This window comes from Sphingobacterium hungaricum, assembly GCF_015210005.1.
Taxonomy (GTDB): Bacteria; Bacteroidota; Bacteroidia; order Sphingobacteriales; family Sphingobacteriaceae; genus Sphingobacterium; species Sphingobacterium hungaricum.
The window spans coordinates 461,372-519,042 of sequence record NZ_MU158698.1; the positions used below are offsets into that span (position 1 = coordinate 461,372).

58 protein-coding genes (2 of these 58 running past the window's edge) are annotated in these 57,671 nt (G+C 37.4%); 25 read left to right on the forward strand and 33 right to left on the reverse strand.

The window, feature by feature from the left end:
- From C4F49_RS05110 to C4F49_RS05170, 13 genes are all read right to left on the reverse strand, one after another.
- Positions 1-498, reverse strand: the 5' portion of a protein-coding gene (locus tag C4F49_RS05110) for a BT_3987 domain-containing protein (RefSeq protein ID WP_196934801.1). It extends 918 nt beyond the left edge of the window; only the first 498 of its 1,416 coding nucleotides appear in the window; its start codon is at positions 496-498; its stop codon lies off the left edge, out of view.
- A 27-nt stretch (positions 499-525) separates the two neighbouring features.
- Positions 526-1,662 carry a DUF1735 and LamG domain-containing protein gene (locus C4F49_RS05115; RefSeq protein WP_196934802.1) on the reverse strand — a complete coding sequence of 379 codons (1,137 nt, stop codon included), beginning with the start codon at positions 1,660-1,662 and terminating at the stop codon, positions 526-528.
- A gap of 3 nt (positions 1,663-1,665) precedes the next feature.
- A complete protein-coding gene (locus tag C4F49_RS05120; protein ID WP_231388213.1) occupies positions 1,666-2,682 on the reverse strand; it encodes a glycoside hydrolase family 18 in 1,017 nt (338 codons plus the stop codon).
- A 17-nt stretch (positions 2,683-2,699) separates the two neighbouring features.
- Positions 2,700-4,280: a RagB/SusD family nutrient uptake outer membrane protein gene (locus C4F49_RS05125; protein ID WP_196934804.1), complete on the reverse strand. Its 1,581-nt coding sequence runs from the start codon at positions 4,278-4,280 to the stop codon at positions 2,700-2,702.
- Positions 4,281-4,291: 11 nt separating this feature from the next.
- Complete coding sequence (locus tag C4F49_RS05130) at positions 4,292-7,627, reverse strand: SusC/RagA family TonB-linked outer membrane protein (RefSeq protein WP_231388214.1); 3,336 nt, start codon at positions 7,625-7,627, stop codon at positions 4,292-4,294.
- A gap of 92 nt (positions 7,628-7,719) precedes the next feature.
- Complete coding sequence (locus C4F49_RS05135; protein WP_196934806.1) at positions 7,720-8,826, reverse strand: FecR family protein; 1,107 nt, start codon at positions 8,824-8,826, stop codon at positions 7,720-7,722.
- A 61-nt stretch (positions 8,827-8,887) separates the two neighbouring features.
- Positions 8,888-9,490 carry an RNA polymerase sigma factor gene (locus tag C4F49_RS05140; protein ID WP_196934807.1) on the reverse strand — a complete coding sequence of 201 codons (603 nt, stop codon included), beginning with the start codon at positions 9,488-9,490 and terminating at the stop codon, positions 8,888-8,890.
- 293 nt (positions 9,491-9,783) lie between these two features.
- On the reverse strand, positions 9,784-10,047 hold the full coding sequence (rpmA, locus tag C4F49_RS05145; protein ID WP_196934808.1) for a 50S ribosomal protein L27: 264 nt from the start codon (positions 10,045-10,047) through the stop codon (positions 9,784-9,786).
- A gap of 44 nt (positions 10,048-10,091) precedes the next feature.
- Positions 10,092-10,403 (reverse strand): 50S ribosomal protein L21, encoded by a 312-nt coding sequence (gene rplU, locus C4F49_RS05150; protein ID WP_196934809.1) that lies wholly within the window; start codon positions 10,401-10,403, stop codon positions 10,092-10,094.
- 60 nt (positions 10,404-10,463) lie between these two features.
- The gene (locus tag C4F49_RS05155) at positions 10,464-11,750 is read right to left on the reverse strand and encodes a sugar porter family MFS transporter (protein ID WP_196934810.1); all 1,287 of its coding nucleotides are present in this window, start codon (positions 11,748-11,750) and stop codon (positions 10,464-10,466) included.
- The gene (locus C4F49_RS05160) at positions 11,747-12,592 is read right to left on the reverse strand and encodes an ROK family protein (RefSeq protein WP_196934811.1); all 846 of its coding nucleotides are present in this window, start codon (positions 12,590-12,592) and stop codon (positions 11,747-11,749) included. The genes C4F49_RS05155 and C4F49_RS05160 overlap by 4 nt, the downstream gene beginning before the upstream one ends.
- Before the next feature lie 6 nt (positions 12,593-12,598).
- A complete protein-coding gene (locus tag C4F49_RS05165) occupies positions 12,599-13,744 on the reverse strand; it encodes a glycoside hydrolase family 130 protein (protein ID WP_196934812.1) in 1,146 nt (381 codons plus the stop codon).
- A 135-nt stretch (positions 13,745-13,879) separates the two neighbouring features.
- Positions 13,880-14,875, reverse strand: coding sequence for a LacI family DNA-binding transcriptional regulator (locus tag C4F49_RS05170; RefSeq protein WP_196934813.1), 996 nt, complete (start codon positions 14,873-14,875; stop codon positions 13,880-13,882).
- A 154-nt stretch (positions 14,876-15,029) separates the two neighbouring features.
- Here C4F49_RS05170 and C4F49_RS05175 point away from each other — a divergent pair, with 154 nt between their 5' ends.
- Entirely contained in the window at positions 15,030-15,581 is a 552-nt protein-coding gene (locus C4F49_RS05175) for an NADPH-dependent FMN reductase (protein WP_196934814.1), read from the forward strand.
- A gap of 3 nt (positions 15,582-15,584) precedes the next feature.
- Here C4F49_RS05175 and C4F49_RS05180 read toward each other — a convergent pair whose 3' ends face one another.
- The 4 genes from C4F49_RS05180 to C4F49_RS05195 form a co-directional block, all read right to left on the reverse strand.
- Complete coding sequence (locus tag C4F49_RS05180; protein ID WP_196934815.1) at positions 15,585-16,307, reverse strand: LytR/AlgR family response regulator transcription factor; 723 nt, start codon at positions 16,305-16,307, stop codon at positions 15,585-15,587.
- Positions 16,304-17,362, reverse strand: a complete 1,059-nt coding sequence (locus tag C4F49_RS05185; RefSeq protein WP_196934816.1) for a sensor histidine kinase — start codon at positions 17,360-17,362, stop codon at positions 16,304-16,306. The genes C4F49_RS05180 and C4F49_RS05185 overlap by 4 nt, the downstream gene beginning before the upstream one ends.
- A 592-nt stretch (positions 17,363-17,954) precedes the next feature.
- Positions 17,955-18,749: a S1/P1 nuclease gene (locus tag C4F49_RS05190; protein ID WP_196934817.1), complete on the reverse strand. Its 795-nt coding sequence runs from the start codon at positions 18,747-18,749 to the stop codon at positions 17,955-17,957.
- Positions 18,750-18,773: 24 nt separating this feature from the next.
- On the reverse strand, positions 18,774-19,235 hold the full coding sequence (locus C4F49_RS05195; protein WP_196934818.1) for a DUF4268 domain-containing protein: 462 nt from the start codon (positions 19,233-19,235) through the stop codon (positions 18,774-18,776).
- Positions 19,236-19,397: 162 nt separating this feature from the next.
- On the opposite strand from C4F49_RS05195, the gene C4F49_RS05200 reads away from it, so the two are divergent.
- From C4F49_RS05200 to C4F49_RS05215, 4 genes are all read left to right on the forward strand, one after another.
- Positions 19,398-21,824 carry a heavy metal translocating P-type ATPase gene (locus C4F49_RS05200; protein WP_196934819.1) on the forward strand — a complete coding sequence of 809 codons (2,427 nt, stop codon included), beginning with the start codon at positions 19,398-19,400 and terminating at the stop codon, positions 21,822-21,824.
- Positions 21,825-21,849: 25 nt separating this feature from the next.
- On the forward strand, positions 21,850-22,059 hold the full coding sequence (locus C4F49_RS05205) for a heavy-metal-associated domain-containing protein (RefSeq protein ID WP_196934820.1): 210 nt from the start codon (positions 21,850-21,852) through the stop codon (positions 22,057-22,059).
- 17 nt (positions 22,060-22,076) lie between these two features.
- A complete protein-coding gene (locus C4F49_RS05210; protein WP_196934821.1) occupies positions 22,077-22,793 on the forward strand; it encodes a metallophosphoesterase family protein in 717 nt (238 codons plus the stop codon).
- 79 nt (positions 22,794-22,872) lie between these two features.
- A complete protein-coding gene (locus C4F49_RS05215; RefSeq protein WP_196934822.1) occupies positions 22,873-23,406 on the forward strand; it encodes a lipocalin family protein in 534 nt (177 codons plus the stop codon).
- An 11-nt stretch (positions 23,407-23,417) separates the two neighbouring features.
- On the opposite strand, the gene C4F49_RS05220 is transcribed toward C4F49_RS05215, so the two are convergent.
- Together C4F49_RS05220 and C4F49_RS05225 are read right to left on the reverse strand one after the other, a co-directional pair.
- Positions 23,418-23,726: a hypothetical protein gene (locus C4F49_RS05220; RefSeq protein WP_196934823.1), complete on the reverse strand. Its 309-nt coding sequence runs from the start codon at positions 23,724-23,726 to the stop codon at positions 23,418-23,420.
- Between the two features lie 112 nt (positions 23,727-23,838).
- Positions 23,839-25,305: an OmpA family protein gene (locus C4F49_RS05225; RefSeq protein WP_196934824.1), complete on the reverse strand. Its 1,467-nt coding sequence runs from the start codon at positions 25,303-25,305 to the stop codon at positions 23,839-23,841.
- Between the two features lie 128 nt (positions 25,306-25,433).
- Here C4F49_RS05225 and C4F49_RS05230 point away from each other — a divergent pair, with 128 nt between their 5' ends.
- Positions 25,434-26,846, forward strand: a complete 1,413-nt coding sequence (locus tag C4F49_RS05230; protein ID WP_196934825.1) for an alkaline phosphatase — start codon at positions 25,434-25,436, stop codon at positions 26,844-26,846.
- 76 nt (positions 26,847-26,922) lie between these two features.
- Here the strand turns inward: C4F49_RS05230 and C4F49_RS05235 are convergent, their stop codons facing one another.
- Positions 26,923-27,636, reverse strand: a complete 714-nt coding sequence (locus C4F49_RS05235; RefSeq protein ID WP_196934826.1) for a pirin family protein — start codon at positions 27,634-27,636, stop codon at positions 26,923-26,925.
- Between the two features lie 78 nt (positions 27,637-27,714).
- The gene (radC, locus tag C4F49_RS05240; protein WP_196934827.1) at positions 27,715-28,404 is read right to left on the reverse strand and encodes a RadC family protein; all 690 of its coding nucleotides are present in this window, start codon (positions 28,402-28,404) and stop codon (positions 27,715-27,717) included.
- 154 nt (positions 28,405-28,558) lie between these two features.
- Between radC and C4F49_RS05245 the strand changes: the two genes are divergently transcribed.
- The 3 genes from C4F49_RS05245 (at position 28,559) to C4F49_RS05255 (ending at position 30,123) form a co-directional block, all read left to right on the forward strand.
- Entirely contained in the window at positions 28,559-29,017 is a 459-nt protein-coding gene (locus C4F49_RS05245; RefSeq protein ID WP_196934828.1) for a peptidylprolyl isomerase, read from the forward strand.
- Between the two features lie 15 nt (positions 29,018-29,032).
- Positions 29,033-29,434: a DUF5606 family protein gene (locus C4F49_RS05250; RefSeq protein ID WP_196934829.1), complete on the forward strand. Its 402-nt coding sequence runs from the start codon at positions 29,033-29,035 to the stop codon at positions 29,432-29,434.
- Between the two features lie 173 nt (positions 29,435-29,607).
- Positions 29,608-30,123: a DUF5362 family protein gene (locus C4F49_RS05255; protein ID WP_196934830.1), complete on the forward strand. Its 516-nt coding sequence runs from the start codon at positions 29,608-29,610 to the stop codon at positions 30,121-30,123.
- 71 nt (positions 30,124-30,194) lie between these two features.
- Here the strand turns inward: C4F49_RS05255 and C4F49_RS05260 are convergent, their stop codons facing one another.
- Positions 30,195-30,875, reverse strand: coding sequence for a carboxylesterase family protein (locus C4F49_RS05260; RefSeq protein ID WP_196934831.1), 681 nt, complete (start codon positions 30,873-30,875; stop codon positions 30,195-30,197).
- 650 nt (positions 30,876-31,525) lie between these two features.
- On the opposite strand from C4F49_RS05260, the gene C4F49_RS05265 reads away from it, so the two are divergent.
- The 12 genes from C4F49_RS05265 to C4F49_RS05320 all read left to right on the forward strand — a co-directional run bounded on the left by C4F49_RS05265 (position 31,526) and on the right by C4F49_RS05320 (position 43,693).
- Positions 31,526-32,053 carry a 5' nucleotidase, NT5C type gene (locus C4F49_RS05265; protein WP_196934832.1) on the forward strand — a complete coding sequence of 176 codons (528 nt, stop codon included), beginning with the start codon at positions 31,526-31,528 and terminating at the stop codon, positions 32,051-32,053.
- A 15-nt stretch (positions 32,054-32,068) separates the two neighbouring features.
- The gene (locus C4F49_RS05270; protein ID WP_196934833.1) at positions 32,069-33,298 is read left to right on the forward strand and encodes a metallophosphoesterase family protein; all 1,230 of its coding nucleotides are present in this window, start codon (positions 32,069-32,071) and stop codon (positions 33,296-33,298) included.
- Position 33,299: 1 nt separating this feature from the next.
- Positions 33,300-36,338: an AAA family ATPase gene (locus C4F49_RS05275; RefSeq protein ID WP_196934834.1), complete on the forward strand. Its 3,039-nt coding sequence runs from the start codon at positions 33,300-33,302 to the stop codon at positions 36,336-36,338.
- Between the two features lie 4 nt (positions 36,339-36,342).
- Positions 36,343-37,425: a lipase family protein gene (locus C4F49_RS05280; protein ID WP_196934835.1), complete on the forward strand. Its 1,083-nt coding sequence runs from the start codon at positions 36,343-36,345 to the stop codon at positions 37,423-37,425.
- Positions 37,426-38,532: 1,107 nt separating this feature from the next.
- Positions 38,533-38,808, forward strand: a complete 276-nt coding sequence (locus tag C4F49_RS05285; RefSeq protein WP_196934836.1) for a hypothetical protein — start codon at positions 38,533-38,535, stop codon at positions 38,806-38,808.
- A 259-nt stretch (positions 38,809-39,067) separates the two neighbouring features.
- On the forward strand, positions 39,068-39,646 hold the full coding sequence (locus tag C4F49_RS05290; RefSeq protein ID WP_196934837.1) for a phiTE_072 family protein: 579 nt from the start codon (positions 39,068-39,070) through the stop codon (positions 39,644-39,646).
- Positions 39,643-40,254, forward strand: coding sequence for an ASCH domain-containing protein (locus C4F49_RS05295; RefSeq protein ID WP_196934838.1), 612 nt, complete (start codon positions 39,643-39,645; stop codon positions 40,252-40,254). Before C4F49_RS05290 ends, C4F49_RS05295 begins: the two co-directional genes overlap by 4 nt.
- Positions 40,255-40,442: 188 nt before the next feature.
- On the forward strand, positions 40,443-40,790 hold the full coding sequence (locus tag C4F49_RS05300) for a PcfK-like family protein (protein ID WP_196934839.1): 348 nt from the start codon (positions 40,443-40,445) through the stop codon (positions 40,788-40,790).
- Positions 40,791-40,792: 2 nt separating this feature from the next.
- A complete protein-coding gene (locus C4F49_RS05305) occupies positions 40,793-42,061 on the forward strand; it encodes a PcfJ domain-containing protein (protein ID WP_196934840.1) in 1,269 nt (422 codons plus the stop codon).
- 31 nt (positions 42,062-42,092) lie between these two features.
- On the forward strand, positions 42,093-42,404 hold the full coding sequence (locus tag C4F49_RS05310; RefSeq protein WP_196934841.1) for a hypothetical protein: 312 nt from the start codon (positions 42,093-42,095) through the stop codon (positions 42,402-42,404).
- A 3-nt stretch (positions 42,405-42,407) separates the two neighbouring features.
- The gene (locus tag C4F49_RS05315) at positions 42,408-42,833 is read left to right on the forward strand and encodes an HNH endonuclease (protein WP_196934842.1); all 426 of its coding nucleotides are present in this window, start codon (positions 42,408-42,410) and stop codon (positions 42,831-42,833) included.
- The gene (locus C4F49_RS05320; protein WP_196934843.1) at positions 42,830-43,693 is read left to right on the forward strand and encodes a hypothetical protein; all 864 of its coding nucleotides are present in this window, start codon (positions 42,830-42,832) and stop codon (positions 43,691-43,693) included. Before C4F49_RS05315 ends, C4F49_RS05320 begins: the two co-directional genes overlap by 4 nt.
- Here C4F49_RS05320 and C4F49_RS05325 read toward each other — a convergent pair.
- Together C4F49_RS05325 and C4F49_RS05330 are read right to left on the reverse strand one after the other, a co-directional pair.
- The gene (locus tag C4F49_RS05325; protein WP_196934844.1) at positions 43,661-44,200 is read right to left on the reverse strand and encodes a hypothetical protein; all 540 of its coding nucleotides are present in this window, start codon (positions 44,198-44,200) and stop codon (positions 43,661-43,663) included. The genes C4F49_RS05320 and C4F49_RS05325 overlap by 33 nt on opposite strands.
- A gap of 324 nt (positions 44,201-44,524) precedes the next feature.
- Entirely contained in the window at positions 44,525-44,806 is a 282-nt protein-coding gene (locus tag C4F49_RS05330; RefSeq protein ID WP_196934845.1) for a hypothetical protein, read from the reverse strand.
- Positions 44,807-44,849: 43 nt separating this feature from the next.
- Here C4F49_RS05330 and C4F49_RS05335 point away from each other — a divergent pair, with 43 nt between their 5' ends.
- On the forward strand, positions 44,850-45,539 hold the full coding sequence (locus tag C4F49_RS05335) for an SOS response-associated peptidase (protein ID WP_196934846.1): 690 nt from the start codon (positions 44,850-44,852) through the stop codon (positions 45,537-45,539).
- Positions 45,540-45,564: 25 nt separating this feature from the next.
- Here C4F49_RS05335 and C4F49_RS05340 read toward each other — a convergent pair whose 3' ends face one another.
- A complete protein-coding gene (locus C4F49_RS05340; RefSeq protein WP_196934847.1) occupies positions 45,565-45,726 on the reverse strand; it encodes a hypothetical protein in 162 nt (53 codons plus the stop codon).
- Positions 45,727-46,028: 302 nt separating this feature from the next.
- Between C4F49_RS05340 and C4F49_RS05345 the strand changes: the two genes are divergently transcribed.
- Positions 46,029-46,937 (forward strand): IS982 family transposase, encoded by a 909-nt coding sequence (locus C4F49_RS05345; protein ID WP_196934848.1) that lies wholly within the window; start codon positions 46,029-46,031, stop codon positions 46,935-46,937.
- Between the two features lie 28 nt (positions 46,938-46,965).
- Here the strand turns inward: C4F49_RS05345 and C4F49_RS05350 are convergent, their stop codons facing one another.
- Together C4F49_RS05350 and C4F49_RS05355 are read right to left on the reverse strand one after the other, a co-directional pair.
- On the reverse strand, positions 46,966-47,691 hold the full coding sequence (locus tag C4F49_RS05350) for a hypothetical protein (protein WP_196934849.1): 726 nt from the start codon (positions 47,689-47,691) through the stop codon (positions 46,966-46,968).
- Positions 47,692-47,708: 17 nt separating this feature from the next.
- A complete protein-coding gene (locus C4F49_RS05355; protein ID WP_196934850.1) occupies positions 47,709-49,154 on the reverse strand; it encodes a hypothetical protein in 1,446 nt (481 codons plus the stop codon).
- Between the two features lie 607 nt (positions 49,155-49,761).
- Between C4F49_RS05355 and C4F49_RS18145 the strand changes: the two genes are divergently transcribed.
- A complete protein-coding gene (locus tag C4F49_RS18145; RefSeq protein ID WP_418895775.1) occupies positions 49,762-49,965 on the forward strand; it encodes a DUF6965 family protein in 204 nt (67 codons plus the stop codon).
- Positions 49,890-50,447: a hypothetical protein gene (locus C4F49_RS05360; protein ID WP_196934851.1), complete on the forward strand. Its 558-nt coding sequence runs from the start codon at positions 49,890-49,892 to the stop codon at positions 50,445-50,447. Before C4F49_RS18145 ends, C4F49_RS05360 begins: the two co-directional genes overlap by 76 nt.
- On the opposite strand, the gene C4F49_RS05365 is transcribed toward C4F49_RS05360, so the two are convergent.
- From C4F49_RS05365 to C4F49_RS05390, 6 genes are all read right to left on the reverse strand, one after another.
- Positions 50,431-51,066 carry a hypothetical protein gene (locus C4F49_RS05365; RefSeq protein WP_196934852.1) on the reverse strand — a complete coding sequence of 212 codons (636 nt, stop codon included), beginning with the start codon at positions 51,064-51,066 and terminating at the stop codon, positions 50,431-50,433. The two genes, C4F49_RS05360 and C4F49_RS05365, sit on opposite strands and share 17 nt — an antisense overlap.
- Before the next feature lie 138 nt (positions 51,067-51,204).
- A complete protein-coding gene (locus C4F49_RS05370) occupies positions 51,205-51,528 on the reverse strand; it encodes a hypothetical protein (protein ID WP_196934853.1) in 324 nt (107 codons plus the stop codon).
- Positions 51,529-51,534: 6 nt separating this feature from the next.
- Complete coding sequence (locus C4F49_RS05375) at positions 51,535-52,008, reverse strand: N-acetylmuramoyl-L-alanine amidase (protein WP_196934854.1); 474 nt, start codon at positions 52,006-52,008, stop codon at positions 51,535-51,537.
- Between the two features lie 282 nt (positions 52,009-52,290).
- A complete protein-coding gene (locus C4F49_RS05380; protein ID WP_196934855.1) occupies positions 52,291-54,468 on the reverse strand; it encodes an SGNH/GDSL hydrolase family protein in 2,178 nt (725 codons plus the stop codon).
- Positions 54,469-54,485: 17 nt separating this feature from the next.
- Positions 54,486-57,227, reverse strand: a complete 2,742-nt coding sequence (locus C4F49_RS05385) for a phage tail protein (protein ID WP_196934856.1) — start codon at positions 57,225-57,227, stop codon at positions 54,486-54,488.
- Positions 57,228-57,236: 9 nt separating this feature from the next.
- A protein-coding gene (locus C4F49_RS05390; RefSeq protein WP_196934857.1) for a hypothetical protein crosses the window boundary here: on the reverse strand, positions 57,237-57,671 show its 3' portion. The gene runs 81 nt beyond the window's last position; 435 of the gene's 516 nt are visible here — the last part of the coding sequence; its start codon lies off the right edge, out of view; its stop codon occupies positions 57,237-57,239.

Here is a 57,671-nt window from a genome sequence, read left to right on the forward strand (position 1 = left end):
AGTAGAATTTTCGGACGGAACTGTTGAGTTTAATGGAATGACATATGTTTCGCTTCCGCTAGAGGCTGGATTTGGCTTAACTTCAATAGCAACTGCTGAAGACATCTTTTCATTTTGCTTAATCTCCACTTTACCTTCTCCTGAAAAAGTAACCAAATCTTTAGGGTAAGCTTGATAACTAGTTCCATGTTTCTCATTATACTCTTTCAAAACATTTTCATCATACGTAATGGAACCCGCAATATTTTGATTCGCAGGTTTATTTAGCTGCACTGACACATCGTAAGAGCCTAATGTTCTGAATTCTAAAATGGATGTTTGGGTCTTCCCATCTTCTCCTAATAAGGAAACTGAGGGTGCGCCGTCAACTTGATAATCCGATTCGTTTAGCGGATTCAATCTAATCACATCCTCTTTGCAAGCGCTAAATAGAGTAAGAACCAGCAGCAGCTGCAGTCCATAGAATGCTAACTTATGTTGAATTGATTTTAATTTCATAATTATTTCAATAAAAAGATTAAACTATTAATTGCTTTCAGGCAAACTAACAGCATTCCATTTCAACAATGATTTCGCTGTTAGATGATTGCCATTCGTAGTATGATCGTTGACAATACTACCACCACCTTCATTACATTTCCAATAAGCTACAAGGCCTTCTGTCGTTGGATCAATGTCATAGAAGTTTGAAGCAATTTGCTCCTCGCTTCGTTCCACATTCCATATCCTGCATTCAGAAACATCACCGGCAAAGAAGCGAACATCCTCCCACGAGCGACCTATGTAAAAACCACTAGATCCACTCATTCCTAAGTTTACTAATCCTAATGTTGTATTTCTGCCTGATGTATTAAGCTTGCCATCCAAATAGACTTTAATTGTACCCTCGACTCTGTTGTAAGTAACAGCGATATGGGTCCATTTATTCGGGGTCAAAACAGCTGTAGTCGAGAGGTTACCTGTCGATGTAGCAATTTGGATCTTATCTGCATCGTAACCTGCATCACCCAAGCGAATTAGGAACTTACCCTCTATACCCATTACAGTACTAATCATCCTATCGAAATTTCTTGGGTACACTAAAGCCTCTAATGTTACTTCAGAAAGATTATTCAATGCAGAAGCATTAGCTAATGTTGCAGCATTTAAATAATTGTTTTCAATATCAGCAACCACATTGATTAGAGCTCCAGCTTTAATCAGATAATAAGTAATGCTTCCACTTTGTAAGACATTTAAATTTGAATTTGAAACGCGCACTGGCAAAACATAAGTAATGTCTCTGTCTAGAGTATTGATTGCTAAAAAATTTACATCAATAGGGTTGGATAACACGCTTCCTGTCGGAATGACAGAATTCATACTTGACATTTTGTAATGATTTGAGGGCAATAAGATTGCTGTTTCGCCATAAGCAAGGTTAAACTTGCTCACTAATGATTGATCGACCGCAAAATCAACAGCGATATCGTTAGATTCTGCCCTTGCGATGCTGATTTGCAAAATCCGCGAATCGGAAAGCACCGAAGGTTTAATTAAAATTGTCTCGACTTTAGGAGTCGAAATAAACACGTTATTGTCAAAGACTTCCTCGTTTTTACAGCTAGCGAGTAGTAAAACACATACCGCAAAGCTCAAATATTTTGAAAATATATTTTTCATAATTTACTTAATTGAAGGATTTAAAAGATCAATAGTTTCGCGAGTTGCCTTATAAACTTTAAGAATATTAAAATAATCGTATTGAATATTAGTTATCGCCAATCCTTTTATTGTTGCACCATTATTTGCAGCAAGAACCCACTCAGCTGTACTTTGGGTTGACCTTGTGCCATCCGAGAAATATCCGATAGTTGGCTCGTCTGCTCTAATGGATGTAGAATTTGCTACCGCAATAAAGCGATCGGAAGGAACGTCCGCCACCAAAGCCGATAACAGCTCAAATGTCAGAACACTTTTGCTCAACGCTCCAGACGTATTAAGAATTATGTAGCTGAAGTCCTTCAGAACAGTCTTGTCAATGATGTATTGCGGATAGCCTTTTAGCATCAGTACCTTAGATGTATTTGCTGCACCCCATTGCTTAACCAAATTCATTACAATTGTTTCGTTATCAATAGCCGACTGTTTTTCTTCCTCAGTCAAAAATGTTGTATTCTTTCCTAAATACGAAACCAGCACGCCGTCGTAAGCATACTTAGTTGACAGACTCAACGCATAAGAAATTGTGTCGGCGATATAGGCTTTAAAATCCGGCACTGCTCCTGAAGCTGCTCTTAAGTCGTAATCGTTTTTGATTTTGTCAAAATCAATTTCAAAAACTGTTTTAGTTCCTTTGTTATCTCTTATCGATTTGGCTTCTTCAAGTTCCCGATCATTTAAATCTACAGAGTTGAGCACTAAGATATCCAAACTATCAGGGACATTTGCAATGCTCTGACTTTGATTTGAAGGAGTTTTTGATGTATTATCAAAAAAACCAATAACAATTTTATGATCAGAATTCTTATAAGCACGCAAATCTTCCAAATACTTGGCATACAATTCCGGATTCTGTTCTTCGATTGAAGGTTGCTCAATTTTGAGCGCTTCATTTTCAGTCCACTTTTCGCAAGAAGCTGTTGTTGTCAATACAAATAGACTTGCTAAAAAAATGGATGTGAAATTTGTGTATTTTTTCATTGTCTTCATGTTATAATTTATTTAGCGATCCAGATGTCAGTACCCATATTATCTGCACCTTGCAAAAGAGTTGACACTGCTTGATTAACATTTGCATTGTTTTCGCTATATTCCTCTTGAGGATATGCCAATCGTCTGGCCATTCTTTCCGTGCTCACACGTCCACCGCTATTATTCACCATTACAGGCATTAGCTTCGGATACCCTGTTCTCCGGAATTCCGTCCAAGCTTCAACACCTAGAGGGAATGTTGCGATCCACTTTTGAGTGATGATGCGTTCTAAATTTACTTCCGTCGCTGAAGCTGAAGCATTCCATTTAATGGTCGTTGTGCTTGTAGCTCCGGTGTACGAAAACTGTGCTTTTGGATCTATGTAACGTGCAGGAAGACTTACGTTATCCGCTATGTAGGCTGATGCGTTTCCTGCCCCCCATTGTTCGAATGACAGTGTGATACCCGTATTATAGAATCCTTCAGCAGCGGTGCCTGCAGAAACTTGAGGAATTCCCATCTCCCATCCCTTTAAAGCACCCTCTGCACGGATAAAAGCAACTTCTGCAGCATTAATCCACAATACTTTGCCGTTTTCAGCGATGTTGTAGTTTGAATAATTTTTCACATCATCTCCGCTTGGAATGTTAATTCCAGAACGCAATCCATTTATCGCATTTGTTCCTGTTGTGAAGGTTGTGGGATTAAAGTATTTGGCAGCTCTAGGATCTTTAAACCCATTCATGTAGGAAGTTATATCTGCTGATACCCGCGAATCTCCTCCATTGTACTCAAACATCACAACCCTAAAAGGATTTTTCAACGTTGGCTGAACAAGAGCATTGTCCACATTTGCCGTGATTACACCAATTTCATGGCTTACTGCTTCTTCTGCTTTCGTTCTTGCTAATGATGGATTCGCTTTTGAAACGTAAATCGCTAAACGCAGTTTTATTGAATTGGCTAATTTGATCCATTGAATCACATTACCCCCATAAACTAAATCTGCCTTTGACGAGAAATTCTCGTTTCTTCTTGCCGTCAACGTTTCAATAGCTTCATCAAGCTGATCGAACATCAAGTTATAAACAGCTTCCTGAGAATCATAAGGTGCATTTAGAGCGCCGTCTACTCCCACTTTTGAATAAGGGATCGGCCCATAAATATTGGTCACCCTTGATATCGCAAGAACTTTTATGATATCAGCGACGGCATGTGGCACGACATCGTCTGTCACCACTTTTACCTTATTATTTCGAATAAATATATTCGGAATAATATCATTAAAAGCAACTCTCGCCCATCCATTTTCAGGATTATAAGTCGCGAAGTTCTTACCATTAAATCCATTGTTAGAATCTGATAGATAACCGCCGTATGAGCCACCTAACAAACATTCCGTAAACTGGTTGGTATTCACATCCAACGGAACGACCCACGATTGTAAACCCGTCAATGCAGATGATAAAATATAGGCATCGCGTTCAACTTCTTCTTGCCTTGCGCCTTCTGGATTCGTGTTATATTTTTCAAAATTCTTGGTACAGCTAGATGCAAAAACTGATGCACACAATCCCAAAAAGATGATTTTCTTATTCATTTTCATACTAATTTCTTTTAAAACTTAAGTCTTACATTAAATCCTAGATTTCTTGTATTAGGAGTCATGAAATTATTAATTCCTTGATAATAGTTACCTGTTGTCGCTGTAGCCTCAGGATCAAATGGAGCTTTGTTATAGATCATCCATAAGTTTCTTCCTATCAAAGAAATGCTAAGATCACCAACATTTCCTAACATTGATTTTGGAAATGTATATCCGATGCTTGCTTCCTGTAGCCTTACATTCGTTGCGCTATACGTGTAAAATTGAGGAATACCACTTGTTCCACCAACTGTAGCATAGTAGATTTCTGGGTTAATTACATTGCTTCCATTTACAGTAACACCTCCATTATCTCTCGCAATCGCTGAAGCTTCCGATACACCGTAAGCATCCATTGCAGCCTGAGTCGCTGAATAAACTACTCCGCCAAATCGAGCCGCGAACATAAATCCTAAATTGAAATTTTTGTATCCGAAATCATTTCTCCAAGCCATGTTTGATTTAGGAAATACACTTCCTAAAAAGATATCACCTACATTATTATTTACAGATATTCCACCATTTTGATCAATGTATACATCACCATTGCTATCTCTTTGTAAATCAGACAATGAATAAATATCACCTAAAGAGCCTCCTGGTTTTAGTATGAATTTAGCTCTTCCTAACCCACCAACATCTAAACGGTTAATATCAATAACTTCTCCTGTTTCAGGGATCGTCCAATCACTGACCAACTCTTTGATTTCATTTTTATTTGCACTGAATGTATAATTAGACGACCAATTAAAATCATTCCAGGTTTTAGTATAACCTAAAGCTAATTCTACTCCTTTATTTAACACTTTACCAGTTTGAACACGGAAACCAGAATATCCTGCTGAAGCAGAAATCTGAGGATCGAATGTTTGGTTCATTGTCATTGCATGATAGAAGCTTAGATCTAAATTAAAACCTTGCAAGAAACGAGTGTTCAAACCAACTTCCCAAGAATCTGTACGTTCAGGAAATAGCTGTCCGATAGGATATAATGTCTGATCCATGTATTGCTGCAGTGTATAATCCCACGGATAAGTCAATGTAGCCAAATAGGGATCATAAGGCGTTGCTACTGATGCAAATGATGATCTCACTTTTAAGTACTCAATACTTGTTGGCAGATTAAGTGCTTCGGATAGCACAACGGAAAGACCTACTGATGGATAGAAGAAAGATCCTTGTTCAGAATACGGCCCGTATAATGCCGAATCCCAATCATTTCGTCCAGTCAGCGTTAAATAATAAGTGTTTTTGTAACCCAATTCAGCTGTTGCAAATATCGACTGTTGCTCTCTGATTTTATCTTCATAGCTGGGCGATTTTTTGCTGAAATCGATTTGATTAATACCAAACTTATTTGGAATTGCATTTGGTAAAATGGGGCCTCGAATCGGCAAGAATGTACCATCTGTTCTATTAATGATCGCACCTACATTCGCTTGCAATGAGAAATCGTTAAACTGCTTGTTAACATTTGCAATAAAATCTCCATAATATTGCTTCATATTATCATTCGTGATTCCATAAAATCCATTAATAGATCCATCCGTGATCGTTGTATTGGTAGTCGCATAAAGTTTCTCTGTAAAAACATTATTCGAATTATCCATACGACCTCTTGCAGTAAAACTCAACCAATCATTCAATTGATAGTTTAAATTCGCATTGAACATATAACGATCCTTTTTGTTGTTGCGAAGATTTCTATAGTTAATCCAATATGGATTTTGTCCTACGAATTCATTAATTCCCTGAGGCCAATATTGTGTATCTATTTTTCGCGTCACATCGTAGCGCTCATACATTTTAATATCATTCCAATCATCGCCTCTTGGAAACAGATATGCGGTTACGATTGGGTTTCCATACACCCCTTGATTGATCATGTTCTGATCATTTTGAAGGATGTAACTGAAACCCACATCTAAGGAAAGTTTATCATCTAAAAATTTGGACGTATTTCTTAACGTAAAATTATAGCGATCATATTTGTTATTTGGAACGATTCCGGTAGAATTTACCGCACCAGCAGATGCATAAGTCTGATTTCGTTCATTTCCTGTAGAAAATGTCAAAGCTTCCGTTGAGATTACGCCTGTTTTAAAGTAATCGTCAGCTGGATTGTAGCCCATGGTGTTGGCTTCATTCAATAATAAACCCCAGCTTTTATCATTCACGCCAGAAGCTAATGAACTTCCGGTCCCGTATCTATTTTGAAATTTAGGAAGCTGGAAAGCGGAAAGAAATTGAGTATTCTGTGAAAGTGTCAATGTTGTTTTGCCAATCACACCTTTTTTCGTTGTGATGACGATTGCACCATTAGATGCCTCCGAACCATATAATGCGGCTGCAGCAGCACCCGTCAAAACTGACATAGACTCAATATCTTCTGGATTGAAATCAGCAATACCTTCCGAAGACCCAGTCGAAGCAAATTCTTGTCCCTCGGCCCCTTTTCTGTTGAACATCGGAATCCCATCAATAACATAAAGTACATTACTGCTTTTCGAAATCGATTTAGTTCCTCTTAAAACAACCTTGCTTGCTCCTCCTACACCACCAGAACTCGCGTTGATATTTACACCAGCTACTCGTCCAGACAATGCATTGATAAAGTTAGCATCTTGAACTTTTGTCATTTCCTCGCCGTCCACTTGTTGTACATTGTAACTTAATGCCCTTTCAGATCTTCTGATACCCAAGGCGGTCACGACTACATCGTCAATGGTGTTATTATCGATTGCTAATTGAACAGTTAATTGACTTCCCAAAGAAGTTAAAGATACATTCTTCGCTTGATAACCTACATAGCGTACAACTAGTACATCACCGACTTTTACATTCGGTAAAGTAAATTCACCAGATGCATCTGTCGAAGTTGCATTATTGGCTCCTTGAACACTTACAGACGCTCCTTGAAGCGCTTGTCCATTTTCATCCCTAACAACACCTCGAATAGATGATTGCCTGACATTGGCCTCTGGCTTAATTACATCTGCATTTCGTACATTATTGGATCCCGGGCTGATCAAAATAGTACGATCTTTAATCTCGTAATTGACGTTTTGGCCTTGCACCAAAGTTTTAATTACATTTTCTAAACTTGAATTTTGGAAGTCGACTTGAATGTATTTATTATCATCCAACGTCTGACTAGAGTATAAGACGCTATACCCCGTTTGTTTTTTGATTTCCCTGATGAGATCTGAAGCTTTGATTTTCTGTTTTCTCAGAGACACAATGCCTTGACCCTCAGCAGCTAACGAAATCTGAAAAACCAGCATGAACAAGCCGATTAATCTGATCATTTTAAATGATTTAAACTGCATAATACTACCTTAGATTTAAAAATTATATAATTTAGTTGTTTATAATAGTTGCCGTTTTCAAGCGGCTAGAATTATCGTACTTGTATGATTCTATTGATGATAGCAAATTTGATGTTACTCGTTTTTTCTAATAAACTTAGAACTTCGCCAACATTCGCATACCTGGAAATTTCTCCGTTAAACTGTACCTGCTTAGCAGAATTATTCACATACAAAATGTCGACATCGTACCACCTAGACACACGTTCAAGAATAGATTCCAGCGATTCATCCCTAAAAACAAAAGAATTGTTTTTCCAATCGATGAAATCTTCAACGTCTACCTCTTTTACAGCAATGGAATTTCCGCTGACGGTTGATTGCTGACCTGGAATTAACTTTTTATCATTATTGATTAAAACCGACCCTTCTATTAAAGTCGTCTGTATGGCATTCGAATGATAAGAGTTAACATTAAACTTGGTTCCTAACACACGTATTTCCTGATTATCGGATTTGACAATAAATGGTCGGCTTTTATCCTTCGCTACATCAAAGAAGCCTTCGCCAGTCAATCGCACAGATCTACTTTTTTGTTCATTAATATCGACCGGAAAAGTAAGCGATGATAAAGCATTTAGAGAAACCATTGATCCATCGGGCAATAGAATTTCGTATTGTCCGCCCCGTGGAGTAGAAATTGTATTGAAACCACCTTTTAGTGATTTGTTGGCTTTGATTTCGTACTTTAATTGACCATTCGCCGTTTTAGTAATAATAATTCCCTCATCGTTCAGTACTTGTGAGGCGTTATCATTCAGTTCAATCTTACGCCCATCGCTTAAAGTCAATAAAGCTTTGTTTGAACCAGGAACGATTTCATCGCTTTGCTTAATAGCAGAAAAGCTAGTGTGCTGATTTTGCGCTCTCCAAAATAAAATTCCGAAACTGATTAAAAACAACGCCGCAACAGCAGGAATCCATTTTTTTAACGTTTGGATTTTAGCAATTTTTCGATCCTCCTTAACGATGCGCTGTTCAATTGAGTTCCATAAAGCAATTCGGTGTTCATCGAATAAGATTTTCTTTTCTTCTTTTGAAATCGTTGTCAGCCAAATTTCAAGCAATTGGCTTTCTTCTGGCGTACAAGTGCCGTTGGCATATTTCTTTAATAAAAGATTTACTTTATCTCTGGTCATAATTGGTGCTTTACAATTAGATGTTGCGCAAGCAGCCCTTATGGAGTACAAGAAAATTAAATTATTTTTTATCGATGAGGTATCCTATCAAGATAATAAGCTCTACGCCCTTGTAACTAAGTTTTGAGCGAAAAATTTTCAGCACGTTGCTGATCTGCTTTCTAACAGTTTTTTCAGAAATCCCCAATTGCAAAGCAATTTCTTTATGGGTAAGGAATTCTTCCCGACTCATCCTAAAAATCTCTTGCATGCGCGCAGGAAGTTTAGCAATTTCATTATCAAGAAACTCCCGCAATTGCTTCTCCTGAATTACTTCAGTAATAGGATCATAGAAAGGCGAAATAAAATCAATGATATTATCGAGGTATTGGTCTCTGTATTTCTTTTTGCGAATTCTGAAAAGCATTTGTTTACGCACAGACATAAAAAGCCAAGCACTTAAATTATCAATCGAGACCGATTCTCTTCTCAGCCACAATGAAGCGAAAACCTCCTGCAAGACATCATCAATATCCGCCTCATCCAAATTTAAATTATTGGCGTAAGCATATAACTTATTGATATAGCGCTCGTAGATTTCCTTAAAAGCCAAATAATCGCCTTGAGAAATTAATTGCACTAATCTCGAATCTGAAAAATTAGAATTGTCAATAGAATTGGTCATTTTTTGTATACAAAACAAAAAAATAAATGTCTTAATACGGCAAAGATAATGATATTTTAATAATTAATTTATTATAAACTCATTGTTGATAAAAGCAAATTATTCTAACGAGAAGAATATTATCAAGATTTTAAAAAACTCAAGCTATAAAAAAAAATTTTTAAAATATTTGTTTGAATTAAATGAAAATAATAAAAAATGCGAAATAGTGATTTTGTAGACAAAATACTACAGAAACAAAAAAGCCACTGGAAAATAAATTCCAGTGGCTTTTTTATAAGATTCGTTTCTTCTTAGTTTTGTTCCGCAGGAACAACAGAAACGTACGATTTATCATTTGCTTTTTTACGGAAAACAACTGTTCCGTCGATTAAAGCATATAATGTATGATCTTTACCAATACCTACGTTAGCATCAGGATTATGTTTAGTACCACGTTGACGAACGATGATATTTCCAGCGATAGCTCTTTGACCACCGAAAATTTTGATACCTAATCTCTTGCTATGTGACTCACGGCCGTTCTTGGAACTACCCGCACCTTTTTTATGTGCCATCTCTTTATTTTATTTTTATGACTTGCGTCAATGAAAAATTCGATTTATAAACTGATTCCAGTAATTTGGATCTTTGTAAATTGTTGACGGTGTCCGTTTTTCTTTTTGTAACCTTTACGGCGTTTCTTTTTGAAAACGATAACTTTATCACCTTTTAAATGAGACAATATCGTCGCTGAAACTGTAGCTCCTGAGATGCTTGGTGCACCTACAGTGAATTTACCACCATTTTCTGCTAACAATACGTTGTCAAATTCAATACTAGCGCCTTCTTCTCCTTGTAAACGGTGTACAAAAAGAAATTGGTCTTTTGCAACTTTGAATTGCTGTCCGGCTATACTTACTATTGCGTACATTGTTAAATACTATTTGTTAATTAATTTATTGAACCGCAAAGATAAGAGAAATTATTTATTCTACAAATCCTTTTGAATCTCTTCTAATGATTTTCCTTTTGTTTCCGGCAATCCCAAAATAAAAATAAAGGACAGCACCACCATAATCGCATAGAATAAGAAGATGTAAAAGCTTCCTCCCACAACAGTTTCCACGACAATCGGAAACACCCATGAAACTATTGCGGCCATCAGCCAATGCGTAGTACTCCCCAAAGAAGAGCCTTGAGCCCTCACTTCGTTCGGGAATATCTCACTGATAAACACCCAGATTACTGCGCCTTGCGATAAGGCAAAGGATGCAATAAATCCAACGATGTAATACAACAAGTATTCAGAATTACCCGATTTAAATCCAAATGCGGTCAACAACAGAAAGATAAACATGCCAACTGCGCCAGACAGCAAAAGTTTCTTCCGCCCTACTTTATCGATGATGCTCATCCCGATTAAAGTGAACATTAAATTAGTTCCTCCGATGAAAATCGGCTGTAAAAATGCATTTTCATTGCTAAATCCTGCCATCTCAAAAATCCGGGGAGCATAATATAAAATTGCATTTATTCCTGTAAGCTGATTAAATATCGCTAACAGAACTGCGAAAATAATCGGCTTCAGGTATTTCTTTTGAAATAAATTGACGTTTCGGTTATGTTCAGGATTTTCATCCGGCAAATCAATAAATTCTTCATGGAGCAAGCCAAAGACTTTTTTCGCTTCTTCCCGCTTACCATTCAATAAAAGCCAGCGTGGACTTTCGGGAATGTAAAATAACAGAATAAAAAAGATAACGGAAGGAATCGCCATAATGCCCAGCATGTATCGCCACGCATCGTCTCCTATACTCTGGAATAAATAATTTGTGAGATAGGCAATAAATATTCCTGAGACAATCATGATTTGAAATAGCCCAGTTAATTTGCCTCTATTTTTAGCAGGTGCGATTTCAGAAATAAAAATTGGCCCAACAACTGAACTTACGCCGACAGCCAGTCCGCCTAAAAACCGGAATACCAAAAACATTTCCCAGCTGAATGAAAGTCCGCATCCAATTGCTGAAAGCAAATAGAGCACTGCTACAAATTTCAAAACAGGTTTTCTGCCGTATTTTTGTGCAGGCTTGCTGGCAAAAATAGCCCCAAAGATTGTCCCAACCAACGATATGGATACGGTAAGGCCATGCCAGAAAGGGTCTAATTGCCAGAGTTGCTGAATGGTTTTTTCAGCTCCTGAAATGACAGCAGTTTCAAAACCGAATAAAAAACCGCCCAAAGAAGCGATTAATGCATATTTCCAAACGTTGTTCATAGTTGAATAGTTTTAGCTAAGCCTTTAAAAAGATTATGTTCATCGAAAGATGAAATTTTTATGGGAACCGAAATTGATTGTTCTAGCTGAGGCAGAAAAAGAGAATGCGCTTTGGCAATGCTTCCGCCAATCACCAAATAATCGACCGACATCGGAAGGATATACTGTTCGATAAATGAAATCAGATGAATAGTTAGATAAGAAAAAACCGCCAAACGTTCTTGTTCCAGTTCCTGGCTATCGACTAACTCTTTAACATTTTCCGCGCCGTTTTCCGAAATGGATTGTAAATAAGAGAGCATTCCTCTGGTAGAGATATAATCTTCCGAAATCCCTTCGCGATAATTGGCGGAGCCAAAATTCAAATCTTTAACTTCCGCATCTTCAAACAACGCCGAACCCAGGCCTGTGCCTAACGTAATGCCGACAACCCTATCATTGGCAAAGCCAAAATGATGAACTTCGCCTAATAAATAGGCTTGCGCATCATTGATAAAATAGATGTTGTCGTAGTTAATCTGATGGGTTTCAGAAAAATTTGTTTTTAGGTCCACATGCAGTAAATCTTGGTATTTATGCATCCCATCCATTTGGGAAATCCCATTGGCATAATCAAAGGGGCCTGGAATGGAAACCACTATCCATTCAACTGGAACCTGACTAAATGTGATGCTTTTATTCAGAAGCTGATTCCAATTGTTCAAGATGGAATCCTTATCCGCATGGCTATCGACTGGATTTGTAAAATAAGTACCGTCGACAATAGCAAGCGTATCATATTCGATAACAGCGGATGAAATGTGTGTCCCACCAATATCAACACATAAAATATATTTATTCATTTTTCATTAAGGCAAAGGGTCAAATTTTGTAGGTTTATCAGGATTAAAAATGGCTACCCCAACTTTAGAATCAGCACATCCATAATATAAAAACCATTTGGATTTAAAATACACAAGTCCTTGTATAAAGACCGTTCCATCTTTATATTGACCTGATTTTTCAAAATCTTCGATTGGCCTCAGAAAAGGTGTATCTAATCTCTTCAAGACTTTTGTTGGGTCATTCTTGTCGAACAGGACTTGTCCGGCAGAGTAAGTGCCTAACGCAAAACGGGTATCTCCGCGTTGTTTATGGTTTTGGCCATTGTATAAAAGCAAAATACCATGTTCAGTTAAAATTGCTGGCGGACCGCATTCGGTCAATGAACTATCAAAAAATCCAGCTCGAGGCTCAATGAATTTTGCCAATTCACCTTTCTCATTAAGTACAGGCTCCCAATTGATTAAGTCATCGGAAGTTGCTCCGCAAACACCACGCTCTCCCCAATACATGAAATATTTGCCATTCACTTTGGCAATAACTAAGCGGTCATTTTTTACAGTGGTAACAATTGAAGCTGATTTATGCGCTTGATTGACCAGGGCTTTGTAATTGGCGTTCTTAAAAATAGGGCCATGTTTGGTCCAATTAATTAAATCTTTTGATGTCGCTACGCCAAGTCTTGGAACATCTCGATTCCACTGCGTGTAATAGACAACATAAGTACCTTCTTCCGTCACAGAAACCCGCGGGTCTTCTATTCCGCCAGGCCATTCATATTGTTTTTGAGCATCATCGGCAGGAAATAAAACCGGCTCCTTCGCTCTTTTAAAATGGATTCCATCTTTACTTTCAGCTAGTCCTAATCGTGAAGTCCTAAATCCGATGCCAATACCAAATTTATCTTCAGCGCGGTACAGCACATAAATTTTTCCGTCTTTGACGACAGATCCTGGATTAAATGTGTCATTTTCTTCCCATTTAACCATTTTTCCGCTCATCGGGTCCAAAAATTCTGTGGTAGAATCGGGCTCAATAATCGGATTTAAGCCTGCTGGCCTTTCGAAACCGCCTAAGGTCCAGGTTTCAGATTGTATAGCAATGCTTTGCTTAGGCGTTTTACATCCCGCAAACCATGCAATAAATAGAAATAATAAATACGTTCTCTTCATTTGAATCTAAGTCAAAATAAAATTTAGCTAATCATTTCTAAAACGATATTGAGTATAATTTATAGTTGGTCAAAATTTAGAAAACCGGTTTAGCAAACTGCATAAAAATATCAATTAATTCGAAAATCAACAAATTTATTTCGAACTTTCTCGCACGATTAACGTAGCAGGAATTTCAATCTGGTCAGAAAGGATATCTTTGCCTTTTATTTGTAACAGCAAATATTTAACAATTTCTTTTGACATCGCTTCCAGAGGCTGTTCCATACAGGTGATGCTCGGAAAAATTATATCAAAGCTTTCATGGTCATCAAAACAAACGATGCCATAATTTTGAATGTTTAGCTTATTTTTTCTGAGCACTTTCAAACCTGAGATACACAGGTAATTGGTACTAAAATATAAGGAATCGACAGTTGGATTGGCCAACAACCATTTTTCGATGCTTTTTATTGCGTCGGTTTTATGCGTTTCATACGGAATCGAAAGAATATTTTCCTGCATTCCATTTTCTCTTGCAAAATCCACATAGGCCTCTCTCCTATCTTTCATTTGCGACTGTTCCGAATCGATGGTGATAAATCCTGTGTTTTTATATTGATTTTTCAGCAGATGTTCGCACAATAATTTGCTCGAACCATAATTGGTTGTCCCAATAAAGTTGGCCTGATTATCATCGATATTTCTATCGAAAATGATTAATGGGAATTTTAATTCCTGAAGTTCCTTGATTTGATTGCTTAAATCGAGCGTTGGAGCAATAATCAAACCCTCAATCTTTTTATCAATCATCGACTGCATAATGACTTTGGCTTCAATCGGATTACCCAATGTACTGCTATACAACACATGATAGCCCTGTGATTTCAGTTGGTCTTCGATGTAAAGTGCCATCGGACCAAAAAATGAATCTCCGATATCTTCAACAATCAAACCGATAGTAAGAGATTTTCCAGTTGCTAGGCTTCTAGCTAATGAATTCGGTTTAAAATTTACTTTTTCGACATAATCGAGAACTCGCTTTTCCAGAGCCTCGCTGATTCTAGCTTCTCTGGCTTTTCCATTGATAATCTTTGAAACAGTGGATTTGGATACTTTTAATTCTTTAGCAATCTGGTTTATCGAATTCATTTACTTAATTGATAGTGTTCATGTAGAAAGCAAATCTGTTCTCCCATTTTGATGTAATATTAAAAAAATATTTCAATCAATTTTTAATTAAAATAAAAAAAACCAAAACTTATGCTCACTTATTTGTTTTAAAAGAAGAATTAAATTTTATACTATGAAAACTATCGGACTATTTGTAGGGAGTTTACGAAGAGAATCTTTTAATAAGAAAATTGCGAATCACCTGACCGGCATTGCTCCTAAAGGATATGAATTTAAAATCATTTCCTTAGAAAAACTAGAGATGTATAACCAAGATTTTGACGATGATGGAAATCCTCCAGCTTCATACATAGAATTCAGAAAGCAACTCAACGAGTTGGATGGGTTTATTTTTATCACGCCTGAATACAACCGTTCTGTTCCAGCTGTTCTTAAAAATGCAATTGATGTGGGCTCTAGGCCTTACGGAAAAAACTCATGGGATGGCAAACCAGGAGCGATAATCAGCTCTTCTTTAGGAAACATTAGTGGTTTTGGTGCCAATCACCATTTGAGACAAAGTCTGGTTTTTGTGAATGTCCTGACGCTACAGCAACCAGAAGCCTACATTGCTTCTGTAAATAAGCTATTTGATGACACAGGAAAGCTGACGTCGGAATCAACTTCTGAATTTTTCCAAAAATTTGTGGATGCTTTTGCAAAATGGGTTGAAACAACTACATAGATTTTACTTCAAAATCTTGTAGACTTCCTCCTTATATTGTTCGCCTATATTTAAAGGTGTGTTGCCGATAACGATATGCGTTTTGCTGATGGACTTTATTTTATTAATTGACACGATAAATGAACGATTGATGCGAATAAAACTTTTAGGAAGAATTTGCTCTATGGTTTTAAGATTCATTAGAGCAGTAACAGGTTCCGCATTTTGCAAAAAGACCTTCACGTAATCCTTGTCGGATTCAATGTAGATTATTTCGCTCAAATTAACCTTAACATGCGCATAGCCAACTCGCAGGAATATATAATCTGAAGAAATTGCAGGCTTTTGCAGTGTGGACATTTTCTTATTGATTTCGTCAAAATATGACCACGCTTTTAAGGATGCGCTTAGGAAATCATGGTAGTTTAGTGGCTTTAATAAATAATACAACGCATCGACCTTATACCCATCTACAGCAAATTGATTATACGCTGTCGTAAAAATAATCCGATATTCATGCGAATTATCTTTAGACATAATCATTTTGGCGAAATCCAATCCGTTTAATTGAGGCATTTCTATATCCAAAAAGATAAGATGAACTTTTTCATTTTTAATCTGATGAAGAGCCTCTAAGGGATTCGTGTATTCTCCAACGAAGTTCAGAAAAGGCGTTTCTAAAATAAATTTTTTAATCAACGATAGTGACAAGGGTTCGTCGTCAATCGCAATGCAATTCAAAATCATACTAGTTCCAATGTTAGTTCTACCTTAAAATGTTTGTTAAATCCGTTATCATCGATATGCAGTTCATATTGCCCTGGATATATCAATTCAAGCCTTCTTTTCGTATTGCTCAATCCTATCCCATAGGACTCAGGCTGTTTTGAATTTGATTGATCAAATCGTGTGTTGATGACTTTTAGACTGAGCTTATTATTCTCCACCTGCAGACTGATAATTATTTCAGCCTTCTCGTTGACGCTCACACCATACTTAAATGCATTTTCAATAAAAGGCATTAAGATCATCGGCGCAATTTTATGATCGACCTGCAGGGTACTATTGATAAATATAATTTTTACATTATCATTCAGGCGTAGCCTCATCAAAGAAATATGATCATTGATAAAAGCAATTTCTTGCATGAGATTGGTTTTGTTTTCTGAGGAATCATACAATATGTAGCGCATCATGCGCGACAATGTTTGCAACGCACTTCTAGACTTTTCAATATCAGTGTAAGACAAAGAATAAATGCTATTCAATGTATTGAAAAAAAAGTGGGGATTGATCTGTGCCTTTAAAAAGGAAAGTTCTGCATTTAAATTCTGTTTCTGAAGATCTGAGCTTTCCTGAGTTTGCTTTTGCAATTTCTTAAAAACTGAAAAGCTGGTGCTCACCCCGATCATGAGTATGCTAGATAATGTGACCAAGCCATCGAAAAATTGAGGTAGTTTTCGAGTCGGGACATTATTCAGCACGTTAATCTGGCGCCGGATATTGTATGTGCTTTCAAAGAAAAAGCTCGCGCCCAATAGCGCTATTGTCAGGGCAATGATTATTAAAGAAAACAGCAGGTATTTTCGCTTAAGGAGTACATTGGGCGTGAAGTAAAAATAATTCAAAAAGAAGATAATGGCCATAAGCAATGTCATCATGCATTGTTTAATCCAAAAAATCTCGGGCAATACGAAGGTCCAATAGATTGGTGGATAAAAAAGCAAACCAAAGACGAATATTAACCAAAAGGATAAAATCATCAAAATTCCGTTCGTGACATTTTTATTCACAGCGTTCATAATCTAACCGTCTTTTTAGCAAAAGAATATATAAATTTAAGCATATCCATAAAATTCCATAGAATGGTTACAACAACCTACGAAACCTAATTTTTTACCGATGAAGCAATTTCAAAAATTTTTGTCGTTTACCAAGCACTTTATATCGTCTAAAATCTATTATACATCTGATTAATTATTTTTCCATTGGAAATATTATTTCCTTCGCTTATTCATTTAATATTCGAATGTTTAAATATTTTAACATATTCATATTTTTTGTAACAATAATTAAAAATCATTTCTTGATATATAAATATTGTTAAAAACATGTTGCTAGAATATCTTTTCGAATTATGATTAAGAATGCCAATCACCCAATAAGCTAGGATTAGCTCAACTAATTTTAGCAACACTCGAAACAGTAGAAAATGCTTTCCATCCAGCCTTTTCTGTGACGGCTCTACATCTTTATCAAGTGATGAATATTGAATTTGAATTAAAATTGCGCGGAACCATCCGCAGATTTAAACAATAATTCATCACTCCAGAAAAACAAAAAAGTCAGCAATTTTAAAATTGCTGACTTTTAAATTTTCGTATCTCTTTCTATTTAGCCATAGATTTCGTTTAGCTCTTTGGCTAATCGGATTCCTGCTTTTAACAGACAAGCTTCCATTTTATATTTGAATTTATAACCATAGCCATAGGACAAGTTGGTATCTAACGCAACGTCTGCATAAATTTCATTCGCCAAAGTATGCGATTCAAATAACCAATCTTCAAACGTACTTGACGTATACTGAGCATAATGATTTTTATCGTAAATGTCCAGCACTCCAGCATATTCGCTGTATGAATATTGTTCGCCTTCGATTAAATCACTATCCCAAACGCGGTGGATATTCGATTTGCGACCAAACCAAGTCACATCGATGCGATTTCCGCCCAAATCTTCCTGACGGCTAACATGCATGGGCTGATGTGCGTCTGCCAATAGATGAACGATGTAATACAAATGTTCTTGCTTTTGTTCTAACGATAAGTTTCCTTGCTTTGCTTCTTGCTTTAAGCGCAAATAAGCTTTGTACAAATTGTTTTCAGGTGAGCTTTGCAACGCTTGCACAAAATTCTCGTAGCTTAGATTCCCTTGCGTATTGATAAAATGCCAAGAACTTTCCTCTTTGCGAGCTGGATTTGGGTCTGATTTCACAAAATCTGCCCAATTTGACCAATAGGCGATTTTTTGATGACCGATGATTTTATCAATGTTTCTCCTCGCTTTTTTCGTCAGGTGATTTTCAGCAATTTGAGAAATTGTGCGATGACCGGTTAAGCCCCAAGCCGAAGCTTCTAAACTGATGCTATAAATCAGTGCAAAAGCCAGAACATATTTTATACATTTCATTTGGCAAAATTACATTATTTATAGCTATTTGAAGATAGAAAAACCATATTTTGCAGTCGTCCAAAAATCATCCAACGCAAGCAGGCGTGGCTTGAAAAAACTGATGAGTTCGGGCCAATCCTGCTCATTATACAGGTTGACGCCTTTCAATTCCTTATAGATTCGAGTCGTCGCTTTTCCATAGGCATCCACAAATTCCTTTTCCCAAACCCAATCCTCGCCTACAGTCTCTTCAAAAATCTTTTTGTAAGTTTTAAATGTTTCAAACTGGAGTTCGCGAATTCCCGCATCAGGATTCGCCATTTCAATCATAATCACCCCCTGATATTGGTCTGCATCCATTCTGAAAAACAAATGTTTTATGCCCGTTTTATAATTGACCCAATTAATCTTTTCGCCTTCGGCGGAAGGAATAACCGATAGGTACTGACCAAACCTTGTCCAAAACCTCTCCTTGCCCTTTTTTATTTCTTCTTTTGAGTACACTTTTGTAAAGTAAAAAATAAAAATGGTAAAGCAAAAAACGGCATCGAAAGCTTCTAAAAATCAAAGACAGCTCTCCTTCGACAGTAATTATATAAACATCACTCAAAATTGTGTAAAGATTAACCTAGGCAAAGGCAGTAACTTTGTTAAAAGAATAAAAAAATGAAAGAGTCTCAGTCCATAGCCATTCCCCTGCTCCATGTCGATAGCGAACATTGCGCGATGGTCGTTGATAAGGGTTTGTCAAAAATAAAAGGAATTAAATCGCATGCGGTTGAATTAAATAACAGCCGTGCTTTGATTTCGGCAGATAAATATCCCGAAGAAGCAGTGCAGTCTGCCGTAAAAGAAATTAGGGATTTAGGATACGATGTCCCGACGGTAAGCAAAAACTTTGCTGTCACCAGTATGTCCTGCGCTTCTTGCGCAGGAAATACCGAAGCGACGTTAAACAATCAAGTTGGCGTGGTTAAAGCGGAAGTGAATTATGCAAACACATCGGCAAAAATAGAGTACATTCCAAGCCTTACTTCGGCAGAAGAATTAAAGAAAGCTGTTCAAAATGCAGGCTATGACCTTATCATTGATGAATCTGAGGACGCAAAAGATTCAGTGCAACAGATAAAAGAAAATCAATATCAAGCGCTTAAGAAACGTGTGTTTGGTTCTTTGCTATTCGCCATTCCTTTATTTATTATCGGCATGTTTTTTATGGATATGCCTTATGCCAATTACATCATGTGGTTTTTGGCTACGCCAATGCTATTTTATTACGGCCGTCAGTTTTTCGTTGGCGCATACAAACAAGCAAAACATCGTTCTGCCAATATGGATACCTTGGTCGCTTTAAGTACCGGAACTGCCTACATGTTCAGTGTGATTGTCACCTTGTTCCCTACCTACCTGCATAGCAAAGGAATTCATGCACATGTTTATTTTGAAGCTTCAGGAATTGTCATTGCTTTCATATTAATCGGAAAACTACTGGAAGAAAAAGCCAAAGGGAATACGTCATCCGCTATAAAAAAGCTAATGGGTTTGCAACCGAAATCTGTTGTCGTAGTTCGCGAGGATGGCGCCCAAGAGGAAATACCGATTTCATCGGTCAGTGTAGGCGATGTGATTTTGGTTAAGCCAGGTTCACGCATTGCTGTTGATGGCGAAGTGATTTCGGGAAATTCTTACGTGGATGAAAGCATGATTAGTGGTGAGCCGATTGCTGTTTCAAAGCGAGTAGATGACGATGTCTTCGCAGGAACAATCAATCAAAAAGGAAGCTTTCAGTTTCGAGCAAAAAAAGTAGGAAGCGATACCGTCTTGGCTCAAATCATAAAGATGGTCGAAGATGCACAAGGAAGCAAAGCTCCTGTGCAAAAATTAGTAGACAAAATAGCTAGCATTTTTGTTCCCGTTGTCTTAGCCATCGCTATTGTAAGTTTCGCACTTTGGTGGGCTTTAGCTGGCGAAAATGGATTTACGCAAGGATTGATTGCTTTTGTAACCGTACTTGTTATTGCTTGTCCTTGTGCTTTGGGATTGGCTACGCCAACAGCAATTATGGTTGGCGTCGGAAAAGGCGCTGAACAAGGGATTTTGATAAAAGATGCTGAAAGCCTACAATTGGCCCGTAAAATAAACGTACTTATTTTAGATAAAACAGGAACCATCACGGAAGGAAAACCTGCTGTTACGGAAATGAAATGGTTTGTTGAAGAACAGGATTCGCTTCGCAATATTTTGTACAGCATAGAAAAATCATCCGAACATCCATTGGCTGATGCGATAGCAAATTATTTAAAAGATGATGCTACATTCTTATCATCCATAAGCATTGAAAACTTAAGTGGCGAAGGAATTGAAGGCGTTTATGAAGGCGAAACTTATAGCATTGGGAACCAGCTACTAACTAAAAAAAGAAATATCCAGCTAAGTGAACAAGCGGGTGACTGGATAAATTCACAATTGGAAAAAGCACAAACTGTCGTTTTACTGAGCAATTCCAAACAGCTTTTGGCCGGCATTGCGATAGCAGACAAAATAAAAGAATCATCCAAAAGAGCTATTGAAGCTTTTCATACAGACCATATACAAGTCCATATGTTAACAGGCGATAATGAGCAAACGGCTCAGGCAGTCGCTAAGGAATTGGGAATTGATGTCTACAAAGCGAATGTATTGCCCGCTGAAAAGGCGGAATATGTAAAAGAATTGCAATCGAAAGGATTTGTGGTCGCGATGGTTGGCGATGGAATCAATGACTCGAATGCCTTGGCTCAAGCTGATGTCAGCATTGCCATGGGCAAAGGAAGCGATATTGCAATGGATGTGGCGAAGATGACGATTATTTCTTCTGACCTTTCGAAAATCCCGAACGCGATTCGTCTATCAGCTTACACAAACACGGCCATTAAGCAAAATCTTTTCTGGGCATTTATCTACAATCTGATTGGCATTCCAATTGCAGCGGGAATCCTATATCCTATTAACGGATTTTTATTAGACCCGATGTGGGCCGGCGCGGCGATGGCTTTAAGCTCTGTCAGTGTTGTTTCAAACAGCCTGCGGCTGAAGCTTAAAAAATTATCATAAACCACTACATTAAATTTACTACACAATGAGTACAAAACAATTCAAAACAACAATAAATTGCGATGCCTGCATCGCAAAAGTAACACCTGTCTTAAATGCAGATGAAACGATTACAAAATGGTCTGTCGACACTCAAAATCCAGATAAAATATTAACTGTGGAAGGAGAATCAATAGATTCAGACGACTTAGTGCATACACTAAAAAAAATCGGCTATAGCGCCGTAGAACTGTAATTTTAAAAAAATAGATTGTGAGAATTGCACTGATTAGTGATATCCATGGAAATCTTCCAGCCTTAATGGCAGTTTTGGATGATATTGACCTAAGGAACGTTGACCAACTCTACTGCCTTGGCGATTTAGTTGATTTAGCGCCTTGGTCAAATGAAGTGGTCAGTTTGATTAGGGAACGAAAAATCTCTTGTTTGATGGGAAATCATGATGAACTTATTGCCTATAATCTCCCCATCACAACTATAAAAGATAAGTCAGCAAAAGAGAACGAAGCAAGGCATCAAGCGATTTCTCACAGCCTTAACACGGTAAGCGATTCCAACAAAGCGTTTCTTGCCTCGCTTCCAAAACATATTCAGCTGAATTTTGAAAGTCAGATGGTGCATTTAACTCATGCTACGCCATTTGGCATCGCTGATTATGTTTTTGAAGATGACGTTCAAAAATTAAAAGCTTGTTTAGCGGCATCTAGCAGTTCGATTTTAGCAGTTGGGCACACGCATCTTTCTTACATACGTCAATTTGAAGAAGGCATCGTTATTAATCTCGGTTCCGTCGGACGTACCCAAGAGCCAGATGCCAAAGCAAGTTATGCCATGCTTGAGCTGAATCAAACCGATGTGTCAGCGAACATCATTAAAATAGACTATCCGATAGAAGAAACGATTAAAGGCATTTTAGAAAGTTCAGTTCCGGATTTCTACGCCGAATCATTGAAATCTCCTTCATCTTAAATTCTCTGAATAATTTTGTCATTGAATAAAAGGGAAACTTTTAAGGAATTTCGCTGTTAAGTACTAAAAAGGCAATAACATGGACAAAAAACAATCCCTCTTATTTCTATCCGCGGTTGCGGTAGGAACATTAGCATATAATGTATTAAAACCCGTTCGCTCGACAGTGGATGTGGTGGAAGATTTCGAGGAGGAAAAATATTTAGGAAAATGGTATGAATTAGCACGTTTTGATTTTTTTTGGGAGAAGAATCTAAAAAATGTGACTGCAGAGTATTCAAAGAATGCAGATGGAAGCATTAGAGTCGTGAATAGTGGATTTGACTATGTCAAAAACAAAGACAAGCAGAGCATAGGTAAAGCTAAATTTCTTGATGCATCAGATCGCGGGGCATTAAAAGTTTCGTTTTTTGGTCCTTTTTATTCAGGATACAATGTGGTTCAATTAGACGATGATTATCGCTATGCGCTTGTTTTTGGAGAGAACACCGATTATTTATGGATACTATCTAGGAACAAAAACATTCCTTTGGAAATCAAAGAAAAATATTTGGAATACGCTAGAAGTTCAGGTTACGACCTGACAAATCTTGTTTGGACACAACAGGATTAATTGAAAGAATTCTAATGAAAGATCGGTTTAAGTACAGAGTAATCAAGTGTTACATCTTCGGTAATAAGCTTAGATAGAATCTGAATGTCTTCCTGATCAATGATATTCCCTATCCCCAAGTTGTATAGTTTAATAAGATACAATGAAGCGTCGGGCTTTTCGCTTAGGGTAATACTCGAACTTCCTACATAAAAATTAAGCAAAGAAGTAGCGAAAGCCCCGAAGGCCTCGAAATCGAAATTATGTTTTTGTTCTCGAAGGTGATGCATGTATTTTTCAAAATCTCCCTGTATCATCGCTTCATGTTGATTTGTAATCATTATTCAAAACTACCAAAAATTATATACGCAAAAAAGAACCATCAAAAACTTACCGTTCTTGATGGCTCTTAAAAATATCAGTGTTTTATAAATTCTATCGTATTTTCAAAACCTATTTCCGGACAGAAACAGAAATTCGGCGATCAGTAATCCGATCAGATTCCGGAGCTGAAGCTTCATATTTGGCATGTTCAGAACCGTAGCCTTCTGTGTCTATCACTTGGGCGCCTGAACCTTCTGCAGTCAAAAATGTCTTCACGGCATTTGCTCTATCTAAGGATAGTTTTTTATTATATGCTTCATTGCCAGTTTTATCTGTATATCCACCAATCTTGATTTTCGCATCAGGATACGCTTTTAATATCTTATTCAGGTTTTGCAATTGATTTCGGCTATCTTCTGTTATGGTCGCTGTTTCCGTTTCAAAATTTAAATAATCAAAATCAAACCACTTATTTTTTAGCTCCTCATCCGATAGGGATTTATAATCAGAATTCAAAAAAGCAACCAGATTTTCTTCAATACCCGACGCATATGCATTCAAATTTTCGCCGTTTGGTAAAGCGATTGTTACATCCTGACGAGAAGCAATCGAGTCATTGTTCATTCCCGAATCCACAATTGCAACCGAATTAGCCGATGAACTTGTATCAACTGTTGATGTTGGTTTATCGTTGCTACAGCCTTTTCCAAAAACCATCCAAGCTACAATCAGTAAAATCGGAATCAGTAACCACCAATATCCGGCTCCTCTCGAATTTTTCTTGACTGATTCTGGCGTGTGTACAAAAGGAGGCTCTTCAGCAGCTTTGCGTTGCACCCGTTCATGATGTTTTTCTTCAACTGCTTGCGCAATAACGGAATCATTTACCACAACATCTTTCACTGGGTCGATAACAGGCTCTTTTGCCAACGGAGTTGGGTCAACTGGCGTTACCGGAGGAACAGGATGGTCTACATCGATTGGGGGAGTTGTCGGTGGTGAATCCACTTTTTCACTATCGACTACCGGCGGAATAATCGGAATATCGGGTTCTAAGTTCGCATAACTTGTTCCAAATGCGGCCAAGCCAATACTGGATGGAATCGCACTTGCAAAATTCGACTTATGCTCGTCTAGTAAATTAGTAATGGATGAGGAATTCCAGTTGGTACCATTTGCCGTTAAACTACCAAATACGGCTGGTAAAGCCAATCGTGCCAAATCTTTAACCGATGAAGATTTCAAATGCAGAAAATTGCTCAGCGTCGATACGACTGTGTCAATGTTGTTCCCAAATAAAGTATGCAACAAACTATTCTCTTTCGCTCGGTCTGCAGCTTGGTCAAGCGTAGGGTCATCGGTAGGTTCGGCAAAGGATTGCTGAAAATCATGTGTCGAAAAATAGCTTTTCACTTGTTCCAAAATTCCGCTCAAGCCTGTACCGGACTGATTTTGCAAGGCTAGAAATATTGAGGGAATAATCGCATCCAAACCACTTTTCAATGATTCTGTACTCTCCCCAGTCGATTGAGCTATACGATTTAACGCTTCGTCGTTTATATAGGACTTGGCCGTTTGAATTAGATTATTTTCCATAATAGTTTATCTTTGATAATGTGGTAATAACAAATCGTGTAACAATTTGTTTGCATATCTTGGTTACGTAAATTTAACCTTATCTTAATCCACTTAACCTTATCTTTGAATCAACTAAAAAAACAAACATGTTATCAAGAAAAATTTACGGACTTATTCTTTTATTTATTTTACAAATCGGAGTCAGTCTAGCCCAAAAACCAAAATACATTTTCTTTATGATTGGCGACGGAATGGGTCTCAATCAAGTGAATGCTCCGGAAGTTTATTTGGCAAGTAAACAAGGTAAAAACACTGTTTTTCCTTTGGTATTTTCAACATTTCCATATGCAACGTTTGCGACTTCCTATTCTTTATCTCATGGAGTAACGGATTCGGCCGCAGGAGGTACTGCTTTAGCCGTCGGCAAAAAAACCAAAAATGGCGTCATTGCAATGGATAGTTCCAGAACAGAAAGCTACAAAAGTGTCGCTTATTTAGCCAAAGAAAATGGCCTGAAAGTAGGCATCACAACGAGCGTGAGTATCGACCATGCTACGCCTGCGTCATTTTACGCCAAACAAGCTGACAGGGATATGTATTATGAAATTGGAAAAGATTTGATTAGTTCGAATTTCGATTTCTTTGCAGGTGCTGGCTTTTTAAGGCCGAACACCACATTCAAAAAAGAAGAAGCTCCTTCCCTATTTCCTCAATTTGAGCAAGCAGGATATACGCTGGTGAACGGAATTTCTGAATACCAATCCGAAAAAGTAAAATCGGATAAGATTATCTTAATGAATAATAAAGGTGCTGACAACGGTGCTTTAAAGTATGCTATTGACCAAGTGGAAGGTGATTTGACCTTATCTCAAATCACAAGCGCAGCTATCGAGTCATTAACAAAAAACAACAAAGATGGCTTTTTCTTAATGGTCGAAGGTGGTAAAATTGATTGGGCTTGCCATTCTAATGACGGTGCAACAGCAATTCAAGAGGTTTTAGATTTTAATTCATCCGTTGAAATCGCTTATGAATTTTACAAAAAATACCCTGAAGAGACATTAATTATCGTCACCGCAGACCATGAGACTGGCGGTATAGCTGTTGGAAACGGAAGCAGCACATTGCGCTTGAAAAATCTTGAAAATCAAAAAATATCGCAATCAGCTTTGTCAACAGTCATTTCTGATTTCAGAAAAAATAATCCAAAAGCAAGCTGGGATGATGTCAAAGCATTGTTAACTGCTAATGTTGGTTTATTCGGTGCTGTGAATGTTTCGAAAGAGGATGAAGCCGAATTAAATAAAGCTTACGAAAAAAGCTTTGTGAATCACGAACAAGAAACTTCGAAATCTTTGTATGCGAATGATGACAAGATTGCATCTTTATCCGTAAAAATATTAAATAAAGCTTCTTCAATAAGCTGGGCATCTGGTGGCCATTCTGCTGCTTACATTCCTGTTTTTGCAATTGGAGCAGGTTCCGAATTATTTAACCATAAAATGGAGAATACAGATATTCCAAAGTACGTAGCTGAAGCTGCTGGCTGGTCTTGGTAATAACAACAAACTATAAAAAAGCGAGCTCTTCCGAAAAGTAGAGCTCGCTTTTTTTGTAAGGATAATTATTTCCTCCTTAATTTAAAGGCACTTCCATTAATAGAAACTCAGCATTTGATGTTGCTTTTATCGTAAATGCGTCCGTGTCTGAAATTGCCAAGGCGTCTCTGTTGTTAAGCACCTGTCCATCAACTTCTACCGAACCAGATAAAACAAATAAATAAACGCCATGTTCCGGATTTTGAAGCTTGTATTCTTTCTCAAAACCAGCATCGAAATCGCCTAGATAGAAATACGCGTCCTGATAAATCCATACGATACTATCCTTTCTTTCAGAAGAAACGATTGGCAGAAAATCGTTTTTAGCTTTTGACCAAAAAATGCGCTTCTCATCATATCGCGGCGTAACATTCCGTTGGTTCGGAATGACCCAAATCTGAAGGAATCTTACTTCTTCCGTCTGGCTCGCATTGAATTCTGCATGTTGGATTCCTGTTCCAGCACTCATCACTTGAATATTTCCCTTTTCAATAGTCGACCCATTCCCCATACTATCCTGATGCGCTAATCCCCCAGATAATGGGATGCTTATAATTTCCATATTGTCGTGAGGATGCTTGCCAAATCCAGCGCCCGCAGCGACTTGGTCATCATTCAATACGCGCAAAGCACCAAAGTTCATGCGTTCCGGATTGTAGTAGCTCCCAAAACTAAAGGAGTGTTTTGAATGTAGCCAACCGTGGTTAACAATTCCTCGAGTTCCTGCTTCATGATATACATACGTTGCCATTTTATTTCCTTTCTTTTATTGATATACAAAAGTAAAGACTTCAGCACCTAACTTTCTTGATGTAGGATAAGAAACGAACTAAGGCAAGATTCCTTCATCTCGAAACGAAAAATATCCTCTGTCGGTGAAAATAATGTGGTCATTAATCCGAATATCCATAATTTGCGCAGCATCCACTATTTTCTTTGTCAGAATTTTGTCCGCATGGCTTGCATTTTTTGTGCCCGAAGGATGGTTGTGGATTAGAATCATGGAATGCGCCTTGTTCATTAGCGCGTAGCGCAATATAATACGAACATCCACTGGCGTAAATTCATTTCCCCCTCGGCCAATCAATTGCTTATCCAATACTTTGCAAGCTGTATTGAGATAAATGACCCAAAATTCTTCATGCGACAAATCCTGTAGCTGTTCCCTGAAGTAATCGAATACTTTTTTGCTGCTATTTAATATGGGCACGGGCTCCACATAAACTTCCTTCCTGCGCCTACCCAACTCCATCGCTGCAATAATGCCAATAGCTTTGGCTTCGCCAATGCCTTTAAACTCACATAAATCCGTGATTTCCAATTTTGATAAGGTATCCAAGTTATTGTTTGTCGAAGACAGAACGCGCTTACAGAGTTCCACCGCTGACTCATCTCTCGAGCCGGAACCAATAAGTATCGCCAGCAATTCTGCATTCGTTAGCGCGCGTCGGCCTTGGAGCATTAATTTTTCACGAGGACGGTCAGCCTCCGCCCATTCACGTATCACCAATTTACTCATAACCATTTTTTTTACAGGTAGTTAAATATAAGATTTGCCGATTTATCCACAAAATAAAAGTTAAAAAAAGTGAACGCATCGATTTGCATGGTGCAATAAGGCGCTGATTTAAATTAGAAATTTTATCTTTGTATTAATTATCAAACAAACAAACATGAGTAAAGCAATTATCAAAACAGAGAAGGGCGATATGACCGTGGAATTCTACGATGCAGACGCACCTAATACAGTAGCTAATTTTACTAAACTTGCGAAATCTGGTTATTACGACGGATTAGCATTTCACCGTGTGATTCCTGATTTCGTGATTCAAGGTGGTTGCCCGAATACACGTGAAGGAGCGACAGGAATGCCAGGTACAGGCGGTCCGGGATACCATATCGATTGTGAATTAACAGGAGGAAACCAACACCACGAACGCGGTGTATTGTCGATGGCTCACGCTGGACGCAACACAGGGGGTTCTCAATTTTTCATTTGCCATAGCCGCAACAACACTGCGCATTTAGATAGAAACCATACTTGTTTTGGAAAAGTTGTGGAGAATGTAGATGTGGTAGACGATATTCGCCAAGGCGATAAAATCCTTTCTATCGAAGTTTTAGAAGATTAAATTACAATCCCTTATATGAATTTAAGAGCTTTAGTATCCGTTACCGGTAAACCGGGTTTGTTTAAACTTATTGGACAAAATAAAGGCGGATTTATTATAGAGACATTAGACAGTGCAAAATTAAAGTCGATTGTGAATCTATCGACAACAAAAATGGCAACGTTAGAAGACATCACGATTTATGGTGATGAGGAAGAAATCAAATTGATTGATATTTTAGAAAATATCAAAGCAAAAGGTGAAGCTCCTGATGTAAAAGCATCTGGAAATGATTTGCGCGAATTCTTTCGTGAAGTAGCTCCAGGACATGATGAATCTAGAGTCTATTCTTCAGATATCAAAAAAATCATTTCATGGTATGCCATTATTAAAGAACTTCCAATTTTCGAAGAAGAGGCTCCTGAGCCATTGACTTAAGTCGATTAAAAGTTTTAACTAAAGGCTGTATTTTATTAATTTAAAATGCAGCCTTTTTTAATTCATTCATTTCCACAACCGTACAATCGCTAATTCTTGCAAAAAACACTTCGATTTTGACAAAATATATGTAACTTAATTTCAAATTATACACTAACTATTATTTTTTGATTATGGACAATGAAAATATCGACGGACTAGGGCAAGAAAACCCAATCCCTCAACCACATTCTGTAGCAGATGAAATCAGGAACAATCATTTTCATCTAAATCCTTTAGCCATTAGCTATTTATCCAACGTTGCGAAATGGTCTGGATTTATTTCGCTAACGACGTTGATTATGCTCGGATTTATTTTAGTCGCACTCATTTTTGGAATCTTTGCGTCCGGATTCGCTGCTATTTTCAGCGAGTATGGACTTTCTGGTGCTAGCTTGGTAGGACTATTTATATTTTACATTATCATTTTAGGAATAGCAATAATTCCAACATTGTGGTTATACAAGTTTAGCCAGAATACGAAGAAAGCGATTGCATCGAGAGATTCTAACCAAATCGCTGAAGCATTTAACTACTTAAGTAAATACTATACTTTTTCTGGTGTGGCATTATTAATTGTTTTAGGTTTCTATGCAATTATTATCGTTTTTATGATTTTCGGAGGATTAGCTGCGCTAATGAGCAGTTAAGCGTTCGCAGTTAAAAAAATGGGTCAGAACTTGAAGTTCTGACCCATTTTTTTTTATGAATAGATTGGAGTTTACTTCTTTGTATATTCAAACATCCATGTGTACATTTCTTTCTGATGAAACAGGCGTTCAACGCTGCCATGCGTTCCGCCAGGAATAATCGTAAGCGTAACATCGGCTTTCGAATCCGCTTTCTTGATTGCACTAACAATCTTTTTAGATTCCGACATTGGGACTGCCCTATCCGCATTTCCATGCTGTATCCATAAGGGAACTGTAGCCAGATTAGTCGCATATTTGAGCGAGCCACCACCGCAAATCGCAACCGCTGCCGCAATACGTTCTGGATATTTGCCAACAAAATCCAATGTTCCATACGCGCCCATGCTCATCCCACACACATAAATCCGGTCTTCATCAACATCGTAGTTTTTGATGACGTAATCCAATACTTCGTTCACTTTGTCTGGGTCCCAGCCATTACTTGTCTGAGGCGCCACGATAATGGATGCAGGAATTTCCGAACCTCTATTTTTTGCATACAAAACACCATAGCGTTTTACCCGATTTAAATCCGTGCCCGACAAACTTCTACCGTGAAGGAAAATCAACACAGGTGATTTGGTTCCTTCGGTATACTGTTCTGTATCAATCAAAAAATTGTATGAGGTCTTACCTTTTATTGCTGTTTGCTGTGCTTGCGCAATGACCGTCTGAGCGACGAAAAAGATGAACAAAAAATATTTAAACATAGTTTACTAAAGTAATCTTTCAAATTAAAAATTCAAAAGTAAAAATTCAAAAACCGGTATGGGTACTAATTGCGCTATTCTGGATGTTGCGAAAGGGCATCCAGAATTTCTGATAAAAGCGGATTTGCAATCCGCTAAACTATGTTCAGGCTTGCAAATCCCGTTTATTCAAAGTTTCTATAGTCCGAAATCTCCCTGCGGAAGATATCGAACAAAAGGTTATATTTTATTTTAGAGCCTCGTTAGAGGCTGAATGTTTGTAGAAATTGCCAATATAAAATTAAATGCGGGTCGTAGGTACGCAACACAATCAAAAAATGTTGCGTACCTACGGCACGCTGAGATTATTGCGCATTCTTTTTTACAAATATTTTGCTCCTACGGAGCAATCTTTGGTATCTCAAATTTCATGTTCATTTCTTATCTAGGCCCTGCTCGCGCACGCCTATCGTGTGTATTTTTTATCTAGATACAAATCACAGCCTTGCGCCAGCGGAGTGCTTACGCCCTATTACCTCAAAAATCCTTTAGCCTAAACATATTTTTTTTATATTTAAGCTAATTCAACAAAACTTAAAATTTAATTTCTGAACTATAAAATTTAACAGAAATAAATCGTTTAATAGGTACTAAGAAAACACAAGAATAAGATGAGTCAACGAAAAAGATTGATAGTGGATATGGATGGTGTATTAGCCGATGTGTATCAGCAATTTTTCAAATATGAGAAAGAACAATTTCAACTAACAATAAATCCCGACGATTGCGCAGGTGTGCCCGAAGAACAAGTTTTCCCCCATTTGAGCGAATACATACATAATGATTCTTTTTTCTTGGACGCGCCACTAATGGAAGGTTCGAAAGAGGTGTTTGAAAAATTAAATAAACAATACGACCTATACATTGTTTCAGCAGCAATGGAATTTCCAAATTCGCTGCGTCAAAAACTTGCTTGGTTGCAAAATCATTTTCCATTTATTAAATGGCAGCAAATCGTTTTCTGCGGGTCGAAAGAGGTGATTAAGGGCGACATTATGATTGATGACCATTTCAAAAACTTAGACTATTTTGATGGCAAAACCTATCTTTTTGCACAACCGCATAGCATTCACAAAGACGCAGGCCGACATGAGCGCGTGCAGTCATGGAGCGAAATAGCGCAGGCTTTGCTTGCTTAACGAATTAAAATTTAAATGAAAATATTACATACTGCAGATTGGCATCTGGGAAAACGATTGGATTATTTCTCTCGTTTGGAAGAACAAAAAGCTGTTTTAGAAGAAATCTGCGAAATTGCAGACCGCGAAGCGGTCGACCTAGTCGTTGTTGCCGGCGATTTGTTTGACACCTTCAACCCACAGGTTGAGGCAGTCGAATTACTTTACCGAACGCTACGCAGACTTACAAATTACGGAAAGCGCCCCGTCATTGCGATAGCGGGAAATCATGATAGCGCCGACCGAATCGATTCTCCAGATACCTTAGCTAGAGAATGTGGAATTCTGTTTGTCGGTTATCCGAACGCCCATTTGAATCCATTGCATCTGGACAATAGTTTTTCTATTCTTAAAACTGCTCCCGGATTTTTGGAAATTACATTTCCACATCTGGATTATCCATTGCGCATTTTCATAACGCCTTATGCGAACGAATTGCGCTTAAAACAGTATCTAGGATTAGAAGATAAAGCGAAGGCCTTGAATGAAGCGCTTGCTAGCAATTGGAAGGAACTCGCAGAAAAATATGCCGATAATCAAGGTGTGAATATTTTGGTTACGCACTTATATATGTTAAAGCGAGGCGGCGAAATCTTAGAAGAACCTGAAGGCGAAAAACCGCTGAATATTGGACATGCGGATTTGATTTATTCGGATGGCATCCCTCCACAGATTCAATATACGGCATTGGGTCATTTGCACCGCTTGCAAAATGTAGGTAGCAATGAGCGTCCGGCTTTATATTCAGGAAGTCCCTTAGCCTATTCATTCGCGGAAGCGGGACATGAAAAACATGTTGTTATCGTTGACGCGACTCCAAATACATCAGTTGAGTTCACCAAAATACCATTGCAATCTGGCAGGCCTTTGCATAGGAAACGGTTTTCAGATTTGGATGAGGCGATTACCTGGTTGCAGCGTAATCCGGATGCACTCGTGGAGTTAACAATCGTGAGCGATTCTTTTCTTAGTTCGAAAGACATCAAACGCATTCATGAGGCGCACGATGGCATTATTCACATAATTCCTGTCGTAACCAAACAAGACTATGCGCAGAAAAGCCAGCAACCCGTCAATCTTGAACAAGATGTGACGCAACTTTTTCAAGATTATTTCAAACACCGTTTGGGTCAAGACCCGAATGATGAGATAATGGATTTATTCAAAGAAATCGTGCATAGCACGACAGAAAGCGAAGAGCAATAACATGTTACCAATATATTTAAGCATAGAAGGGGTTTATTCCTATCAGGAAAAACAAGAAGTTGATTTCACCTCATTAACGGAAGCAGGTTTGTTTGGAATTTTCGGAAATGTAGGTTCTGGAAAATCTACGATTTTGGAAGCCATCAGTTTTGCGTTATACGGCATCACCGAACGGATTAATAAAACGGACAATCGAACGTATAACATGCTCAATTTAAAATCCAATGCGGCATGCATCGTATTTGATTTTTTGAATTTTGAAGGACGGAAGTTTCGTTTTGTTGCACAATGGAAACGGAAGAATAAGCATTTCCAAGAAACCAGTACGCTAGTCCGCACAGCATACGAGTGGAAAAATGACGATTGGTCACCTCTGGAATCGGCTGACGGGAGTTTGTACACCAATTTGACCTATTCAAATTTTAAGCGGACAATCATTATTCCCCAGGGACAGTTCCGCGAATTTTTGGATTTGAAAGGTACGGATAGGTCAACGATGATGAAAGAAATCTTTCAATTAGACCGCTTCGATTTAGGGATGAATGTATCCAAACTTCAGAAAGAAAATAACAACAGGATTGAGAATCTGAAAGGCGCTTTATCTGGGTTTGAATTAGTGAGTGCTGAAGCTTTAGAAAGCAAAAAAGAAGAATTTGCATCAGCAAAAAAACAATTAGCAATTGCAAAAACGGAATTCGACGTTTTGGATTCGCAGTATAAAAAACTGACCGAAGCAAAAGAAATCCGCACGGAGCTTCTTTTGAAAGAAAAAGCCTTTGCTGAGTTAGCCGAACAGGAAGCAAAAGTGCTTCAGTTAGAGAAAGAATTAAATCGCTTTGAAACTACACAGCTGGTATTCAAAGATTTGTTATTGGTTTCCCAGAAGTTAAATAAAGAAAAGGAAGTCTTAACTTACAAGATTGAGAACCTAACGAGTAAAAAAGACAGCCTTTCTTCTGAAATTGAGCACGAAGAAAATGGGTGGAATTCCTTGGCGTCGGAACATGCGCAACTGGAGCTATTCAGAGCACAGTCTGAGGATATCAAACGTTTAATCGAAAACAAAAATCAGCAACATCTGCTGCAAGAAGCTGAAGCTGGAGTTCAGAAAGGCACGCCTTACGTTGCGCAAGCAAAAGAAGAAGAGCAAAAAGCAACGGATTTGTTGGAGAAAGAAGAGGAAGCTTTAGAATTTCTTAAAAATACGAAAATCGATACTTCGGAATTGTTAGCGATAGAAAATTGGTATCAGCGAAATGACCAATTGCAAAAAGAAAATCAAGATTTGCTGGCTAAAAAGCAAATGCTGGCTTCAGAAATCACACAGCTACGAAGTGAATTTGGAAATAACCAAGTCAATCCGGATAATTGGGAAACCGAGCTAGACGTAAAATCAGAGCGATTAAATGCTCAGGATGCATCGATTCAGCAGAAAGAAACGCAATTGCAGGTGCATATAAAACTTAGCGAATTTGCAAACAACTTGCATGACGGCGATGAATGCCCCTTATGCGGTTCATTGTCTCATCCAAAACTGATGGAAAAGGAAAATCTTTCGGATTTGGAGAATAGTTTGTTTCGCGAAAAAGAAGAATTGACCCTTGCTACGCAAGCGAATAAAAAGCTTTATCAATCTTTAGCGAAACTGCATAGTAGCCTTCAAGAAAAATCAATTCAGTTAAAAAATATTGAATCCGAATTGGCCCAAAATTCGAAATCTTTACTTGTTCATAGCGATTCATTTCTATGGGAAGAGTTTTCTTCAGTCGATAAAACTTTATTTGCTACGCATAAAACTAAAAGCCAAGCGGTTGAACAAAGCATTCGCGAAGCGGAACAAAAATTAAAACTAACGAGGCAACAGCTTCAGCAAACGCAGCAAAAAGTTGTTCAATATGAGAACCGCATTCAAAAATATCAGCAGGATATTGTGGTATTGAGTAAATTGATTCAACAAAATGAAGGACAATTGCGCGTCTTGACCCCAACTGATGCTGAGAATAAGTCAGTAACTGACCTAATTAATCAAAAGCAAAATCTAGACTCGCGCATCACTTTTCTAGATTCAGAATACAAACGCTTAACAGAAAGTTTAACGAAGCTGCGCACAGAATTGGCAAGCATTCGAGGGCAACAACTTGAAGCAAAAGAGCAATTTCAACAACTAATTGCTCAATTGACCGCCCATCAAGCAGAACTAGCTGCTTTATTAACCGAACATCAATTTAGCGATGTGATGGAAGTTCAGCTGGTATTGAATAAAAACCTTTCTATCTCAACGCTTCGCGAACAAATTCAAACATTTAAAATTGAATTTCACAGCCTGGAAAATCAGATTGCAAGCTTGCAGGCTAAAAAAGCTGAAGATTCTTATACAGAGGAAGAATATGAATTAAAAACTGAACTGATTCAGCTTAAGAAAGAAGAATTAGAACTGCAAATCCGACTGACTGGAGCTTTGGAAAAAGAATTGACGCGCTTACAAAGTGAATTTGAGAAAAAAGAAGCGCTGTTAGCTGAATTCGATAAGCTGTCTGTGCGAAAAAATAACCTGACAACAATTGAAAATCTATTTCGTGCAGCGGGCTTTGTCAATTATGTTTCGAGTATTCATTTACAACGCTTGTGCGAAATTGCGAACGAGCGTTTTCATCGATTGACGAAGAATCAGCTTAGCTTGTCCATCAATAAGAACAACGATTTCGAAGTAATCGATTACCTGAACAATGGCTACAGCCGTTCCATCAAGACGCTTTCGGGCGGACAAAGTTTTCAAGCTTCGCTCTGTTTGGCTTTGGCTTTGGCCGAAAATATTCAGTCACTGAATAAAGCTGACAAAAATTTCTTTTTTATTGATGAAGGCTTCGGAACGCAAGATGCCGAGAGTATTCATACTGTTTTTGAGACATTAAACTACTTGCATAAAGAAAATCGAATCGTTGGAATTATTTCCCATGTGGAAGAATTGAAAGAAAGAATTCCTAAAACCATTACGGTAGTCAACGACCTTGAATTGGGAAGTAGAATTACCGAAAATTAATCAGATGAACAAACACCTTTTGCTCCTATTTATTGCCTTCATTGTTAGTTCAATTACTAAAGCGCGAGAAATAAAACCCGGTTTTGACAAACAGGAATATACAACTTTACTAAAGCTTTATGACCATTTTCAGTTGCGAAATGATAGTTTGCGTTCAGATGATTTCGGCTATAAGCTAGTTTATGAATCCGAAGAAATCGGGCTGGCCAATAAATGGTGGCTTTGGCGCAAAGATAAAACGGCCGTGATTGGCATCCGAGGAACAGAAGGTTCGGGAGTCAGCTGGTTAGCGAACATTTATGCGGCTATGATTCCTGCAAAAGGGACGTTGAGATTATCCGAAAATGATAGGTTTGAATATTCAGTAGCCGAAGACCCAAAAGCAGCGGTACATGTAGGATGGATGATTTCCACGGCTTATCTGTCGAGGGAAATTGTTCCAAAAATCGATTCGTTATATACCTTAGGCGTTAAAGCTATTTTTATTCAAGGGCACAGTCAAGGTGGTTCGATAAGTTTCCTATTGACATCGCATTTATTAAAATTGCAAGAAACTGGAGCAATTCCTTCCGATATCAAATTTAAAACATACGCTTCTGCAGCCCCAAAACCGGGAAATTTATATTATGCCTACGACCTTGAATACAAAACAAGGAATGGAAACCTATTTAGTGTGATAAATACTGCAGATTGGGTACCTGAAGTCCCTTTTTCGATACAAACTTTCGCTGATTTTAATACAATCAATCCGTTTACTAACATGGATTCGTTTATCAAAAAACAATCATTTTTCAAACGGATTTTCATTAATCGCTATTACAAACGCCTGAGAAATCCATTAGCTAAATCGCAGAAACGTTTTGAAGCGATTTTAGGGCATAAGGTTTATGGCATGGTCGAAAAGCAATTAAAAGATTTGCAAGAGCCAACCTATTCAAATTCGAATAATTTCACAAGGATTGGTCATACAATAATTTTTCATCCTGACGATGCCTACTACAACATCTTCCAGCAGGATAAAAGTGTGTTTATAAATCATCAGCGAAAAGCATATTTGTACCTCGCTGAAAAGTACACGGAAAAGTAATAATAACTTAACTACAAAAATTTTTAATGGGGCATACCTTTTGCTAAGATTGTATAACAAACTAATAGATATGAAAAGAGCAAATAACACAGAATTAGGTATATTTCCAGTTTTTTTAATCCTTCTAATATTATCGGTAGTTGTAGTTTATGCAACAACTTATTTAGGAGTTCATTGATAATAAGTTTACAAAATTTTCCTAAAACCCTCTCCATTCAGGTGACTGAGTAGGACAAACAAGCATTTAAGCCGATTTTTATAAAAATTTCAATTATGCGGTCCTCTATCAAATAACTATCACTTTAATGAAAGTATCTATTTCTATTAGACATTATCGGTAAAGATGTTTAAACAACAATCGACTGAGGATAGATGTGTCAGCAGACAAAAATACTTGCAACTTTCGCAACAAACAACTAAAAATTTTGCTCAAAAATTTAGTCGATGACCTAAAATATAGTCACAAACTGTATATTTTTCAAGAAAAATACATTATCATTGCCTAATATCAACTTAACAAAGCTTATTTTTATGATTTTATCAATAAACACAAGACAATTACACCCTCTACACACTTTTTTTTAGGCTAAAAACAGATTATTCTCAAAAATATTAGCTTTAAACACTTACCATACGACAAAAACACTTGTAAAGAACTAAAAAAAGAAATTGAAGTAATTTCCTAAAACAATATCGATTAATATATAACTGCGCATTTTCATTATCGTCTGCTCGCAATGGGTTGAAAACCTTTCTTTATGACCTCATATAAGCATTTAAAATCTAGTCAATAAAGCGTATCTTTGCGACATGATTAATGTATCCAATTAATCACCGAAACAAATCAATCAATTCTTATTCAACCAATTACATCCTGTCTTAAATTGTACTGTAAATTATTTGTAAATTAATTTATTGTAACACAAATCATTACAAAAATAATAAGTAATCTATTTGGATTACTTATTTATATTACTCACTTTTGAACTGTCATATAATTCAGAAGTGCAGAAGCTGGATCATAATTAAAAAATTTACTAGCCTGATTGGGGGCGGAGACTGCACTTCTCTAAACCCGATCAGGCTTTTCTATTAAAGGTCTCTATTATGACTAGTAAAAAAAATCTTCTAATTCAAAAATCACTCATCCCATTAGATTGGAATCCGAAGGATCCTAATGGCTACAATGAGTGGATGGCAATGATTGTTGAACAAAATCTAAAATCTGAAGGTGTGCTCCTTCCCCAGATGAAAATCAATATTTCATTTCGTACTAATGAGCCACTGAAAGTAGGAGAAATTATAAGAAAAATGGTTTCTAAAGATTTGCAACAATTTGATATTGTCATTGAAGAAGCTAATAAATTATTAAACAACCAATAATATGATTTCTATTCCGCAAGTGATCAAGAAAAGAATAGTTCGATCTAAAATAAAGAAGGAAATACTACTTATTTATCAAAGTTCGATTGATGAGCTATCATCTAATGGGTGTACCGAATTCAATGGAATAAAATATACATCAATCGCGGATTTTACGATTGATTTCTACAAATCAAAAATACAATAACCATGACCAACAACACATACACACTATTTTGGCTAACAGGCGATAGTCAGGGGAAAGAAAGCGAGGGTAGCCATGAGTAAGCAAACATTTATCAGATTATCTGGCACTGACGTAATTCTTCAGGATTACGAGGATGGAAAAGGTAAAATAATTCTGTCCAACGATGACTATGATTACAACCTATCATATTACTGGGGTTCGATAGGTCAAGGGTATGATTTATCAAAATTCATTCAAGAAACTGATGATGGATATTTAATAGGAAAGCTAGGCAATAGGTCATCTGACGGACTAATCAATATTAAAAAAACCATGGCTTCGGTTCGTAAACACATAAAATCCGAAACATGTTGGCGATTTTATATGAACCTCGAGGCGGACAAAGAATTACGACAAGCACTTAACAACGTCCAGAAATTTTCTGGTTGCCAAAATGAATTTGTACACATGATGCATAATCTTGATGTTGATTTTCCGAAAGATTCAAATTATCACGAGTATGAGAGCGATTTCAAGGATATGATACAATCAATATCTTCTGAGCCTTGGTATTTCATCGTAAATAATGAACCTCGTGTAAATATTTGGTTAAAAAACTTCTTGCCAAAACTACGTAAACACCTTAAAGAAAGTGAGGAAATAAAGCCATGAGCAACTCAATAGAAATTATTGAAGCGTTAAACCACGCTGAAAATTCGAAAGTAACAAAAGCTATTTCAATAAAGCAACCTTGGGCATCATTGATTGCTCACGGAATTAAAGACATTGAAAACAGGACATGGCCTACTAAGTATAGAGGAACTATACTCATTCATGTAAGTAGCAAAAGCCAATTCAGTGTTCAGTTAACCGATGAGCAAACAAAACTTGCTATTCCGCTTCTTAAAACAGCAATTGATGGTGAAATGCCGTTTGGCGCTATCATAGGCAAAGTTGATATTGTTGATTGTGTAATTAATCATGGAAGTATTTGGGCAGAAAAGACACCTAGCTGTTCACCTCATCATCCTAAAGGATTGCCGTCTGTAATTGGTAAAGGCCGAAAAGACGCAATCTACAATTGGGTATTAGCTAATCCGGTTCTGTTTACCAATCCGATTTTGAATGTAAAAGGCAAATTAAGCTTCTGGCACGTTGACGATATTGTTGCAAAGACATTAGAATCTATCGACTGCCAACCAATCCAAATACAGCCCAACCTATGGGATTTAGCACCTACCAGAGAGGAGGTCGAACATGGTTCAGGCAACGAGATATAAAAGACCTCAAAAGTTCTATTCGCTCTCTCAAAAAGCTAATGCTGTAGAAAGAGTTATTGGCGGTGGCGAAATGATAAATGACGTAGCTAACGATGTAGGATGTTCCCACGGCATATTTTCAGATTGGTTAAAGAAGTATTTCAGACCCAACTCACCATTTATTATTACTAAACAAAGCAAAATTAATTATGAAAGCAACGGAAACATTTAAGAAAATAATTAGCGACCATTTAGAGAGATTATCACTAAATGATAGCTTATTCGCTCAGACTATCAAAAAAGCAAATAAAAACATAGATGATTGTATCACCTACATTTTTAATACAGTTAAAGACAGCGGTTGCAATGGCTTTGCAGACGATGAAATATTCGCTATGGCAGTTCACTACTATGATGAAGATGATATCAAAGTAGGCGAAAAAATAAATTGCGATGTAGTGGTGAATCATTCGTCTGCAAAACCTAAAGAAGCGAAAAAGAAAGAAGTTAAGCCTATTTCTAAAACAGAACCAAGACAACAATTAAGCATGTTTTAGTTATGAAACCGAGAACTAAATTAGAATTTGAAGTAACTGATTTGAGCAAGTCCTTACTCAGTTACAAAGAGGAAATTAAGCAAATGGCTTATGACAATATATCAAGACTTGCGTTTCACACAACTAAAAAATATTGGTGTTCGATTTGTGAAAATAGCGATTCGCTAAGTAATCTTAAGGCTAATAATTACAAATGTGCTTGCGGTGAAACTTTAGACCTCTATCAAACACGTAATAGAAAATGGTCAGAATCATTCTATTTAGGTATTGCTCATGTTGTAGGTGATTTTCAAATCATAAGGCACTTTTTGGTTGAAATTAGTAGCAGGAAAGATTGGCGTGTAGAACTTAATATCGATGAAAATATTCAGCATTTTATTAAGAATGACAAGACCACGATTATTTCACGAAACAATAACAATATGAATGCTTCGACCCCTAGATATGGCGAAATGAGCATCAAGAAACCGAGTTATTATCGAAAGTATTGCTATTATCCGACAATATATAAATATCATAAGTCATCCATTTTTACTAATGATTTAATGATGCGTGGAGTTTCTCATTTAATGACAAATACAAGTTTTGAGGATGTTGCTAATGTGATTTCAAATCCTGCTTCCGAAACGATTATTAAATCTCAAAGATTTGATTTATTTGAATTTTGCCAAAGCAACTTTGGTACAATAAACAGATTTTGGAAAACAGTAAAATTGGCAATCAAAAACCAATACTATCCAGAAGATGTAAAGATGTGGTTTGACCATTTGGCTTTATTATCATCACTCAATAAGGACCTACTTTCACCGAAATACATCTTCCCTTTAGACTTAAAGTCGGACCACGAAAAGTTAGTAATTCGAAAAAGAAAGATTGATAGTCTTCGTGAAGCCGAAACCAAGAGAATTCAAGCTAAATACGACCAAGAGAAATACATTGAGGATAAATCTCGATTTTTCGGACTAAGATTCCAAGAAGAAAACATCTCAATTAAAGTACTCGAAAATGTCGAAGAATTTATCGAGCAAGGCGATTTATTTAAGCATTGTGTATTTACTAACGAATATTATAAGAAAGAAAATTCATTGATACTATCGGCTTTTCATAACAATACCCCCATCGAAACAATTGAGGTGTCCTTGAAAAACTTTAACATAGTCCAATCACGAGGGTTAGGGAATAAGGCGTCCGAGCACAACAGCGACATAATAAGCCTTTTAAGCAAGAATATTAACGCAATTAAAGACAGGGTAATTCAAAAAGCAATTTAACCATGAACAAACCAATAACAGCACAAGAGCTATGAAGATAAAAGTAGACGGAGTAACCATTGAGCTGACAAAGGAGCAAATTGAGGAAACCAAAAGAGAACGCTTTGAAAATCTAAAATCATTAGAGGACGTTCTATTTCAATTCGGATTCAAAAAAGTTGTTCCAAAAGAAAACCCAAATCAAACTTATTATACAAATGAAGAAAAAGGTTGGCACGCTGAAAAGGTCGATTATGATGGCGTTTGGATGGTTGGGGGCGAGCTTCAAGATGACGGTAGTTTTCCTGGCGGTCATGTCTATTGGGAAAAAGAAGAGCTATTCGAGGAACTAATTAAGCATTAAACCATGAAACTAACGAAATCCCAACGCTCGGAGCTTCACGCAAAATATGGCGGTCATTGCGCTTATTGTGGCGATGTTTTGCCCAACAAATGGCATGCCGACCATGTAGAGCCTATTAAACGTATTCCCGTATTTTTCCAAGAACGTGACGGCAGAGATTATTGCGAAAATCCCGAAAGAGATGAAATAAGCAATTTAAATCCATCGTGTCCGAGCTGTAATATAATCAAGGGTAGCTCGACTTTAGAGGGGTTTAGACAGGAAATTATTGGCTTTATTAAGTCGCTAAACTCATATTCTAACCAGTACAAGTTTGCTAAACGTTACGGACTAATTGAAGAAACGGAAGTAGAAGTTAAGTTTTACTTCGAGAAAATATCACAAAATAACGTGATAATTCAATCACAAAATTTCAAGATAAAATCATGATAACAGTAAATTCATTATCCGGAGGTAAGACTTCTAGTTTTATTGCTGCAAACTATCCTGCTGACCTAGATATATTTGCTTTGTGTTGTATTGATGACCATAACGCAAATGCTCATTTCCGTCAAAGATATAAAGACGAGAAAATGATACAACGTGTCAACGATAAACTTCAAAAATATTGTAGCCAATGGCCGGAATTTGTAGCAACGTCAGAAGATCCGCAAATTCTTTGGACAATGTTTGACCTTGAGCAGATGATAGGTCGTGAAATCATCTGGGTTCGCGGAATTGGTTGGGAACAGATGTTATCTTATAAAAAAGCCATTCCAAACATGAGTAAAAGGTTTTGCACAACTATGATGAAAATGCAGGCAATTTTTGATGTTTTGCTCATGTATTTTGAATTACCAGTACAAATGAGAATTGGTTACCGATGGGATGAATTGGAAAGAGCCGCCCGGTTTACCGAGACGTGGAAATATGCAACACATTGTGAATATAGGCCGAAGTCAAATACATGGATTCATAGGTGGAAAGAAATTGACTGGCGAACAGGGGAATTCCTTTTGGTTGATGATAAAATTATCCATCATCACATTCAGGAATTTTGGAAGGATAAAAGCATAGAATTCCCTATTGACAGTAATTGCTTGAATTGTTTTTGGAAACAAGAACAGCAACTGCGAAAAAACTTTGAATTACATCCACCTATTATGTATTGGGCCGCAATTCAGGAAGAGTTGATGGGAAGAACCTTTAAAGATAAAAATAGTATGCTTGATATCTCCAATATGGGTATACAACTAGATTTTATTTTTGGTACCGGCTCAGGTTGTCAGGCTGGATTTTGTACTAACTAACAAATCTTCAACTCCTGATATGTAAAAATCACCAATATTATACACGAATATTTCCTGCATATAATTATTTCCCTCAGTGTCCTTGAAACTTATCATTGCAATTTTTTCAGGTTCTTGATTAATTGTTGTTAGGCCTTTTTCATTTATTTCAACGCTATATTCTTGGTTTGTAGACATAAAACTTGGAATAAAATCAAGAGTAACTATGTAATCCGTCTTAAACTCCACTACTTGAAGGTCAAAAGCATTATTATCATTAACCTTTAATGTCAAGAATTTCTTAAAATTTCCTACTCCAAATTCTTCAGATTCGATTGTAACTGAAAAATATGGTCTTATAGTCTTTCTGTAATTTTTGTAAGAGATTTCATTTGATGTTTTTTGCGCGCTAAATGATTTTAATAATAAGACCGCTGTTATAGAGGTCACAATTATCATGATCCAGTCGGACACCGTACCCCAAACATTTGAATTAAACCAAAATAGAAAAAATGTTGCTTGTTCCATAAATTTAAAGAAAGAATACAATGAAAAATATCAATACTCAAAATATCAAGAATATTGTTTTCTAAAAGATCAAATATACATTTTGAAATTTATATTTCTTACGCTTTCCCGTAATCCCTAACCACTAATTTTAACTACCTTACGCCAAAATGAAAATAACAGCACAACCCCAAATTATAAAAGCAATTCTGGAATCTTTGACAACAAATGTATCCGCTCAAGGAATATCAATGAGATGCAAAATCGTACAAACAGAAACGACAGTTGAATTTATTCCATTAGAAAAGGTCACCCCTCAAGATTGGTTTTGGTTGGGATATTTCGTTAGGGAATATGTGGAGTAAAATCAACCATAACAACGCCAAAAAATTCCTCATCCTTAATATATTTCAAAGCCTGATCAATAATCAGAAAATGCTTTTCATCAAATGGCACGGATAGCTTTGCGACCTGCTCGCTATCCAAATCAAGAAATTTGTCTAAATCAATAGTATCAGGAATCCAAGTAGGGTTTTCTTCCGCCAATGAAGAGTTTGAGCGAAGCACATTATATCCCCGTTGATGCAGTTCAACCAACACCTTTAAATCTAGTTTGACAAATTCCATTACCGAAAATAAAACTTATTTTTGATAAAATTGTTTTTCGAATATGTGTTATCATACGTCACACCCGTCAGAGAAAGAAATTCGCAAAAAGTTCAAAGGACTGGGCGTAGAATACGATCAACCCGAGATTCATCATGTCAGCGGATTTGCACGCCCTTATCTACCTGTCACGCTGAGCAATGCTCAAGACAAAATTATTACAGCCAGATGGAAGCTATTGCCTTTCTGGGTTAAGAATGAGGATGAAGCAAAGAAATACGCTAACACACTCAATGCTGAAAGTGAAAGCATTTTTGAAAAAGCTAGTTACAAGAACTACATAACCAAGCAACGAGGTTTATTGTACGTCGATGGATTTTATGAACCTCATAAGGTCAAAGGTCAGAAAGAGACTGAAAATTATTACATCTACAAACCTAACAAAGAAATTTTCACTTTAGGGATCGTTTATAGTCAATTTACTGACCAAGAAACTGGAGAAACCTATCCAACATTTTCTATAATCACTACCAAGGCTAATCCACTGCTTGAAGAAATTCATAATGAAAAGAAGCGAATGCCTCTTATTGTCCCGGAATCTTCACATGAAGAATGGCTAAATACAAACGATAAAGAAGATATTAAGCAATTAATGATTCCTTACGATGGTGAGCTGTCTTCTCATCAAACAGTGAGAGTTACCGACCCGAGAATGACAGATACGAATTTTGCAAGTATTCAGGATAAAATTTAGCTTCAAAGCAAATTTACCCTTGTGCCTAACCATAAATATCAACATCCATTTGCACGGGCGTTTCTTTTTCAAAGATTTCCGACAGCAAGTCGATAAGGTCAGCTGGCATGTCTTTCGTCTCCCAACGATTCTTCACGCCATATAGGCCTTTATAGAAGGTAGTCCGTTCCCCATTTTCCCACGTCACAATAGCATGGTCGATTTTATCGACGCCCACTACGATGTACTTTATAGTCGTTGTTTTACCCCGGAGTGTGATAGTTGCTTCCTTTAACATGAGGTAAAATTAGGGTAAAAAAATCAAGTAATTACCTTATTTGCTAAGTAACGAAAACGCGGGTTTGATAATCAAATCAACCCCCACCTTTCTAGTTAACGTGAGTTCGGGATAAGAAAAAGTTTAAAATAGTTGGGATTTTAGACAAAAAAGGCTTGATTTTTGTACATAATTAGTTGACAACCAAATTATTACAATTATAAATCAAGCCCATGCTTAGAGATAAAGTTATTGAAATTTTCGTTAAGGTGGATGATTTCTGTAAAGAAATTCAGCCAATTTTGGAAGAAAAGCGAATCGAGGACAAAAAATTAGGTATGCGCAACCGTAAAACTGGACTTTGTCAAAGCGAAATGATCAGCCTTATGGTACTGTTCCATAACGGTCAGTTCACCAATCTGAAGTCTTTTTATGTACATTATGCTTTGCCGCATATGAAAGATCTGTTTCCCGGCCTAACAACTTATAACCGTTTTGTAGAACTGCAGCCCCGATGTGCCATGCTGTTTATGTTATTTGTAAAAATGCGCTGTTTGGGAAAAAGCAATGGCATCAATTTCATTGATTCAACGCACATCAAAGTGTGCCATAACAGAAGGATCCATCAGCATAAAGTTTTTAAAGATGTAGCCGAGCGTGGACAATGTTCAATTGGTTGGTTTTATGGCTTCAAGCTTCATTTGATAATCAATGACAAAGGGGATATTCTTTCATTTTACCTTACTAAGGGCAATGTAGACGACAGAAATCTAAAACATATGATGGATATGACCAAAGATATTTTCGGAAAACTGTATGGAGACAAAGGCTATATTTCTAAAGCAATGGCAGATATCCTTTGGGGAAATGGGGTCCAAATGGTAACAAAGCCAAGAAAAAATATGAAGGGAATGAACCTAAGCCAAACTGATAAAATTATGCTCAGAAAAAGAGCGATCATCGAGTGCGTGAATGATGAACTTAAGAATATTTGCAAATTGCAGCACACAAGACATCGCTCGGTAAACAACTTCTTGTTGAATATTTTAGGAGCTTTAGCGGCATACTCTTTTTTCCCTAAAAAGCCTTCTTTAAATATTCAGTTTGAGCAACAAGATAAACAATTATTCCTTGCTGCTTAAACCGAACTCACGTTAGTTAAGTAATTATTTACTCCGGTAGATTATCACTGATTTCCATATGCGTTGCAATCCATTTCAGTGCATCCTCAACTTCCTGGCGATGAGCCTGAGTCGCATAGATCCGGAACTCTACTTTATATTGGAAAGATTTATCAAATGCAAATAAGACAGCATATTTTTTAAACCGCGCTTCGCTCCCGTTCCAGTATGCATAGGCAATATGCAAGGTATTGTTTGTACGTTTATCACTGGATAATCCAGGCCAAAGCCCTCCCCCATCCCGATCTACGAATTCAAAAAGATCTAACATAGATCCTTGCACCATATCAAGATTATCTATATTCTTAAACATATTTCTATACTCTTCTTTATCTGGAACTGAAATCGGTTGATTAGGGTCGGTATATCCAGGATTTTCGGATAGCTGTGCAAGAATGTCCTGCTTGATATGCCATTTTATCGAATCGTTGTAAACACTAGCAGAAAAAACCACATTACCTTTCTGGTAATAACTTCCATAGGAATATAAATAGTCCGTTCCTACTGTTTCACCCATGCGTTCCATAAAATAATCATTAATAACATCAAGTGCTTGGATAGGTTCAATTTTCACAAATCCAGGTGGAACAAAATCCTTTAAAAACAATTCCGGAGCCGGGGAATAGAGATGATGGAAGTCCTCGATCTGCTGGACTTGCCCCTTTGAAATGCTCGAAAGCACGCAGAATACGAATAAAATAAGTATATGTTTCATATTAAAAATGTTTTTTATTAACAATCAATCCCTCCAAATGTATACCCTTCTTGAGCATATCCAAGCTTATCCAGCTTTTTTAGATTCCCATTCTCATCTCGAGTTCCTTTGTAGAGTTTTATCGAGTCACTAAAATTATCTAGCAGAAAATTAATCCGGAGCTCAGGACTATCTGGTCTGCCATTCAGAAATTTATCATATTTCGATAAATATCGATCTAAATTATTGATATAGGTGGATAAGTCAACTGAATTTCCTCGCGTTTTAAGTATTAGTTTATCCATATCTACCACAGTTATTGCATAAAATTCTCCACCGCCTATCTCTATTATATCCACATAATTAGTCATAAATGTTTCTTTATGAAAATCTTTGTCGCCAGATGCATTAGCAACCATATGTGCGCTAGTACCTAATGCAAAAAAATCTTGAATAGAAGGAGGATAACCAAAAGTATGAAAATGTGTAGTATTCAAAACGTATCCATCCTCGCTGTTCCATGTAAATGGAATTTTTACGTTATATTGATCATTATCATTGTAGACTCTTGAGATTTCCTGATCAGTAAGATTAAGCAGATCTTTTACTGAAACATTAAATCCAGCTTCTACTTTTATCCCTAACGAGTTTTTTTGACCCTTAATATCCGCAAGTTTTGCCTTGTAACCTAATATATTATTTATTCTCATTCTCTTCAAACAATCGTCGGATTCCTGAACAGGTGGCCCGGCTGCACTACCGTAATATGTTGCTATCCCATTACTGAACCCATTCGCTCCGTTGATATTTGAACAACCACCAGTTGGGATTGTCTCGGTTCGCCAAATCAAATTATAACTTCCAACTTTACGCATTCCCATCGACATCCCATAAATACTGCGACCATCAAGGTTTGAACCGACCTGACCTGAGGGTTCACTTCCTACAAACCTTTGAGTTGTGTAAGAAATTTCCAGATCAGGATATGCTATTTGGACTTGACATTCATGGCCAGAAACAGGAAAGATTTCTTCATATTCATGCTCTATTAATGGGTTTTCCTGCAAGGGGTCTTCGGAAGGTAAATTTAAATATTTAATCATTTTATTGTCCACAACTTCGGTAATTCTTAATGCAGTTAATTGATAATCTAGATGAATAACGTGTCCTGAAAACTCATCTCCCAAAAGGTCATAGAATCCTAAAAATCGAGAAGGATATCTGGACATACCTTTATCTTGCATAAGATCTATTATTTCCTGTTCGTACGGATGATAATCTCTAAAACTGACTATAATATTGTTTTTATCATAGTCATGCTGAAAAACCGCCACTCTATATCCTTTTGGGGCCATGCCTTCTACTAATGAAGAATTAATTTCCTCTTGCATAATGATTGGGACAAGTATGGCTGGATAGCCCTCGATTATCTCCTCTCGAGCAGCGTAATCCCAATAAAACTGATTATAAACAGAATCCGCCATGTTTTCAGATATGCTGGAGATATTCACTGGACTACTAGATGAAATTTTATTACGAGGATCTTTATTTGCGAATTGAATATCCAATGATTTTCGGAGATGTTTTTTCGCGTCATTTAATGTTAAGGAATTTCCTAAATAAGCCTTGGAACTATCATTTGTTAAAAGATCTTTTTTACAAGATGATAACAACAGGGTAAATAAAATAAAAATATAGAATCTCATAATTTTGGTTCAACTAAAGCAAACATAATAATTTTTTTAAAAAAATATAACTTAATGTTAAATATTTTAACTTCATAGCAGTTCAGGAGCAACTCCCAGTTGCTTTTTTAAATTGATAATCCCCGGTGATCATGCTGGGGATTTTTTATGAGACATCTCGTTACACTTTAACCTAATATCACATTTTAAATAGCTTATTCAATTAGCTGTAACCGAATAAAAAGAACATTCACTAAAGTTTAAAAAATTATATTAGGTTAACTATTATAACTTAGTATCAGTTTGTAAGCAACTCCCCGTTGCTTTAATTATAGTAAAAATTTCCCCGGTGTAGAGACTGGGGATTTTTTATTTAAAGATATTCAATTTTCTTATCTTTATCCTCATGACTATTGAAGAACTAAAAAAAGAATTGTTAGGCAAAGAATACCCCGAAAAAATAATCGTATCGAAAGATATGACCGTAATAAATGCAGATAAATTCCTGACAAAGCAATTCTATATGTGTGACCATTGGGAAAAGCCATTAGAAAAATCACCTGCTTATTTGAGGTTGATGAAGTTTTTGAAGGTGGTGAAGAAAAAATAAGGGCTTACTTTTTTATACTTAATATAGCAAACATGTGTGCGTTTAATTATACTGAAATTTTTATCGGAGCATTATTAGGGATTTTGTTAACTATTATCTATGATTCTTTTAAAGACACCCAACGGAAGTATAAGGCAAGGAAATTGTTTTCGTTTTTTCCAGGGATTTATAGATCTTCTATAATTAGTAATGAATTCAAGTCAAAGGCAACAATTTCATATAATGAAGATAACATTCTTCAGATTATCGTTCAGCATGAATCAAGAGAGTGGCGCGGAACGATCAAAATGGAAACGCCCTCGCTTGGTACATTATCTTATGCTTATACAGATAGACCTGATGAAGTGGGATTAAAAACTATTATTCCGTCTTTTGATAAAAACCAATTTACTTTAATTCCCGAACCATATTATTTAACAGCCGCTTCTATGGATTATACTAAGGAAATTTTTATAAAAGAAGATATTACTTCCTCCTCTTAATCCCAAAATACCAAAGAACAGCAAATATCACGATAACCGCCCCAATCGCCCAGCCTAAGTTATTCATTAGTATTGCCCAGATGTTTGCTTTACTTTCGCTAACAACGACCTTGCTTTCTTGCTTTCGTTCTTGTTGAACAGCAACAGCGACCTGCTTTTCTGTCTGATCCTGATTCTTTTCTTCTCGATTTTCAGTCTTGTCCTTACTCTCGGTTATTTTCTCGTTTTCCGTTTTAGTCGTTTTTTCACCTGGTGTTACAATATCCAAAGTCAAAGTTTTACGTAGCGTATCCAATACAGCTTTAATTTGATTGCCTGCCGAATCCCTCAAATAGTTATCGCCTGGCTTTAATTCATGAGGTTTAACCGTCACTTTGGTTGTGCCAGAGGGCTTTTCGGTTACGGTAGTTGTTTCCCTTTCGGTGGTCACAACTCCTTTGTCTACGACCTGCTCCTTAACTTCGCCTTTATTGATTGTGGTTTGAGTAAGCACACAGTCACGCTTGACAACTTCTTCGAGCGTCTGGATATTCTTGGATTTGCTTTTGTTCCTAAGCGAGCCACAAGAAGACAATAAGGCCACTATAGCCATTACTGCAATTAGTTTAATTCCTTTCATCGAGTGATATTTTTAAACTGTCTAAAACGTCCTTTGCTTCTTGGATAGAAATGTAAATCTGTTCCTTTGGCATGGTAGATTGACTACCAGATGTTGATATCATCAATACCAACACAAATGCGAATGCTATTAATTTTTTCATTTTGCTGAATCCTTTCTGACTTTGTCATTTACTTCAATTGCTATGTTTTTAATCTCGTCTACTCCCTGCTTGATTGGCGAGATTTGTTTTTTAACTTCTCCAGGAACTTGCGCTCTGATTTCGTCTTGTATCTGCTTGTTCAAATCGTTAGTAATGCCTATATTTTCATTTTTCGCTCCGATAAAAAGCCAAATGAAAGTGATATTGGTAACCGTCAAGAACGTACATAGGAACGCTAAGGGATTATCCTTAATCCATTGAAATATCTTTCCGCTATCATTAACCCGTTTACCTATGAAGTCTTCCTTATTCTCGCTCATTTCCCCTTACTTTACTAATTCTTTAAATTCTGCCATCGGAAAATGCTTTCCTGGATCTATCTTTCTGCTCGGTGCAATTTCGTCGTGCCCTAATATCTCTTTGATTGGATAAGCGCAGATAAGAGCCATGCAGACTATCTTAGCAACTTCCAACTGCTTTGCTGTGTATTCTTGCTTTCCATCGTTTTGAAGTTCAATACCTATGCTATAGCTATTTAAACCGCTTAACCCTTTCCAGCTTGATACTCCTGCGTGCCAGCATTTAACATTGAATGGTGCAAGCTGTGTCACGACTGCATCACGGCTGATATGTAGGTGGGCTGATACTTGGCTCTTAGGATTGGTCATCCAATTTATTGCACTTGTAGCGTTACTCGCTGCGTCATAGTGCATGACGATGTATATCGGATTAATCTTTCCGCTTACATTCGGAGTAGCCTTATAAGCCACTCCGTTTAGTTTGTTGTTTTCTACTTTCATAACTATTTGATTAATTCGACTAAATATCCTGTCTGTTTTCGTCTACATATATGGTTAAATAAATTATTTGACAGAAAAAATTAATTATCTTACGATTAAATTATAACCAATGGCAAACTCTTCTAAATGTCCTAATGCTTCATGCGATTCAACCGAGTTTGAATCGGTTGTTGGCACTCCTAATAATTCATCAATTAAACTTCTTTTTATTCGCTGTAACTCTTGTGGCACTGTTGTCGGTGTTGTCGATTCTCAATATTATATTGACGCATCTGAAAACATCTAATATTTAATTTCATTAAAAATAAACGTTGACGAATAGCGTGCGATAAGTTGCTGACCTGCTGAATTAGGATGTAATCCGTCAGGCAAATATGTAGCTCCGTTTTCCTTTGAAATTCCGCTGTTCTGAAACAGGTTAATACATTTACATGCGAATTGCTCACTTGATTGTTTAACTATCTGCACATATTCGTAAAGATTGGCTCGTGTACCGTCGATACGCTGTATAGGAGTTGCCAAAATAATTTCAGCATCAGGAAAATGTTTTTTCAAAACAGAAACCGCCCACTTAATCGCGCCCCACATTGTTTTCTTATCTACCGCCGTGTATGCAACTTCATCGACAGCAGTTAAGCTACCTTTAGGAAGCGTGTTTCCTGCATCATTTGTTCCACAATGAACTACAATCACTTTAACCGCAGATTTTACGAGCGTTGCCAAACCATTGACAGGATAAGCGAATCCACCTCCAAAAACATCAGACGAGCTAGTTTCGGGCACAACAGTATTTGTTGGCGTGACGCGTCTTAACAGTCGGTAGACTTGATTCATAATCCTGTTAGCTCCAGATTCGGTAGGCGCATCGCTAAAGTCTATCTTTGTGTTTACGTCATTCGTCCACCTACATCCATCATAACCAACATTTACGACGGTCATTCCTAAATTGGTAGCTACGATTGTGGGATATCCACCAGCGACAATACTATCACCTAAATAAACAAGTGTTTTTCCAGCTAAATATTGAGAGAATGAAGCGTTCTCGTCCTTAGCAAAACCATAACCTCCGATTTTAGTAATCAATAATTCAAATGGTACAACCTCCGATACCTCAGTGAACGAAAGAACTACTTTAGTCAAGTCTTCGCTTGGGTCGCCAGCATTTGCTTTTCTATGGACTGTTGCACGCAGGTAAACGGCTGTTGCTGGAATGTTTGCACTCCCTCGCAATTGCCCAGCGGAGAATAAAGATGCTGAACCATTAACAACATAATTTGAATCATAAAATACGACAGTTCCACCGCCTAACGAGGTAACGGATTTTAACAGATGGATTTTTGCTTGACCTTTACAATAGATATAATCGGATGTTATGCCATTTGCATTTAAACTTAAATTTCCTGTATTAGGATCACCTACATTATACCCATTTAAGTATCCAATCCAATAGCGCCCAGGATTAGGATTAAATTTATTTAAGCCTGGAGTTAAAGAATATCCCACGGGGTCAATACCCCCTTTTAGTTCTTTGGCATAAACTATTGGGTTGTCTGATAAGCCTAGAATATCAGTAAATCTGATAATAACTTTCGATAAATCAACCGCTTCGCCTGCTTGGCTACGTATAGTTGCCTGTACTTTTGTTGCTCCTGCTGGAATATCACGCCAACCGCCCGATGCGCCTGCATTTTTTAGCGACAGCGTTGACAAACGGACATCGGAAGCATCATAGTAGTTAGCATATAATGGTTGAGTATTTGCAATTTGAGTGTCAAACCACAACCGAGTAACTCCAGCAGGAATATTAATTTTTTGTGTGATAATTCCGTTTGCATTATCGGTTATTGTGCCATTAGAAGTAATATATTTCGCTCTTATAAACGAACTTTCATCTTTGTAATTGAAAGAATTCGTAGAAGGTATCGAGGCTGTGGATTCGACACCGCCACCACCTTCAAAAACCGTATCGAATTTCTCTGGATTGGTTGTTGGTGATTGTCCGATAGTAGCTGTTTGCCCTGACTTAACCTCGTAAATTACTCCCTCGAAAAAGATTTGACTGCCTGTAGGATATCCGCCAACTTTTGCTGGGTTGAAGTTTTCGATTGTTTTTCCGTTAGCTCCATTAGTGCCTTGTGGCAAATCCCACTGCATATCTATGCTCCAAACCCCGTCTTTCGCCCATAGAATCCCCATGTCTTTAGTTACGGTTAAATTGCCGTTGTAAGTACCTTTCAATACTTGCATCTTCCTTTCTTGATCCGATGGAATTACAGGAAGCGCAGAACCTGGAGGAACGGATTTCATGTCTATCCCCGTGATATTTAGGTAACTTTTAAGCTCTTGCGCTGTCACGTTTTTAGGCTCACTCCACCCCTCTTTCCATATTGTGAATTTCTCGCTTCCATCCAATATAGGTAGCGTTTCAAACTCGCTAAATTTTACTTTTTCGTCTGCCATTTTGTTTTTCTTAAATATTATCCCTCTATCCACTCACTTCCAGAGTATCGATATGTTCTGATTAATCCGACTATTAATGTTGTTGAACTCACCGATGTGTTAGTTCCTAGTGTGTATATGTTACTTCCATTTCCATACACCGTAATTGTTCCGGATGTAGCGTTTTTTACGATCACCTCGCGTCCAATCTCGACTGCGACATTTGGCAAATTAACATTGCTATTATCGCCAGCTTTGATTAGTAGATAGTCATTAGCGGTCATTATTGTATCTGCATTTGCATCGTGAATTCTTGATGCGTTGTACACCGCTCCTAAATTTTTAAGTGATGATGTCATTGCACCGTATTGCCCCCACGCACGTTGAAGCTGTGCTATTACTTGCGAAGTCAAATCTTGTCTTCTTATGCCGAATATTCCTGCTCGAACGTTTGGATATAATATTGGTCTGGTTGCAGGTCGTTCTTCTGAAGTTTCTCCAACGATGCTAGCGGAGAAGTCAAGACCTGAAGAACCTGGCAAAAAGCTCATGCCTGAATTTCTACTAAGCACTCCTAAGTCGCTTAATATAATTCCGCTTGATGGACTTGTAGTTCCAGACCCTGGATCTACAACTTCTGATCTAAGATTAGTGGCATCAATAACAAAACCACCTATTTTACCTTTAGTAGCTGACATCGAACCATCATTCAAAACCCTGAATGGTGCTGTACTTCTGTTTTCTCCCGTTTGCCCTGCCCAGAACCTAATCGATTGATTTCCGTTTTCAGAAAGTCCGCTAATACCTGAATTAGTAAACCCTTCCGACCCCACCTCAATCAATTGAGCAAATAACCTCTGCACATTAATCATGTAGGCTGTAATCACATCTGTTTCGATTAAACCACCAGATATTAACGTGAATAATTTCGTTGGCGTAAACTCGCGGATGCCATCTATAACGCTTGAAAGAATCCCTAAATTGAAATGCCAAAATCCTGCTTCAGCATCAACCGAAATCTGATTTTCTGATAGTACCCATTCGCCAATCAATCCAGTTCGACTACATTTAGCGGATAGGTAATAGGTAACCAAAGGGTCAAGTCCGCTTGCAGAAAACGCGGTCAGATTCCAAATTGAACCTATCCCATCGATCTCATATTTGCGATGTATCAATCTGCCAGCGGTCAGGGTTAATGTATTCGGGTCACCGCCTACATTGATATCCATTTCCACGCCATCCAAATCAAAGTACATGGATTCATTACCGAATAAACCAGCAATTCCGCGAACCATTGCAGTTTCTAAATTGCCGTCAGGGTCAAATACTTTTTGCTCAAATTCTTTTAGTGCCTGCACACGCGTGCGGTCACGCTCCCATGATTGCTTAGTTGTTTGAGTTATGACTTTTTTGTTTTCCTTGATATCTTTCTCAATCTTTTGGAAGAAAGTATAAGTCACATCGTTTCCAACTTCGGCGATGAACTCCATTCCAGGAATTAGGATATCTGGGAATAGTGCCGAGTAGCTAACGGAAGTCACGCGCAAATTATCGTACAAACCAATTTGAGGATGGCTAACTTGAATAATATCGCCTTCGTCTGGAGTAATTGCTTTGCGCTTTAAATCCAGAATATCAATATCTAAATCGTAAGCTACGCGAGGCGCTTTGTTGTCGTTCAGGTATTGTAAGCGTAAGTCCGCTATCTCTTCAAGCGCGTTCTCTTTGTATGATTCTGGCATTCTAATACCGACTAACGTATAACTATCCCCAACTTCGGCGGAATAATTTTCTTTTGGAATAAGATCGCCTTTTTCAGACTTGTTAGCCTTATAGCGTAATGTCTTGTTTGAATCATTATAAGACGTTATTTCAAACTCCTGACCATTAAGGTCGCCTGATTTGAATACGATTTTAGGCTGGCCTCCGTCGATGAAGTAATCGCTAAGGTTAAAGTCTATCGTTGAATCGGATAACGTATAATTCTCTTCATTAATCTGCCCTACTGCTGTTGCTGTTGATGTACGCTGTGGAAATATAGTTTCATCTGATACCACGCCCTCACGAACACCATATAATGCAATGGCTTCTGCATCATCCAAATAGCCTTCTAAGGTTAAATTCTTGTAAGGATAGGATTGTGGCAGGTTTTGAGTTCCCCCAAACGCATACGCACGAGTAACTATTTTCTTATTATCTAATTGCTGAAGACTTAAGGAGTATAACCCATTGTCTTTACCAATTGACAACGAAATATCACGAGCAATTCCAGCGGTTTTAACGACGCTAATCACTTTACCCCTTACGCTCCATTCACATCCAAATAGTTGCGCAATATCATTTAAGGCATTCCAATAGTACACTTTATCAAATGATAACGGTAACGGCTCAACCACTTCAAATTCGCCCATTGTCCAGCCAGAATCATCTGTGTTAAGGCTATCTAAGAACATTAATAGGTATTCCTCGATGGTACCGAAATAATCAAATGATAGTGCGCCTTCGTCTTTAATTATCCAGCGTTCTAGGTCGTGTCTGTGACCTTGAAACGTGATTGTGTACTCATTGTGAGAATCCAGAATATTTCTTGGCGAGGTCGCGTTAATAGTCATGACCTCGCCCTTATAGGTCAAAGTATCACCGATGGATAAATCAAGGTCGTAGGTAGAGTAAAAGGTAAATACAAGCTCATGCACACCCATTAATTCACGGGTGAATACTCCGTTTTGGAGTGGTAATGTTATCGTGGGATTTGCGCCCCTGTAAACCTGTATATTCATTAATTCCAGTTAGTATTGCACTCGTTTAATTGTGACCCAGATGTTATCACCTGATTCAGTCGTTATTTCCGCTCCGCCTTCAGCTATCCAAATCGCATCGACATTGGTAGGCTGAAAGTTATTTTCGAGATTTAGCGCGAACTCGCAATATTGTTTGCCGTTAGTTGTCGCTATCGGTGTTAAATTGCGAAATGACGGGCTGTCTAAATAGCGTAAGTGATATTCACGACCGAACAACTTCACGCCAAAAGTAAACCCTGATGGAGCGGATAGTATCTGAATAATCGCTGAACGTTTGCTAAGTAAATCCTCAACACTATCCGCTACTAAATAGCAGGTTGGCGAGTAAGTTATTGCCTCGTAAACTGTCGGGGAAGTCGTATCGTAATCCTTACCATTCTCCGTTGCCCATTCATTAAAAAATCTCGGTTTAGGCTTCGGAAG

Coding starts and splice junctions, on each gene's coding strand:
- C4F49_RS05115 (WP_196934802.1), bottom strand. CDS start 1,662: ATGAAAAATATATTTTCAAAATATTTGAGCTTTGCGGTATGTGTTTTA.
- C4F49_RS05130 (WP_231388214.1), bottom strand. CDS start 7,627: ATGATCAGATTAATCGGCTTGTTCATGCTGGTTTTTCAGATTTCGTTA.
- C4F49_RS05245 (WP_196934828.1), top strand. CDS start 28,559: ATGAGTAAAGCAATTATCAAAACAGAGAAGGGCGATATGACCGTGGAA.
- C4F49_RS05295 (WP_196934838.1), top strand. CDS start 39,643: ATGAGCAACTCAATAGAAATTATTGAAGCGTTAAACCACGCTGAAAAT.
- C4F49_RS05160 (WP_196934811.1), bottom strand. CDS start 12,592: ATGAATAAATATATTTTATGTGTTGATATTGGTGGGACACACATTTCA.
- C4F49_RS05180 (WP_196934815.1), bottom strand. CDS start 16,307: ATGATTTTGAATTGCATTGCGATTGACGACGAACCCTTGTCACTATCG.
- C4F49_RS05235 (WP_196934826.1), bottom strand. CDS start 27,636: ATGGCAACGTATGTATATCATGAAGCAGGAACTCGAGGAATTGTTAAC.
- C4F49_RS05155 (WP_196934810.1), bottom strand. CDS start 11,750: ATGAACAACGTTTGGAAATATGCATTAATCGCTTCTTTGGGCGGTTTT.
- C4F49_RS05220 (WP_196934823.1), bottom strand. CDS start 23,726: ATGATTACAAATCAACATGAAGCGATGATACAGGGAGATTTTGAAAAA.
- C4F49_RS05355 (WP_196934850.1), bottom strand. CDS start 49,154: ATGGCGGATTCTGTTTATAATCAGTTTTATTGGGATTACGCTGCTCGA.
- radC (WP_196934827.1), bottom strand. CDS start 28,404: ATGAGTAAATTGGTGATACGTGAATGGGCGGAGGCTGACCGTCCTCGT.
- C4F49_RS05275 (WP_196934834.1), top strand. CDS start 33,300: ATGTTACCAATATATTTAAGCATAGAAGGGGTTTATTCCTATCAGGAA.
- C4F49_RS05330 (WP_196934845.1), bottom strand. CDS start 44,806: ATGGAATTTGTCAAACTAGATTTAAAGGTGTTGGTTGAACTGCATCAA.
- C4F49_RS05285 (WP_196934836.1), top strand. CDS start 38,533: ATGACTAGTAAAAAAAATCTTCTAATTCAAAAATCACTCATCCCATTA.
- C4F49_RS05365 (WP_196934852.1), bottom strand. CDS start 51,066: ATGAAAGGAATTAAACTAATTGCAGTAATGGCTATAGTGGCCTTATTG.
- C4F49_RS05185 (WP_196934816.1), bottom strand. CDS start 17,362: ATGAACGCTGTGAATAAAAATGTCACGAACGGAATTTTGATGATTTTA.
- rpmA (WP_196934808.1), bottom strand. CDS start 10,047: ATGGCACATAAAAAAGGTGCGGGTAGTTCCAAGAACGGCCGTGAGTCA.
- C4F49_RS05350 (WP_196934849.1), bottom strand. CDS start 47,691: ATGAAACATATACTTATTTTATTCGTATTCTGCGTGCTTTCGAGCATT.
- C4F49_RS05385 (WP_196934856.1), bottom strand. CDS start 57,227: ATGAATATACAGGTTTACAGGGGCGCAAATCCCACGATAACATTACCA.
- C4F49_RS05335 (WP_196934846.1), top strand. CDS start 44,850: ATGTGTTATCATACGTCACACCCGTCAGAGAAAGAAATTCGCAAAAAG.
- C4F49_RS05375 (WP_196934854.1), bottom strand. CDS start 52,008: ATGAAAGTAGAAAACAACAAACTAAACGGAGTGGCTTATAAGGCTACT.
- C4F49_RS05170 (WP_196934813.1), bottom strand. CDS start 14,875: ATGAATTCGATAAACCAGATTGCTAAAGAATTAAAAGTATCCAAATCC.
- C4F49_RS05125 (WP_196934804.1), bottom strand. CDS start 4,280: ATGAAAATGAATAAGAAAATCATCTTTTTGGGATTGTGTGCATCAGTT.
- C4F49_RS05280 (WP_196934835.1), top strand. CDS start 36,343: ATGAACAAACACCTTTTGCTCCTATTTATTGCCTTCATTGTTAGTTCA.
- C4F49_RS05320 (WP_196934843.1), top strand. CDS start 42,830: ATGATAACAGTAAATTCATTATCCGGAGGTAAGACTTCTAGTTTTATT.
- C4F49_RS05175 (WP_196934814.1), top strand. CDS start 15,030: ATGAAAACTATCGGACTATTTGTAGGGAGTTTACGAAGAGAATCTTTT.
- C4F49_RS05345 (WP_196934848.1), top strand. CDS start 46,029: ATGCTTAGAGATAAAGTTATTGAAATTTTCGTTAAGGTGGATGATTTC.
- C4F49_RS05305 (WP_196934840.1), top strand. CDS start 40,793: ATGAAACCGAGAACTAAATTAGAATTTGAAGTAACTGATTTGAGCAAG.
- C4F49_RS05190 (WP_196934817.1), bottom strand. CDS start 18,749: ATGAAATGTATAAAATATGTTCTGGCTTTTGCACTGATTTATAGCATC.
- C4F49_RS05255 (WP_196934830.1), top strand. CDS start 29,608: ATGGACAATGAAAATATCGACGGACTAGGGCAAGAAAACCCAATCCCT.
- C4F49_RS18145 (WP_418895775.1), top strand. CDS start 49,762: ATGACTATTGAAGAACTAAAAAAAGAATTGTTAGGCAAAGAATACCCC.
- C4F49_RS05380 (WP_196934855.1), bottom strand. CDS start 54,468: ATGGCAGACGAAAAAGTAAAATTTAGCGAGTTTGAAACGCTACCTATA.
- C4F49_RS05165 (WP_196934812.1), bottom strand. CDS start 13,744: ATGAAGAGAACGTATTTATTATTTCTATTTATTGCATGGTTTGCGGGA.
- C4F49_RS05215 (WP_196934822.1), top strand. CDS start 22,873: ATGGACAAAAAACAATCCCTCTTATTTCTATCCGCGGTTGCGGTAGGA.
- C4F49_RS05200 (WP_196934819.1), top strand. CDS start 19,398: ATGAAAGAGTCTCAGTCCATAGCCATTCCCCTGCTCCATGTCGATAGC.
- C4F49_RS05120 (WP_231388213.1), bottom strand. CDS start 2,682: ATGAAAAAATACACAAATTTCACATCCATTTTTTTAGCAAGTCTATTT.
- C4F49_RS05250 (WP_196934829.1), top strand. CDS start 29,033: ATGAATTTAAGAGCTTTAGTATCCGTTACCGGTAAACCGGGTTTGTTT.
- C4F49_RS05205 (WP_196934820.1), top strand. CDS start 21,850: ATGAGTACAAAACAATTCAAAACAACAATAAATTGCGATGCCTGCATC.
- C4F49_RS05260 (WP_196934831.1), bottom strand. CDS start 30,875: ATGTTTAAATATTTTTTGTTCATCTTTTTCGTCGCTCAGACGGTCATT.
- C4F49_RS05140 (WP_196934807.1), bottom strand. CDS start 9,490: ATGACCAATTCTATTGACAATTCTAATTTTTCAGATTCGAGATTAGTG.
- C4F49_RS05290 (WP_196934837.1), top strand. CDS start 39,068: ATGAGTAAGCAAACATTTATCAGATTATCTGGCACTGACGTAATTCTT.
- rplU (WP_196934809.1), bottom strand. CDS start 10,403: ATGTACGCAATAGTAAGTATAGCCGGACAGCAATTCAAAGTTGCAAAA.
- C4F49_RS05230 (WP_196934825.1), top strand. CDS start 25,434: ATGTTATCAAGAAAAATTTACGGACTTATTCTTTTATTTATTTTACAA.
- C4F49_RS05325 (WP_196934844.1), bottom strand. CDS start 44,200: ATGGAACAAGCAACATTTTTTCTATTTTGGTTTAATTCAAATGTTTGG.
- C4F49_RS05225 (WP_196934824.1), bottom strand. CDS start 25,305: ATGGAAAATAATCTAATTCAAACGGCCAAGTCCTATATAAACGACGAA.
- C4F49_RS05265 (WP_196934832.1), top strand. CDS start 31,526: ATGAGTCAACGAAAAAGATTGATAGTGGATATGGATGGTGTATTAGCC.
- C4F49_RS05370 (WP_196934853.1), bottom strand. CDS start 51,528: ATGAGCGAGAATAAGGAAGACTTCATAGGTAAACGGGTTAATGATAGC.
- C4F49_RS05310 (WP_196934841.1), top strand. CDS start 42,093: ATGAAGATAAAAGTAGACGGAGTAACCATTGAGCTGACAAAGGAGCAA.
- C4F49_RS05270 (WP_196934833.1), top strand. CDS start 32,069: ATGAAAATATTACATACTGCAGATTGGCATCTGGGAAAACGATTGGAT.
- C4F49_RS05300 (WP_196934839.1), top strand. CDS start 40,443: ATGAAAGCAACGGAAACATTTAAGAAAATAATTAGCGACCATTTAGAG.
- C4F49_RS05315 (WP_196934842.1), top strand. CDS start 42,408: ATGAAACTAACGAAATCCCAACGCTCGGAGCTTCACGCAAAATATGGC.
- C4F49_RS05135 (WP_196934806.1), bottom strand. CDS start 8,826: ATGACCAGAGATAAAGTAAATCTTTTATTAAAGAAATATGCCAACGGC.